Source organism: Nostoc favosum CHAB5714 (genome assembly GCF_020829495.1).
Taxonomy (GTDB): Bacteria; Cyanobacteriota; Cyanobacteriia; order Cyanobacteriales; family Nostocaceae; genus Nostoc; species Nostoc favosum.
Genome location: NZ_JAIVFQ010000056.1, coordinates 1 through 51,215, shown reverse-complemented (window position 1 = coordinate 51,215; position 51,215 = coordinate 1). Strand labels below are relative to the sequence as shown.

The 51,215-nt window shown below is 42.1% G+C and carries 48 protein-coding genes; 23 read left to right on the top strand and 25 right to left on the bottom strand.

What is annotated here, in order from left to right; translation table 11 throughout:
- Nucleotides 1–135 precede the first annotated feature (135 nt).
- Nucleotides 136–846 (bottom strand): TIGR04283 family arsenosugar biosynthesis glycosyltransferase, encoded by a 711-nt coding sequence (locus LC586_RS26690; RefSeq protein ID WP_229488252.1) that lies wholly within the window; start codon nt 844–846, stop codon nt 136–138.
- Nucleotides 847–895: 49 nt separating this feature from the next.
- Here LC586_RS26690 and LC586_RS26685 point away from each other — a divergent pair, with 49 nt between their 5' ends.
- Nucleotides 896–1,474: a Uma2 family endonuclease gene (locus tag LC586_RS26685; RefSeq protein WP_229488256.1), complete on the top strand. Its 579-nt coding sequence runs from the start codon at nt 896–898 to the stop codon at nt 1,472–1,474.
- Nucleotides 1,475–1,478: 4 nt separating this feature from the next.
- Here LC586_RS26685 and LC586_RS26680 read toward each other — a convergent pair whose 3' ends face one another.
- The 3 genes from LC586_RS26680 to LC586_RS26670 all read right to left on the bottom strand — a co-directional run bounded on the left by LC586_RS26680 (nt 1,479) and on the right by LC586_RS26670 (nt 3,286).
- On the bottom strand, nt 1,479–2,069 hold the full coding sequence (locus LC586_RS26680; RefSeq protein ID WP_229488251.1) for a Uma2 family endonuclease: 591 nt from the start codon (nt 2,067–2,069) through the stop codon (nt 1,479–1,481).
- A gap of 165 nt (nt 2,070–2,234) precedes the next feature.
- Nucleotides 2,235–2,825, bottom strand: coding sequence for a DUF2808 domain-containing protein (locus LC586_RS26675; RefSeq protein ID WP_229488250.1), 591 nt, complete (start codon nt 2,823–2,825; stop codon nt 2,235–2,237).
- 23 nt (nt 2,826–2,848) lie between these two features.
- Complete coding sequence (locus LC586_RS26670; protein WP_229488249.1) at nt 2,849–3,286, bottom strand: DoxX family protein; 438 nt, start codon at nt 3,284–3,286, stop codon at nt 2,849–2,851.
- A gap of 592 nt (nt 3,287–3,878) precedes the next feature.
- On the opposite strand from LC586_RS26670, the gene LC586_RS26665 reads away from it, so the two are divergent.
- Nucleotides 3,879–4,706, top strand: a complete 828-nt coding sequence (locus LC586_RS26665) for a lectin OAA family protein (RefSeq protein ID WP_229488248.1) — start codon at nt 3,879–3,881, stop codon at nt 4,704–4,706.
- A gap of 166 nt (nt 4,707–4,872) precedes the next feature.
- On the opposite strand, the gene LC586_RS26660 is transcribed toward LC586_RS26665, so the two are convergent.
- Both LC586_RS26660 and LC586_RS40840 read right to left on the bottom strand, forming a co-directional pair.
- Nucleotides 4,873–5,253, bottom strand: coding sequence for a Spx/MgsR family RNA polymerase-binding regulatory protein (locus LC586_RS26660; RefSeq protein WP_229488247.1), 381 nt, complete (start codon nt 5,251–5,253; stop codon nt 4,873–4,875).
- A gap of 77 nt (nt 5,254–5,330) precedes the next feature.
- Complete coding sequence (locus LC586_RS40840) at nt 5,331–5,456, bottom strand: hypothetical protein (RefSeq protein ID WP_267921732.1); 126 nt, start codon at nt 5,454–5,456, stop codon at nt 5,331–5,333.
- Nucleotides 5,457–5,463: 7 nt separating this feature from the next.
- Here LC586_RS40840 and LC586_RS26655 point away from each other — a divergent pair, with 7 nt between their 5' ends.
- A complete protein-coding gene (locus tag LC586_RS26655) occupies nt 5,464–7,653 on the top strand; it encodes a DEAD/DEAH box helicase (protein ID WP_229488246.1) in 2,190 nt (729 codons plus the stop codon).
- A 169-nt stretch (nt 7,654–7,822) separates the two neighbouring features.
- Here the strand turns inward: LC586_RS26655 and LC586_RS26650 are convergent, their stop codons facing one another.
- Entirely contained in the window at nt 7,823–8,710 is an 888-nt protein-coding gene (locus LC586_RS26650; protein ID WP_229488245.1) for an SMP-30/gluconolactonase/LRE family protein, read from the bottom strand.
- Nucleotides 8,711–8,939: 229 nt separating this feature from the next.
- On the opposite strand from LC586_RS26650, the gene LC586_RS26645 reads away from it, so the two are divergent.
- Nucleotides 8,940–9,665: a Uma2 family endonuclease gene (locus LC586_RS26645; RefSeq protein WP_229488244.1), complete on the top strand. Its 726-nt coding sequence runs from the start codon at nt 8,940–8,942 to the stop codon at nt 9,663–9,665.
- 270 nt (nt 9,666–9,935) lie between these two features.
- Here LC586_RS26645 and LC586_RS26640 read toward each other — a convergent pair whose 3' ends face one another.
- Nucleotides 9,936–10,874, bottom strand: coding sequence for an NAD-dependent epimerase/dehydratase family protein (locus tag LC586_RS26640; RefSeq protein ID WP_229488243.1), 939 nt, complete (start codon nt 10,872–10,874; stop codon nt 9,936–9,938).
- Between the two features lie 519 nt (nt 10,875–11,393).
- Between LC586_RS26640 and LC586_RS26635 the strand changes: the two genes are divergently transcribed.
- The 5 genes from LC586_RS26635 (at nt 11,394) to LC586_RS26615 (ending at nt 16,885) form a co-directional block, all read left to right on the top strand.
- Nucleotides 11,394–12,536: a glycosyltransferase gene (locus LC586_RS26635; RefSeq protein ID WP_229488242.1), complete on the top strand. Its 1,143-nt coding sequence runs from the start codon at nt 11,394–11,396 to the stop codon at nt 12,534–12,536.
- Nucleotides 12,537–12,647: 111 nt separating this feature from the next.
- Nucleotides 12,648–13,403, top strand: a complete 756-nt coding sequence (locus LC586_RS26630) for an undecaprenyl-phosphate galactose phosphotransferase family protein (RefSeq protein ID WP_229488255.1) — start codon at nt 12,648–12,650, stop codon at nt 13,401–13,403.
- A gap of 783 nt (nt 13,404–14,186) precedes the next feature.
- Nucleotides 14,187–15,266, top strand: a complete 1,080-nt coding sequence (gmd, locus tag LC586_RS26625) for a GDP-mannose 4,6-dehydratase (protein WP_229488241.1) — start codon at nt 14,187–14,189, stop codon at nt 15,264–15,266.
- Nucleotides 15,267–15,289: 23 nt separating this feature from the next.
- Nucleotides 15,290–16,234 (top strand): GDP-L-fucose synthase family protein, encoded by a 945-nt coding sequence (locus LC586_RS26620; RefSeq protein WP_229488240.1) that lies wholly within the window; start codon nt 15,290–15,292, stop codon nt 16,232–16,234.
- Nucleotides 16,235–16,306: 72 nt separating this feature from the next.
- Complete coding sequence (locus LC586_RS26615) at nt 16,307–16,885, top strand: 5-formyltetrahydrofolate cyclo-ligase (protein ID WP_229488239.1); 579 nt, start codon at nt 16,307–16,309, stop codon at nt 16,883–16,885.
- Nucleotides 16,886–17,122: 237 nt separating this feature from the next.
- On the opposite strand, the gene LC586_RS26610 is transcribed toward LC586_RS26615, so the two are convergent.
- The gene (locus LC586_RS26610; RefSeq protein WP_229488238.1) at nt 17,123–17,260 is read right to left on the bottom strand and encodes a hypothetical protein; all 138 of its coding nucleotides are present in this window, start codon (nt 17,258–17,260) and stop codon (nt 17,123–17,125) included.
- Between LC586_RS26610 and LC586_RS26605 the strand changes: the two genes are divergently transcribed.
- From LC586_RS26605 to LC586_RS26590, 4 genes are all read left to right on the top strand, one after another.
- On the top strand, nt 17,259–17,600 hold the full coding sequence (locus tag LC586_RS26605) for a hypothetical protein (RefSeq protein WP_229488237.1): 342 nt from the start codon (nt 17,259–17,261) through the stop codon (nt 17,598–17,600). The two genes, LC586_RS26610 and LC586_RS26605, sit on opposite strands and share 2 nt — an antisense overlap.
- A complete protein-coding gene (locus LC586_RS26600) occupies nt 17,597–18,022 on the top strand; it encodes an HNH endonuclease (RefSeq protein ID WP_229488236.1) in 426 nt (141 codons plus the stop codon). Before LC586_RS26605 ends, LC586_RS26600 begins: the two co-directional genes overlap by 4 nt.
- A gap of 86 nt (nt 18,023–18,108) precedes the next feature.
- Nucleotides 18,109–18,945, top strand: a complete 837-nt coding sequence (locus LC586_RS26595) for a carbohydrate ABC transporter permease (RefSeq protein ID WP_229488235.1) — start codon at nt 18,109–18,111, stop codon at nt 18,943–18,945.
- Nucleotides 18,908–19,105, top strand: a complete 198-nt coding sequence (locus LC586_RS26590; RefSeq protein WP_229488234.1) for a hypothetical protein — start codon at nt 18,908–18,910, stop codon at nt 19,103–19,105. The genes LC586_RS26595 and LC586_RS26590 overlap by 38 nt, the downstream gene beginning before the upstream one ends.
- 19 nt (nt 19,106–19,124) lie before the next feature.
- Here the strand turns inward: LC586_RS26590 and LC586_RS26585 are convergent, their stop codons facing one another.
- The gene (locus LC586_RS26585) at nt 19,125–19,778 is read right to left on the bottom strand and encodes a sugar transferase (RefSeq protein WP_229488254.1); all 654 of its coding nucleotides are present in this window, start codon (nt 19,776–19,778) and stop codon (nt 19,125–19,127) included.
- 315 nt (nt 19,779–20,093) lie between these two features.
- The gene (locus LC586_RS26580) at nt 20,094–24,197 is read right to left on the bottom strand and encodes a hypothetical protein (RefSeq protein ID WP_229488233.1); all 4,104 of its coding nucleotides are present in this window, start codon (nt 24,195–24,197) and stop codon (nt 20,094–20,096) included.
- A gap of 547 nt (nt 24,198–24,744) precedes the next feature.
- Here LC586_RS26580 and LC586_RS26575 point away from each other — a divergent pair.
- The 4 genes from LC586_RS26575 to LC586_RS26560 all read left to right on the top strand — a co-directional run bounded on the left by LC586_RS26575 (nt 24,745) and on the right by LC586_RS26560 (nt 28,823).
- Nucleotides 24,745–25,449: a Crp/Fnr family transcriptional regulator gene (locus LC586_RS26575; protein ID WP_229488232.1), complete on the top strand. Its 705-nt coding sequence runs from the start codon at nt 24,745–24,747 to the stop codon at nt 25,447–25,449.
- A 449-nt stretch (nt 25,450–25,898) separates the two neighbouring features.
- A complete protein-coding gene (locus LC586_RS26570; protein ID WP_229488231.1) occupies nt 25,899–26,639 on the top strand; it encodes a DUF2232 domain-containing protein in 741 nt (246 codons plus the stop codon).
- A gap of 76 nt (nt 26,640–26,715) precedes the next feature.
- Nucleotides 26,716–27,930, top strand: a complete 1,215-nt coding sequence (locus LC586_RS26565; RefSeq protein ID WP_229488230.1) for a nicotinate-nucleotide--dimethylbenzimidazole phosphoribosyltransferase — start codon at nt 26,716–26,718, stop codon at nt 27,928–27,930.
- Between the two features lie 305 nt (nt 27,931–28,235).
- Complete coding sequence (locus LC586_RS26560; protein ID WP_229488229.1) at nt 28,236–28,823, top strand: PEP-CTERM sorting domain-containing protein; 588 nt, start codon at nt 28,236–28,238, stop codon at nt 28,821–28,823.
- Nucleotides 28,824–28,963: 140 nt separating this feature from the next.
- Here LC586_RS26560 and LC586_RS26555 read toward each other — a convergent pair whose 3' ends face one another.
- Nucleotides 28,964–30,922, bottom strand: coding sequence for a hypothetical protein (locus tag LC586_RS26555; protein ID WP_229488228.1), 1,959 nt, complete (start codon nt 30,920–30,922; stop codon nt 28,964–28,966).
- Between the two features lie 338 nt (nt 30,923–31,260).
- A complete protein-coding gene (locus tag LC586_RS26550; RefSeq protein WP_229488227.1) occupies nt 31,261–31,632 on the bottom strand; it encodes a hypothetical protein in 372 nt (123 codons plus the stop codon).
- 357 nt (nt 31,633–31,989) lie between these two features.
- Here LC586_RS26550 and LC586_RS26545 point away from each other — a divergent pair, with 357 nt between their 5' ends.
- Nucleotides 31,990–33,171, top strand: a complete 1,182-nt coding sequence (locus LC586_RS26545) for an extracellular solute-binding protein (RefSeq protein ID WP_229488226.1) — start codon at nt 31,990–31,992, stop codon at nt 33,169–33,171.
- 196 nt (nt 33,172–33,367) lie between these two features.
- Here the strand turns inward: LC586_RS26545 and LC586_RS26540 are convergent, their stop codons facing one another.
- From LC586_RS26540 to LC586_RS26530, 3 genes are all read right to left on the bottom strand, one after another.
- The gene (locus tag LC586_RS26540; RefSeq protein ID WP_229488225.1) at nt 33,368–33,922 is read right to left on the bottom strand and encodes a hypothetical protein; all 555 of its coding nucleotides are present in this window, start codon (nt 33,920–33,922) and stop codon (nt 33,368–33,370) included.
- 47 nt (nt 33,923–33,969) lie between these two features.
- Complete coding sequence (locus LC586_RS26535) at nt 33,970–34,743, bottom strand: class I SAM-dependent methyltransferase (protein ID WP_229488224.1); 774 nt, start codon at nt 34,741–34,743, stop codon at nt 33,970–33,972.
- 280 nt (nt 34,744–35,023) lie between these two features.
- Entirely contained in the window at nt 35,024–35,983 is a 960-nt protein-coding gene (locus tag LC586_RS26530; RefSeq protein ID WP_229488223.1) for a trypsin-like serine peptidase, read from the bottom strand.
- Between the two features lie 263 nt (nt 35,984–36,246).
- Here LC586_RS26530 and LC586_RS26525 point away from each other — a divergent pair, with 263 nt between their 5' ends.
- A complete protein-coding gene (locus tag LC586_RS26525) occupies nt 36,247–36,609 on the top strand; it encodes a hypothetical protein (protein WP_229488222.1) in 363 nt (120 codons plus the stop codon).
- 452 nt (nt 36,610–37,061) lie between these two features.
- On the opposite strand, the gene LC586_RS26520 is transcribed toward LC586_RS26525, so the two are convergent.
- Together LC586_RS26520 and LC586_RS26515 are read right to left on the bottom strand one after the other, a co-directional pair.
- Nucleotides 37,062–37,898 carry a CHAT domain-containing protein gene (locus LC586_RS26520; protein WP_229488221.1) on the bottom strand — a complete coding sequence of 279 codons (837 nt, stop codon included), beginning with the start codon at nt 37,896–37,898 and terminating at the stop codon, nt 37,062–37,064.
- Entirely contained in the window at nt 37,895–40,168 is a 2,274-nt protein-coding gene (locus tag LC586_RS26515) for a tetratricopeptide repeat protein (protein WP_229488220.1), read from the bottom strand. Before LC586_RS26515 ends, LC586_RS26520 begins: the two co-directional genes overlap by 4 nt.
- A gap of 519 nt (nt 40,169–40,687) precedes the next feature.
- Here LC586_RS26515 and LC586_RS42770 point away from each other — a divergent pair.
- Nucleotides 40,688–40,933: a hypothetical protein gene (locus tag LC586_RS42770; protein WP_438822933.1), complete on the top strand. Its 246-nt coding sequence runs from the start codon at nt 40,688–40,690 to the stop codon at nt 40,931–40,933.
- Nucleotides 40,934–41,088: 155 nt separating this feature from the next.
- Here the strand turns inward: LC586_RS42770 and LC586_RS26500 are convergent, their stop codons facing one another.
- Both LC586_RS26500 and LC586_RS26495 read right to left on the bottom strand, forming a co-directional pair.
- A complete protein-coding gene (locus LC586_RS26500; RefSeq protein ID WP_229488219.1) occupies nt 41,089–41,385 on the bottom strand; it encodes a type II toxin-antitoxin system RelE/ParE family toxin in 297 nt (98 codons plus the stop codon).
- Nucleotides 41,382–41,579: a hypothetical protein gene (locus LC586_RS26495; protein ID WP_229488218.1), complete on the bottom strand. Its 198-nt coding sequence runs from the start codon at nt 41,577–41,579 to the stop codon at nt 41,382–41,384. Before LC586_RS26495 ends, LC586_RS26500 begins: the two co-directional genes overlap by 4 nt.
- 100 nt (nt 41,580–41,679) lie before the next feature.
- Between LC586_RS26495 and LC586_RS26490 the strand changes: the two genes are divergently transcribed.
- A complete protein-coding gene (locus tag LC586_RS26490) occupies nt 41,680–42,303 on the top strand; it encodes a Uma2 family endonuclease (protein ID WP_229488217.1) in 624 nt (207 codons plus the stop codon).
- A 359-nt stretch (nt 42,304–42,662) separates the two neighbouring features.
- Here LC586_RS26490 and LC586_RS26485 read toward each other — a convergent pair whose 3' ends face one another.
- Nucleotides 42,663–45,365, bottom strand: coding sequence for a U32 family peptidase (locus LC586_RS26485; RefSeq protein ID WP_229488216.1), 2,703 nt, complete (start codon nt 45,363–45,365; stop codon nt 42,663–42,665).
- Between the two features lie 229 nt (nt 45,366–45,594).
- Here LC586_RS26485 and LC586_RS26480 point away from each other — a divergent pair, with 229 nt between their 5' ends.
- Together LC586_RS26480 and LC586_RS26475 are read left to right on the top strand one after the other, a co-directional pair.
- Complete coding sequence (locus tag LC586_RS26480; RefSeq protein WP_229488215.1) at nt 45,595–45,879, top strand: type II toxin-antitoxin system TacA family antitoxin; 285 nt, start codon at nt 45,595–45,597, stop codon at nt 45,877–45,879.
- A complete protein-coding gene (locus LC586_RS26475; RefSeq protein WP_229488214.1) occupies nt 45,869–46,390 on the top strand; it encodes a GNAT family N-acetyltransferase in 522 nt (173 codons plus the stop codon). Before LC586_RS26480 ends, LC586_RS26475 begins: the two co-directional genes overlap by 11 nt.
- Before the next feature lie 189 nt (nt 46,391–46,579).
- On the opposite strand, the gene LC586_RS26470 is transcribed toward LC586_RS26475, so the two are convergent.
- From LC586_RS26470 to LC586_RS26455, 4 genes are all read right to left on the bottom strand, one after another.
- Nucleotides 46,580–47,251 (bottom strand): HEPN domain-containing protein, encoded by a 672-nt coding sequence (locus tag LC586_RS26470; protein WP_229488213.1) that lies wholly within the window; start codon nt 47,249–47,251, stop codon nt 46,580–46,582.
- Nucleotides 47,235–48,296, bottom strand: coding sequence for a ParA family protein (locus LC586_RS26465; RefSeq protein WP_229488212.1), 1,062 nt, complete (start codon nt 48,294–48,296; stop codon nt 47,235–47,237). Before LC586_RS26465 ends, LC586_RS26470 begins: the two co-directional genes overlap by 17 nt.
- 116 nt (nt 48,297–48,412) lie before the next feature.
- Nucleotides 48,413–49,030, bottom strand: coding sequence for a Uma2 family endonuclease (locus LC586_RS26460; protein ID WP_229488211.1), 618 nt, complete (start codon nt 49,028–49,030; stop codon nt 48,413–48,415).
- 185 nt (nt 49,031–49,215) lie between these two features.
- Nucleotides 49,216–51,024 carry an ABC transporter ATP-binding protein gene (locus LC586_RS26455; protein ID WP_229488253.1) on the bottom strand — a complete coding sequence of 603 codons (1,809 nt, stop codon included), beginning with the start codon at nt 51,022–51,024 and terminating at the stop codon, nt 49,216–49,218.
- Nucleotides 51,025–51,215 lie beyond the last annotated feature (191 nt).

Genomic DNA, 51,215 nt, shown 5'->3' with positions numbered 1-51,215 from the left:
CATAGCACACCAAAAAGATTAATTCAGAACACCCTAAAGGGTGTTGTTAGCCTTCATCCCCTGCCTAAAGTACGAGATACGGTGCTTAGCACCTGTCTCTCAGGGGTTTTCGGCATTTTTCTTATAAGAAACAGCTTAAATTTTCTTAAGTTTTTCTCGGCGATACCAGCGACGAATTCGTTCAGGTGAAACGCCCAGTAAATAAGCAATAATTACTATTTGATTAAGTAGCGTAGTTTTGAATACACCCTTTTGCAACCATCTACGGGCTGAGGTAACAACTGGTGTGGGAATAATTACAATCCGTCCGATGCGTTTTAAACGACGCATGAGTTCAAAGTCTTCCATAATAGGCAATTCAGGAAAACCGCCAATTTGCTGAAAAACTGCTTTTGTTAAAAAAATTGCTTGGTCGCCATAGGGCATTTGGTAAAAATGCGATCGCAAATTAACACCCAACTCCACCCATCGTAAACTCAAAAGTGACGCATCAATCCGCAAGTTAAACGCACCAGCCACAGTCCCAGGCTGTTGTAGGGCTGTGCGAACCATGTCATCAAACCCAGTCGGTAAACAGGTATCTGCATGGAGAAACAGTAGAATCTTCCCGGTAGCAGCTACAGCACCCGTATTCATTTGAGCAGCACGACCTGGAGACGATGAGATAACTTTGACACCTAAAGACTTAGCTATTTCTATGGTGTCATCTTTAGAGCCACCATCTACAATGATTACTTCTATATTTGTATTAGGTTGAGTAGTTGCAATTGCCTCTTTAATATTCTCTGCTTCATTAAGAGTCGGAATAATAATAGAAATTCTAACTGCGTCAATATTCTGACTCATGATTGCTTACAATTTAGCTAAAGTTGATGTCATCCTCAAGATAATCCCCATGACAGCTATCACCGTCAACTTGAACCCCATCATCCAACTTACCGACAACCAATTTTATCAACTCTGTCGGGAAAACCCAGAAGTCAAATTTGAACGCAATGCAGAGGGGAAACTACTAATAATGCCACCTACAGGCGGAGAGACTGGAAATCGCAATTCAGAAATTTCGGCAGATTTTGTGATTTGGAATCGCCAAACTCAACTAGGAATTTGCTTTGATTCTTCCACCTGCTTTAAACTTCCTAATGGTGCAAACCGTTCTCCTGATGTAGCTTGGATAAGAAAAGAGAGATGGAATACACTCACACCCGAAGAACAAGAAAAGTTTCCGCCGATTGCACCAGATTTTGTTTTAAAGTTAATGTCACCAAGCGATAGTTTGCGAGAAACGCAAGCAAAAATGCAGGAATATATCGATAACGGAGTTAAATTAGGTTGGTTAATTAATCCGAAAATGCGTCAGGTAGAAATCTCTCGTCTTGGTAAACCAATAGAAATACTAGCATCTCCACAAGAATTATCAGGAGAAGATGTTTTACTAGGATTTATTTTAAATTTGCAAATAATTTGGGGATAAATATTTATTGATTTCGGATCGCCTGCTCAAATTCAACAATAGCATCGTACTGGTCAGGCATTGCGATATAACGCAGCAGTAAAGCGGGGTCTAAATTTGGAAAAAACCCACTCCGGTTTACTTCTTCATACTCGCCCTGTTCGTTAAGATGGAATATTTGTATAGAGTTAGATTTCCAAAACCAGACTTCAGGCACTTTTTTCGGTTTGTATAACTCCTTCCTGTTAATGCTTCCACTGGTGACGATAATTTCAATAACAATATCAGGAATTTCCTTTTCTGTACCAATACTGTAAGACTCATCTGGTGTAGCAGAAGCATACCCAAGTTCTTCTAGAGTGAAACCACCACGTCTGTAAAACCGGATACCCAACTGTTTCATGTAAGCTTCTAGTAGCAAGCCAACAGTACTTTTCACTTTCTCATGTTTATCTCCAATGGGCGACATGATTTCTAAGATTCCTGACAAATAAAACAGTCTAACATTGCGGTTGTCTTGAAGTTGTGCCTCAATCCCTTTGAATTGCTCCCAAGAAACATCCTTGAGAGTTACCAGTTTTTCTTCTGTAGGCTGGTCTAAAAGTGGGATGCTCATAAAAACACTTTCCTTATACGCTCATTAATTCTACTCTTTAGATATAGAGTTATCTCAAAATTCTGCAAGCGATCGCTCACTTGTCCTATTAGTTATCAATGAGATTAAAGCGTTCATGATTCGTTACCATGCAAAGCGTTGTTCATAACATTGGCATAATGGTGTTTATGGAAACCACCAGTTGTTACTTCTATTGCTGTAAAACTGAAACCGTCCAAAGCCCAGAAATTGTCCGTGAGATTTATCACCCGCCGGAAACGCTGTCACACCTAGTAAGTAGACACCAGAAAAGCTGGGATTTTTCACAGGGTGGAGGGCGATTGTAACTGTCTGTCCCGGAGTGACAGGCGGATTAAAATTCACACTAACAGTTCGTGTCTCGCGTTCTGCTGTGACTGCGCCTAGTGTTAGCCGAGATTCTTTGCGTAGGCGTAGCCCGCCGCAGGCATCGCTAGTTCCCACAAATGCGCGAGTATCATTAAGATCATAGCGGATGTTTTCTGCTCCCTCCCTCTGTGCGATCGTTACCTTCTGAAGGGATTCTCCAGCATTTTCCGGCACGTTAATCGTAAAATAGTAAGTTGCGCCCCAAACATTCACATCTTTATAAGTAGTTGTTGCGTCAACAAGTTTCGGGGGTTGGACAAAGTAAACAGTACCATCTCTAAGCTGCACCGCTTGAGTCACCGGAACAGCAACTCCCCCAATACTTATTGCTAACGAGAGTGTTATCCCAAACAAAGTTGCAACGCGCATAATTCAGATATAAAAAAACGCACTCATTCCAATTCTAATTCTTTGGGAATGAGCGACTTGGGAATAATAGAAGCTTGTTTTTCCCTATCAGAAGATTTCGTATACCACCAAGCCCAAGCAATTAAAACTGCTTGAAGGGGAAGCCTGACTACGTGTACCCAAGGTGAATTTGGTATATGTTCAATCTTAATAAGATTAACCGCCATATTAATATTGGCAGGGTAAACAGCAATAAAAAGAGCAAGAAGTCCCCAAGCAGCAGCTTGACTTACAGGCGGGACTAACAAGCCGATACCACCCAAAATTTCATAAAAGCCACTGAGATAAACTAATCCTAAAGGGTAAGGTAGTTGCGGCGGCACAATTTTGACATATTCTTCTGGAACAACAAAGTGTGTCACTCCAACCACAATGATGGATATGGCAAGGACGACACGTAAGACTTCTTTATACTTATTCATGGGTTTTGCCTGATTATATACTTGTCCCTATTACTTCAGTTTGACTGATGGATGCTAATCTGCATTGAGTCAATAGGAGTAAAAATCGACAAAATTTTCCAAAGTACTTACAAAAGCGATTGCAAGTATAAGTATAACTGATGCACCGGACTGTACTCAAAGATTGATTTACTAAGTACGTCACGGCTCGCTTGGTAAAGCAAAACACATTTTTATTAAAAATTTATTAAATCTGCTTGTAATCTTAACTACAATCGTATTAGTATAATAACGACAGCCTAAAAAACTGATATTTGCTGCTTAAAATACTTTTGCCAAGTATTTGCTTAACTATGAGGCAAAACGTAGAACCTGCACTCAGACGTACACGACAGTTAAAACTACTTCTACAAAACCATACAGAACAGAATTTTCTTGACTGAATTTTTTGTTAGATGGCAAAAAGAAGCGTGTAAAATCTTAGGTTTTTTCTATGTCAAGCCTTGTAAATTGGCAAAGGTATTGTTAATTAATTGTGCGTGCTTTTTTCCGCAATCAAATCGGATTGCTATAGATTCACTTTGACTAAACGATCAAAACTTTGGAGGAAAAAATGACAACAACAACAACCAATACTAATAATCTATACAATGTACAAAATCAGTGGGGTGGTGCTTCTGCTCCGTGGAATCCTGGTGGAACATGGGTAATTGGAGCTAGAGCCTCTCAGCGCATTGTCGAACTCAAAGTTTCATCCAGTGACAACGGCAAGACACTTACTGGAACCACGACATATTCTGGTGAAGGCCCCATCGGTTTTAAGGCTAACTTAACTGGGAGCGACACCTACAACGTAGAAAACCAGTGGGGAGGCTCATCTGCTCCGTGGAATCCCGGCGGGACTTGGATACTCGGCTCGCGGGGAAATCAAAATGTTGTTGCGATCGATATTACATCCAGCGACGGCGGTAAAACCCTGACTGGAACTATCACATATTCTGGTGAAGGCCCCATCGGTTTTAAGAGTGCTGCTGTTGATGGCCGTGTCTATAATGTGGAAAACCAATGGGGAGGCTCATCTGCTCCGTGGAATCCTGGTGGGACTTGGGTACTTGGCTCTCGGGCAAATCAAAATGTTGTTGCGATCGATATTACATCGAGCGACGGCGGTAAAACCCTGACTGGAACTATCACATATTCTGGTGAAGGCCCCATCGGCTTTAAAGGTAACATTGTCAGCAGCAACAACTACACAGTAGAAAACCAGTGGGGTGGTAATACAGCGCCGTGGAATCCTGGTGGGACTTGGCTAATCGGTGGTCGTGTGGGACAGAATGTAGTAGCGCTCAACGTCACATCTAGTGATGGTGGGAAGACCCTAACTGGAACCACGACCTATGCTGGTGAAGGGCCTATCGGCTTCCGATCGAGCCAAATCTAAAAAGGCGATCGCGCTATACCGGTTCTCGGTTAAGTGAGGTACAAGAACCCAACCCCCTCCCCGCTGGTTCGTGGAGGGGGCTATGATGTGTAACTTGTATGATTAGGAAACGCTATAATAACGCCAATAAGAATATAGTTTCCTCTAGTTTTAACTATGGGGAAACTCAGCACTCAGAACTCAGCACTCCTGAAGCTAAATCTAATTTTTCTCGAACTATTCCCTCATCTCTAAAGCCAACCAGCACAGCTATTCCATCTTTAACGAAAAGTGGACGTTTGAGCAGCATTGCGTCGTGAGTAAATGCATCAACCCACTGTTCGTCAGCCCAAGTCTTCAAATCATCTCCTAAAGCGCGGTAGGATTGACCAGAGGTGTTTCGCATGGGAGCAAAACCCAAAGACTTTACCCAGTTTTGAATCATCTCACGAGTCGGCGGAGTATCTTTGGTGTTGATAAACTCATGGTCAATGTTGTTATGTTGGAGCCACGTCAAAGCTTTTTTGCAAGTGCTGCAATTGGGAATTCCGTAGACTTGAATAGACATAAAACAATTAAGCAACAATCTTCATATATGACATAGTAGGTGGAACTTCTGCCACCAATGCTCTTGTCGTAGAATATCTACGGCAGAAATTTAAGGGTAGCGATCGCTTTTAGTAATCGGTAATTCCAAGTATGGAACTCGTCGATCCATGATTCGAGGGTTCTGAAATACCAAGGAGTAGTTTTACTAACACTTTCATCCATAAAAAATATGAGCGATGCCTTTAGCCGACTTGCACCCTTCATCCAAGAATATATTTATCATCACCAATGGACTGAATTGCGGCCAGTTCAAATTGCCGCTTGTCAAGTTATATTTGACACTAATGCTCACTTGCTAGTTACTGCTGCAACTGCTGCGGGTAAAACGGAAGCAGCCTTTCTGCCAGTTTTGACTCTATTACATACCAACCCGGCTGCAACTATAGGGGCATTATACATTAGTCCAATCAAAGCTTTAATTAACGATCAGTTTGAGCGCCTCAACGACTTACTCAAAGAAGCAGATATTCCAGTTTGGCACTGGCACGGTGATGTTTCTCAAAGTCGAAAAAATAAGCTTTTAAAGAATCCTCAAGGCATTCTACAAATTACACCAGAATCTCTAGAAAGTTTGTTAATTAACAAAAATAACGACTTAGTTCGCTTATTTGGTGATTTAAGATTTGTCATCATTGATGAAATTCACGCTTTTATGGGTTCCGAACGCGGTTGTCAAATTATTTGCCAATTACAACGTTTAGCAAAATTGACGCAAAAACAACCACGCCGTATTGGTTTATCGGCAACTCTTGGTGATTACTCAATAGCGGAAAATTGGTTACGTTCTGGAACAGAAAAGCCAGTGATTACACCGGAACCTGACGGGATAAAACGCCAAATAAAACTAGCTGTAGAACATTTTTATATTACTGATGAAGTAGATGAATCAGAGGCGACAGCTTATGAACAATATATTTTCAACCTCAGTAAATCTCGCAAATGCCTGATATTTGCTAATAATCGCACGCAAACTGAATCTGTAATAGCATCTTTGCGACAAATAGCCACAGAGCAAAGGCTACCAGATATATATCATGTGCATCATGGGAGTATATCTGCTAGTTTACGGCAAGCAGCTGAAAATGCGATGCGTGAACCCAACAATCCAGCAGTTACCGCCGCCACTCTGACTTTAGAATTAGGCATAGATATCGGTCATTTAGAGCGAGTTATTCAGTTAGAATCACCCTTGTCTGTAGCTAGCTTTTTACAGCGCTTAGGACGTAGTGGCAGAAGAGGTGAAGCTGCCGATATGCGCTTAATTTGCGCTGAAGATAAACCATTACTAGAAGCTTCTCTACCAGAGCAAATACCCTGGCAACTTTTGCAGGCTATCGCTATCATTCAACTTTATTTAGAGGAGCAATGGATTGAACCAATCAGACCGATTAAATATCCTTTGAGTTTGCTTTATCATCAAACAATGAGTATTTTAACAGCAGCAGGGGAAATTTCACCTAATGCCTTATTTAAACAAATTTTTAGCTTGCCGCCCTTTGCTGCTATTTTAAAAGAAGATTTTCAATTATTACTACGTTATTTAATTGATATTGGTCATATTCAGCATACTGAGAAAGGGAAATTAATCCTGGGTTTGGCAGGAGAAAAGGTTGTGAGAAAATTCCAGTTTTATGCTGTCTTTGCTGAACAACAAGAATATATTGTTAAGCAAGGTGCAACGCAAATTGGCAGTATCGTCACGCCACCTGCTGTTGGAAATCAGTTTGCTTTAGCTGGGATAACTTGGGAAGTTGTAGAAGTTGACTTTAAAAAGAAGGCTATTTTTGTTAAACAAGCCGAGGGGAAAGCTAGTATTTATTGGCGTGGTAGTGGTGGCACTATTCACACCAAAGTTTTACAACGAATGCAACAGGTTCTCTTTGAGAATATTGAGTATAGCTACTTGCAAAAAAATGCTTTACAACGTTTACGTAAAGTTCGCCAATTGGTGCAGCAGGTTGGATTAGATAAACAAAATATCTGGCAATTAGAAAAAGGTAAATGCTGCATTTTTCCCTGGATGGGTACGGTTCCTTATCGCACCTTAGAAAGATTACTTAACTCTTACTGTCGAGAATCGTTGGAAATTACAAGTATTGGTGGAGTAAATCCTTATTATTTAACAATTAAATTAGGCAAGGATAAATTTAAATATCTTTATGATGAAATTGCTTCATTGTGTGAGCAAAGAATTACCTCAGAAGATTTACTCAGTACTTCAGAAGCACCGGAAATTCAAAAGTATGACCAATTTGTTCCTCATTCACTTTTACGAAAAGCTTTTGCTAGCGATTCTTTAGATATGAAAGAACTCAAACAGCAAGTGGCACTTTGGAGAGAAGAAAACATAGCACAATAATTTAATTACCTGGAAATTTCTATATAGCCATTTTCAATCCGGTGAGGTACAGGTAGGCAAATAGACCTAACCCCCTAACCCCCTTCCCGAAGCGGGAAGGGGGAAAATTTCAAAGCCTCTTTCCTTTTAGCAGAGAGGTCAAAATTCTACCTCACTCGGTCGAGAACCGCTATATTTCATAAAAATCATAAGTCGGTAATCCCGTAACATCAGTTTGGAGAGCAAACAAATCACCAGAGTAGAAACTTTTTTCGATCTCTGCTTGGCTGAGTCCAACTGAAGCAGTGGTAATGTAGAGTGTTTGCAAATCCTCACCGCCAAAAGTACAGCTAGTTGGCAATTGCACAGGTAGCTTTATCCGCAATATCTCTTCACCCTTGGGGTTGAAACGAATCACACACCATCCATTCCACATAGCTGACCAAATATGTCCTTCACTGTCTATTGTCAACCCATCTGGGTAGAAGGATTCATGAGTTAAATCAACAAAAATCCGGCGATTAGTAATGTTTCCTGTTACTGAATTAAAGTCGTAAGCATATATTTTTTGCTGAGGAGAATCTGTTAAGTAAAATGTTTTTTGATCGGGACTCCACCCCAAACCATTAGAAATAGTCAATCCTGTTTCCATTACATGCAATGAACCATCATTGTCATAGCGATAGAGGCTAGCCTGGGGTTTTTCCAAAGAACACATTGAGCCAAACCAAAAACGTCCTTGAGGGTCACATTTACCATCATTGAAACGATTATCTGGTAAATTTCCTTCAATTTCCAAAATGGGGGTAACTACACCTGTCTGGGTGTTGAGGAATGCCAGGTGATGGCGCAGTGCCATGATTAATCTATCTGCACCTGCTGTTGCGATCGCACCTACAACATCTCCCACATCAAAAAACAAGTCTTTCCCCGTAGCCGGATTGAACTGATGTACCCGATGGTTGTAGATATCAACCCAGTAAATTAACTTTCGGGTAGAATCCCAGATGGGGCCTTCACCCAAGCGGGCACGGGACTCTAGTACATTCTGAAGTGGATATTGCAAAACCTGGCTCATTTTATCAACCAACAACAGTATTTACAGAAACTAGTTTCAGTAGCCTCCAGGCAATTATAAAAAAGGTTTGCCTGACTAATAGAGAAAATTGTCATTCCTGTTCCAGTAAAAACTAAAGACGCGATAAATTGCGTCTTTCTCAGGTAGAAGAAAATATTTTTGATTTTGACTTTGACCAAACCTTTACCGCGATCCGTTAACTTAAAATTAGTCGGTCAGGATTCCCCTTATGTACCAAACAGACCCGCCTCGCCCTGCAAAAGAAACTCTACCCACCATGTACGATCTTCCCAGTGAATACCCGGAGGACTCTGGTTTGCCTGACGAATTTCACCTTTTTCAACCCCAACTTCTGCGCGAAACCTTCTGTCCACCTAACTATCCAGCAGAGGAAGTATTTGTCGCCACTGACTTAAACCTTTACTATGACCTCCGGCATACACTGTGGTACAAACGCCCGGACTGGTTTGCTGCTGTGGGAGTTTCGCGTCTCTACGAACAGCAAAACTTGCGTCTGAGTTATGTAATCTGGCAAGAAGGGGTTGCTCCTTTTGTAGTGGTAGAATTGCTTTCTCCTGGCACTGAAAAAGAAGACTTAGGACAAACTCTGCGGGAAATTAACCAACCGCCGACCAAATGGGAAGTTTATGAGCGGATTTTGCGAGTTCCTTACTACATTGTGTTTGACCGCTACACTGACAAACTCCAAGCATTCCAATTAGTTGCAGACCGCTACAGCGAATTGGACTTGACTACCCCACGGGTGTGGATGCCGGGTTTGGAACTGGGTTTAGGACTTTGGCAAGGTTCTTACCAAGGAATTGAGCGGTTGTGGCTACGTTGGTATGATGCATTCGAGAATTGGCTTCCCACGCCCCTCGAACGAGAAAGTCAACGTGCTAACAGATTAGCAGCACAACTGCGAGAGTTAGGCGTTAACCCTGATGAGTTATGAAGATGCGAAAAGCATCAGTAGGGGCACACAGTGATCATAGGTGTCAACTTAAGGTAGAAATAGCTTAACTGTTAGCTTCCTCACCCGCCCAGAAATAAATTTCAGGGCTAATAGCTAAAGTCTACTGAAGTAGACTACAGATTTTTGGGTATATTTTAGTCATCTTCAGATGACTTTCGCTATTAGCAAGGAACTGAAGTTCCTTGCGAGACATGACTTTTACGTTAAGTTGACACCAATGCACAGCGATGCGCCCCTAAACATCTTTACTCACAACGTTTGTAAAATCTCCTCATCTACAGAGAAATCAACATCAGCTTTATCTTTTGCATTAGCTAAATAGTCATTCTCCAGGGAATCTTGTAACCCAGAAATCAAATCATATTCAGGTTGCCAGTTCAATTCTGTTTGTGCTTTGTTCACCGAAGCAAAGAAATGCTGCACCCGCATCGGAAAAGCTTTGCGCTTGCCGAAATCAAACTTTTTCGGGTCGTAATGGACGATTTTGACAGCATCGGGTGATTTGCCAGCCGCTACAGCGCTAGCACGGGCTAAACCATCAAAAGTGACAAAGCGATCGCCAGATATATTATAAATTTGCTCTATGGCTTGTTCATTGCCCAAAACCTTAGTCAAAGCTTTTGCCAAGTCTTTTACATGACCAAACTGGGTGATATGCAACCCATTTCCGGGGATGGGAATGGGGCGATCGCGCACAATTCTGTCAAAAAACCAGCCTTCCAACTCATTATAATTACGAGGGCCGTAAATATAAGTAGGACGAATGGAAGTAAAAGGTAATCCCAATTGAGTCAGATAAGCTTCTGTTTCATGTTTACCCTTATGGCGACTTTTAGGATCTACTGGATCACCTTCTACATGGGGCAATTGGTCAGATTTGAGATACACCCCCGCAGAACTCATATAGACAAAATGTTGCACTCGGTCTTGAAAAATCTCTGCTAGTGGTTGGGTATCAGTAAGTTCCCGCCCGTTATTGTCAAAAATGACATCAAAGTTTTCTTGTGATAACTTTGCTTTTAATTGAGTAGCATCAGTGCGATCGCCTATAATTTGTCCTACTCCCTCTAAAGAAGGTGCTGGCCGATTTCCCCGATTGAACAGCACCACCTCATGTCCTTGTTCCACTAGTAGTTGAGTCAAATAGACACCAATGAACCGAGTACCACCCATAATTAGAATTCGCATAAATTCACCATTTATATATCAGTTGCGTTAAGGGAGTAGGGAGTGGGGAATAGGGAGTAGGGGAAAAGCAGGGGAGGCAGGGGGAGCAGGGGAAGCAGGGGAAGAAAACTATTGGTTATTCCCCATTCCCCATTCCCCATTCCCCATTTCCCACTCCCCATTCCCCACTCCCCATTCTGAGATTATCAGGTTGCAGCATCCATCTGGAACCTCTAAGGAAAAGATTCCGTCCCATTTGCTAATCTGGGGCGCTTCCCGTTAATTAATCACAAAGGGAAACTTTTCAGTCGGAGTCTAAGAGGTTGTTTGAAAAGTGGTTGGCTGTGATTTTAGGTACTTATTGATCCCCCCTAACCCCCCGATAAATTGGGGGGAACCGGAATCAAAGTCCCCCTTATTAAGGAGGATTTAGGGGGATCTAGAACGTTTCACTACCGAGAAGAGGACTTTTCAAACATCCTCTAAGAAAACTATCTTCAATTTTGAATGCGTGAATTTTGAATTTTGAATTGTTTAGCTGTGCCCTTGAAATATGCTCTGGTTCATGAGTGGCTGACACCCAAAGCCACCGGTGGTTCAGAACTCGTTGTACGAGAAATTTTGAATCATATTGATGCTGATTTGTATGCTCTCATAGATTTTGAATCCAGCAATCCTGAAAGTTATTTATACAAGCGTCAGATTGGCAAGACGTTTCTTCAGAACTTTCCATCTGCCCGCAACGGTATACAAAAATACTTGCCTTTGTGGCCTTTGGCAATTGAACAACTTGATTTACGGCATTATGATGTAATTTTGTCTTCATCCCACGCTGTTGCCAAAGGAATTCTTACCACTCCCGAACAGATTCATATTTGCTACTGTCACAGCCCTATGCGCTATGCCTGGGACTTGACTTTTGATTATCTGCGCTACAGCAAACTGGGTAGTGGTTTAGCTGGGTGGGTGACGCGATATTTATTACATCGTTTGCGCCAGTGGGATGTATTGAGTGCCAATCGCGTTGATTACTTCATTGCTAACTCGCAGCATACAGCTCGGCGGATTTGGCGTTGCTATCGACGAGAAGCAACAGTCATTTACCCACCAGTGAATATTGCGGAATTTCCATTTCTGTCTGAGAAAGAGGACTTTTACCTGACAGTTTCCCGGTTAGTGAGTTATAAGCAAATATCGTTGATTGTCAAGGCTTTTAATCAACTCAAACGACCATTAGTAGTCATTGGTACAGGAGATGAAATGAATAAGATTCGCGAGATGGCAAACTCTAATATCCAAATACTGGGATGGCAACCCGATAATGTGGTAAAAAAATATATGTCTAGCGCTAAGGCGTTTGTGTATGCAGCTTGTGAAGATTTTGGTATCGCCCTAGTGGAAGCACAAGCCTGTGGCACGCCAGTGATTGCCTACGGTGCAGGGGGTGCTCTAGAAACAGTACGGGATATCCGCTCTGGAGTGGATACAGGGACAGGTATATTCTTCAGGACGCAAACAGAGGCGGCTTTAGTGGAGGCAGTAGAAAAGTTTGAAGTGTATGAGGGTTCGTTCAGTTCCGAGTATATGCGATCGCACGCCGCGCAGTTCTCACCGCAAATTTTTGCAGATCGTTATTTAGATTTTGTAAACAAATGCAACGAAAAAAGACCATTTTTGCAATGATGGTCTTGAATAACGTCTTATTTTTTTAGGCTTTTGGCAATTTTCCCCAGAAGCACCTCATTTTGGCTTTAATATTGGGACTATGTGTGGTGTGGATTATTAAGGAGTATGATGACTGCCCAGAGCTCACTCCTCTCCGGCAAGCGAGGCGTAAGGCAAGACACCAGAACGTCTACGCGTTTCTTAAAACGCGGTCAAAAAACGAAGATACCAAAAGTTAAACCCAAAGGTTTATCTTTTCAGGGTTTAAACGGAGAGTTTGCCAAACGACTGTTCGATATAGTGTTTTCGCTGTCGGTGTTAATTTTGTTCTTACCCGTCTATTTAATTTTGGCCTTGTTGATTGCTTTCAGTTCAGAAGGCCCAATTTTTTATGTCCAGGAACGGGTAGGGAAAAATTACAAAACGTTTAATTGTATTAAATTCCGAACAATGGTAAGCAATGCTGACGAAATCCTCATGCAAATGATGGAAACTTCGCCCGAGTTGCGACAAGAATTTGAAAGCAGTTTTAAGCTGAAGCAAGACCCCCGGATTACCAAAATTGGTCGATTTTTGCGAATTACTAGCTTAGACGAATTTCCCCAGTTCTGGAACGTTTTAAAAGGGGACATGAGTGTAGTCGGCCCTCGACCCTTGGTATCAGAAGAACTACCAAAATACGGTTGTCACATTGATGAGATTTTAACAATCCGTCCAGGAATTACTGGTTTGTGGCAGGTGTCTGGGCGTAATGATATTCCCTACCCTCGGCGAGTCCAAATAGACCTGCATTATGCTAGGTTTAGGAATTTATGGCTTGATTTATGGATCATCTTGAAAACTGTTGATGTGGTCATTCTGCCCAAAAATAACGGGGCATACTGAGTAACTACTTAGGGTCGATTCTGTGGGGCAGTTAATGCCCCTAAATAGCAATTCTTTCCCTAAGACTAAACGATTGTTCATCTTTGCTCTTATTCTAATTTTTGCCAAAAGTTTAATTTAAAATATTTATTTTATCGAAACAGAATTCAGGAGTCAGAATTTAGAATGAATTCTGACCGAAAAAGCCGATAGCGAAACGTAAAGCCTTCTCTTCTCCTTCTCCTATGGTCGCTGCTGCGCGTAGCTTGCCTCCACGTTCGCGGAGCGTGCCGTAGGCAAGTGGTACAAAGACGCACTCGCCTCCCTTGGGCTTGTCTGCGACACACTACATTTAGCTTGCTTAAGAGTAGGGGTACGCCAACGGCATAGCAACTCTTAGAGACGCACTCGCGTTCGCTTAGAGCGAATCCGCATCCCTTGCGCTGTAGAGAGCGTCAAGATTGCTGACCGGAGCTAACGGAAACGTCTCCGGCTTTGCTCCTGAATTCTTCTTCAATCAGTCTTCACCAAACCAGAGATATATGAAGTTTTGACAAAAAAATAACGTACACAAAAAGAATCTTTATCTATTTAATAAAAGAAATATACATAATTAAACAATCTTGATATATCTAAGAAAACTGACGTGTTAAATTACTTTTTATTAAGTATATCTATTGACAGTGAAAGTCTCTTAACAACAAGAACTCGTAGGTTTCCCATTAGGCAATTGAGCAATTAGCTGCTAGGTTGTATCAGATTGGCTGTAACTTTTTAATCAAAGACAATAAGGGATAATTAAGCATGACGCAACAGAAGCGAGCGTTGATTACTGGTATCACTGGTCAAGATGGTTCATATTTAAGTGAGTTTTTGTTGGAACAAGGTTATGAGGTTCATGGCATTATTCGCCGGACTTCAACCTTTAACACAGACCGCATCGATCACATTTACGAAGACCCCCACAAAGAGGGAGTGCGGTTGTTTCTTCACTATGGTGACTTGACAGATGGTACGACGCTGCGACGCATTTTAGAAGAAGTCCAGCCAGTAGAAATTTACAACCTGGGCGCTCAATCCCATGTCAGAGTAAGCTTTGATTCACCAGAATACACGGTGGATGCTGTAGGAATGGGAACGTTGCGTCTGTTGGAAGCAATTCGGGACTACCAACACCGTACTGGAATTCAGGTGCGATTTTACCAGGCGGGTTCTTCAGAAATGTACGGTTTAGTACAAGCAATACCTCAAACTGAGACAACGCCTTTTTATCCCCGCAGTCCCTATGCCTGTGCCAAAGTTTACGCCCACTGGCAAACTGTAAATTATCGTGAGTCTTATGATTTGTTTGCTTGTAATGGCATACTTTTTAACCATGAGTCACCACGGCGGGGTGAAACCTTTGTAACCCGCAAAATTACTAGAGCAGTGGCTGGTATCGTTGCTGGTAAGCAGAAAAAAATTTACATGGGTAATCTAGATGCCAAGCGAGATTGGGGTTATGCGAAGGATTACGTCAAAGCAATGTGGTTAATGTTGCAGAAAGACCAGCCAGACGATTACGTAATTGCTACTGGTGAAACCCACTCGGTGCGCGAGTTTTTGGAACTAGCATTTAGTTATGTAAATCTCAATTGGCAAGATTATGTAGAGTTTGATGAGCGTTACCTTCGTCCATCTGAGGTAGAGTTGTTGATTGGCGATTCTACCAAAGCACGCCAGAAGTTGGGCTGGGCACCATCAGTAACCTTTGAAGAACTAGTTTCCTTAATGGTAGAAGCAGATTTACAAGCATTGGGTCATACTTCACCCAATGGAAATGGTTCGCAATTTCCATTAGATATAGCGACTATTCGTCAACAACTGGGCGCTTTGCACTTCTGATTCGCACCACAGAGGATAAAAATATGACCGGCTTAGAATTAAAAAATAAACGCATTCTTGTCACTGGTGGGTCGGGGTTTCTAGGTCGTCAGGTGATAGATCAACTGTGTAAAGCAGGGGCTGATCGTGAGAAGATTACAGTAACGCGATCGCGCGATTGTGATTTGCGTGTTTGGGAAAATAGCCAACGTGCAGTTGACCAGCAAGACGTAATTATCCACCTAGCAGCTCATGTTGGGGGTATCGGTCTCAACCGTGAAAAACCCGCTGAGTTGTTCTACGATAACTTGATCATGGGAACGCAGCTAATTCACGCTGCCTATCAAGCTGGAGTAGAAAAATTTGTTTGTGTTGGCACAATCTGTGCCTATCCTAAATTTACTCCGGTGCCATTCAAAGAAGATGATCTTTGGAATGGCTACCCAGAGGAAACCAACGCCCCCTATGGAATTGCTAAAAAAGCGCTTTTAGTTCAATTGCAATCCTACCGCCAGCAGTACGGTTTTAATGGGATTTATCTACTGCCAGTAAATTTATATGGCCCAGAAGATAACTTTGACACAGGAAGTTCTCACGTTATTCCAGCATTAGTTCGCAAAGTTCACGAAGCCCAAATTAAAGCAGAAAAGCAACTCCTAGTTTGGGGCGATGGCAGTCCTACCCGTGAGTTTCTATATTCAGAAGATGCAGCGCGGGGGATTGTTATGGGAACTCAATTCTATAACGAATCGGAACCAGTTAACTTGGGAACAGGTTATGAAATCTCCATCCTTGATTTAGTAACTCTAATCTGCGAATTGATGGAGTTTAAGGGTAAAATTGTTTGGCAAACTGACAAGCCTAATGGTCAACCCCGCCGTTGTTTAGATACTGAACGGGCAAACCAAGCCTTTAATTTCACGGCTCAGGTGGGTTTTGAGGAAGGTTTAAAGAATACGATTGAGTGGTATCGTCAACACGCTGTATAACAATGTACTGGTGAGTGTAGAGTACTTAAGCTGGGCGATGCCCAGCTTATTTATTTGACGCTATAAATTTTCATGGACAAAGTTAATCATCAACTCAATAAAGCAGAACTACGCCGCACTCTACTCAAAACACGTCAATCAATGTCCGTTGGAGAATGGAGAGAAAAAAGCGATCGCTTACGCTCTCATTTACAAAACTCTACTTTGTTTACCCAAGCAAAAACAATACTCGCTTATTTCAGCTTTCGCCAAGAACCCGATCTCAGTCCACTATTTGCAAACACCAAATACCGTTGGGGATTTCCTCGCTGCGTTGATAAAAAATCCCTATGTTGGCATATTTGGGCACCTAACGATTCTATCCAAAGCGGCGCTTATGGCATTACTGAACCACACCCCGACGCTCCAATCTTAGATCCAGATGAAGTGGATTTGATTCTTGTCCCTAGTGTCGCTTGCGACTATCAAGGATATCGCCTGGGCTATGGCGGTGGATATTACGATCGCTTGCTCAGTTTACCGCAATGGCAGACAAAGCCGACTATCGGAATTGTCTTTGATTTTGCCTATTTGTCCGAAATATCTATTGAACCTTGGGATAAACCACTACAAGCTGTTTCTACGGAAACCGGATTGACTCCAAAAGGCTGAAGGATTCAGGATGATGAAGACATCTCATCAAATGTTTTATGACTAACCCAACGTCATCTACCACTGACACTATAATTTGACTTCAAACTGTAGGATGATAGGCTATAAGCCTACTTGATTAGATAGATTTTTTGGTGTTGCTGATTTGATGTATAAAGATTATGAGTTGTGTAACCAAAACTCTTTCTTGTAGAGACGTAAAACTTTACGTCTCTAAATTTTATGGTGCATTACATTTCATGAACGCGGATTTATAACCTTAGCACCAGCCAGAATTACATCTGGAATCACACCAACAGAATTAGATGAATTGCTTTGACCAGATTTTTGATGATAAGTTACGATAAAATTAACCAAATTATCAAGTAAAGCCATGTCTGACTCAGTTCAGTATGTCACTAACGCAGAGGGGAAAAAAGTTGGAGTACTGTTAGATTTAGAAAGTTACCAACAGCTAACTAACTTATCTGTAGATTCGGAATTATTGATTGGTTTAAATCTAGATGAGTTGCAAGCTTTGGCAGAAAGTTATTTATCTCCCAAAGCTCAGATCCAGTTACAGGAATTATTAGTTAAAAATTCTGAGAATGATTTGTCACATGACGAAACTGAAACCTTAGACAGATTATTAGCACAGGTTGACCAATTAAATATTCTTAAAACTCGAGCTAGATATACCTTAAATATTTTTCAAAATAAACAGCAACTAGCGTGAGTGTTTACATTCCTGTTGAATTAAAAAAGGAAATTCATAATTATTTTGCTGATTGTTGTGCTTACTGTCGCACTGCTGAAGCTTTAACAGTCACTACTTTTGAATTTGAGCATATCATTCCCTTGTCTGCTGGTGGGGTAACTGTATTTGAAAATCTATGCTTGGCTTGTCCATCTTGTAATCGTTATAAAGCAACTCGCCAAACAGCAATTGACCCTAATACTCAGGATGAGGTTAAATTATTTAATCCACAACAGCAATTGTGGGCAGACCATTTTACTTGGAGTGAAGATGCTACAGAAATTGTAGGACTTACAACCATTGGTAGAGCAACAATTTATACTTTAAAAATGAATCGTCTGCAATTAACTCGTGTGCGGAAAATGTGGGTGAAAATGGGTGAGCATCCACCAAATATTTGAGCAAGTGCAAAATATTGAAAGCAAGTTGTAGCGTTATAAAGAAAGTTGTAATAAATATTTAGAGAACTGGGAAAGTTATTAATCAAATGCTGAACTGGAAAAAATCACGATCGCAAATTCTGCTAATGTATGCGCTATTGGGAGCGATCGCACTGGTGATGCTCTTTCCTTTACTGTGGCTAGTTAGTACAGCCTTGAAATCGCCTACAGAAAATATTTTGCAGTCGCCGCCACAGTTATTACCTGCCTCACCTACACTAGATAACTTCTTTAGTGTCTGGAACTCTTTACCTTTTGGACAATATCTGTATAATAGTACCTTGGTGTCGGTGCTGACTGTGGGCTTAAATCTACTGTTTTGCGCTTTAGCTGCCTATCCGTTGGCAAGATTGTCATTTGTCGGGCGAGACTGGATTTTTGTGGCGATCGTCTCTACGATTATGATTCCCTTCCAAATCGTGATGATTCCCCTTTATATTTTGACAGTCCAGTTGGGTTTGAGAAATAGTTATTTAGGGATGATTTTTCCGAGTTTAGCTTCTGCCTTTGGCATTTTTCTGTTGCGCCAAGCTTTCATGAGTGTCCCCAAAGAGATAGAAGAAGCCGCTCGGATGGATGGCAGTTCGGAGTTAGGTTTGTGGTGGCATGTGATGTTACCAGCCGTTCGCCCAGCATTGGTAACTTTAGCTATTTTTGTATTCATTGGTGCTTGGAGTGACTTTTTGTGGCCTTTAATTGTCATCCAAGACGAAAATTTATACACTCTTCCCTTGGGAGTCGCAAAGCTAGCAGGTACATTTTCCCTTGACTGGCGCTTGGTAGCTGCTGGTTCAGTAATTGCGATCGCCCCAGTATTATTACTATTTTTGTTTTTACAACGTTACATTGTACCCACTGAAACTGGTAGCGGGGTCAAGGGTTGAAGAAGAAAGTGGAGATGAGGGGGATGAGGGAGCAGGGGGAGATGAGGAGGCAGGGGAAGCAGGGGGAGAAATGACAAATACTTCGGCTTACCTCGGCTTACTTCGACTACGCTCAGTACAAGTCGCTCGGCACAAGTCGCTCACTACAAGTGACAAATGACAAATGACAAATGACAAATTCAATAAGCACCAGTCTTTTTCAAGACTACCCAGATAGTTTTAACAATCAGACTCAGGTCATAAGTTACAGACCACTTACGTTGATAATCTATATCCATCTTGACAATGGTTTCAAAGTCTGTAATACTAGAACGTCCATTAGCCTGCCATTCTCCAGTAATGCCTGGTTTGACTCGCAATCTATCCCAGTGGTGTGGATCGTAATGGCTGACTTCATCAGGAGTGGGTGGACGAGTACCAACTAAACTCATGTCCCCTACCAGAACATTCCAAAATTGGGGAAATTCGTCTAAACTAGTGCGCCGCAAAAATTTGCCCACAGGAGTAATGCGAGGATCGTCAACAGATTTAAAGATGTGACCTTTGGCTTGGTTTTCAACTAAATGCTTGAATTTATCAGCATCGACGATCATCGAACGGAATTTCCAGATGCGGAAAGTTTTTCCGTTCAAACCACAGCGAATTTGGGAATAAAATATTGGACTTGGAGCATCTATAAAGGTAACAATTGCTACGGGAATTGCTACGAGAAATGTAATTATCAGCCCCACAATGGCTCCAACAATGTCAATTAATCGTTTTCTCACGCTTAAGGTTGACGGGTGGAAAGGCTGTTGCGAACAATTAACTGAATAAAGATAAAGATGGTTCACAAGGACTAGCTTATCTACAACAGGACTTTTTGAATCAGTAGTGTAGACATGAACATAATTTTTAGGCAATTTTTATTGATTTTGTCAATCCTACTGAGTGCTAACATACACAAAAATTAAGCAATGTAAAAACCGAAAACCTAAAGTTTACAGAATCTTTTAATTAAGGTGGGAAATTGTAAAATTACAGTATTTTGTACCATCAGATAAAAAAGATAGTGTTATTGGTACACATCCAAAATATTACAATGTTGAGAGTTGAAAGCCCATCAGGATCTTCGCGACTCAGAAAGACACATCCGTGATGTACTAATCTCAATGATTAACCTCTAAAGCGAAATTCACTAAGTATGGTTCCTCCAGTGATTGCTGATTACTAGCCTTGATTGCATCTAGATAGCGACGCAAGGACAACAGTTGTTGGGAATTGGGACGATATGTGAGACTGCCTTGTTTTTCAAAAAGTGGTACTGTAGCGATCGCCTGATAGTCAGGATTTTCTTGCGAACTCTGAGTCAGCCAAGCCGAATCTGTAACTGAAGGTATCAAACCCGAAGGCAGTTCACCTTCCAAAAAAGCCAGCAGGCGTTGCTGACAAGTGCGAGTATTAATTCCACGACCCTCAAATAACTGGATAACTTCACCGAAAGATAAGGATCGGTCTGGTAGCAGCCGCAGCAATTCTGTAAATAGGAAATAATCAGTGTATTGTTGCCTGGGTATATCTAATATCTGGGGATGCAGAGGCAGCATCGCCAAACCATAAGCAACGCGACTGCAATTAGGAGCGCCGTTTTCGCCGAGATATAAATCTTGAATAATCTTAGCGCTGGGGAGTTTTTGCCGTAGCCAACGATTCACCGTCCCGACACAAGCCACCCCACCAGTCAGGATAGCTTGATTAATGGATTCTGTGGGGATGCCACGAGCTACCAATAACTTGTTGAGTTCTCGGTTCAGGCGACGCACAAAGGGGATAAATACCTGGCTTTCTAAATCTCGTCGCTGCAAAATCCACTGCTGATCGGCCAATTCTAAGGTAAAAGAGTCTTGGTGTTGCAAAATCAGCTTTAGAGCTAGTGCGGCATCTAATACTGCCTGTCCCAGTAGAGAACTTTCTAGACGCTGCTGGAGGCGAATCCGAGCGGTGATATCTGGCTCTCCGACTCTGGGTAATTCTAATTCTTCCAACCCTAAACTCTGCCAACGCATTTGGTCTAAACCGGGAATTGACGGTTGCCATTGCCAAGGATTATTAGTGGTAGTTTTGCGTAGGCGTAGCCCGCCGCAGGCATCGCTTTGTGTTTCTTTTCGTGATTGCCGAGATTTAGGTGGCAATAGCAGCTGGCAGATTATATCTTGTTCAATTCCCTTACCAGCATAAGCAAAACTGTGGAGCATGAAATCATTGTATGTCAATTGTTGCAATGTTTCTGGGAGATTGACCAGCAACATTTCTGTGGCAGTTGTTCCAATGTTAATCACAAGGGTATTGCCAACAATGGGATGTTCGCTGGTTTTTGCCGGATGAGAACCCTGATGTTCGCTTAATTTTACTTGCTCACCGTTAGCAGCATCGAGTTCTGGGAGCAAACTAGCGATCGCTTCTTCTACAAAAAAGACTTGCTGCGGATGTTGGATGAGTTTACTGGTGAGTAAAGCTTCCCGCACGTTAAAGCGGTATTGTTCCGACCAACTAGATGGACAGGTGCAAATTACACCAGCAATATTATTGATAATTTTGGGGAAATCTTGTTCGCTGATCCCCATAGCAGCAGCCATTAAACTAGGGGTGGTACAAGTTTTTTCGGATTTGAGGGTTAATAGTAGCTTAGAGAGCGATCGCACAACCCAAATCAAAGGCCCTGCCGAAAATTCATTTAATTGCAAAACAGGTTCCCATTTCTGCCGTTCACTCTTGTAGGGAATGGCTACTTGTAAATAAGGCTTCAACTGCGCCGAGTAGAGATTATTTATCGTCGCATCTGTTGTTGTCCGTGTTGCAGGAGTGTTGGCCGAGCGATCGGGTACTTTATCTTGGGCAACAGCCGCAGGTGCAGTCCGCTCATGTACTTGGATACTTTCGTTTTCTCCGTGGGGTACAGAAGCTCTAGGCAGATAAACCTCTGTTGGTAAACGAAATGATTCCTGGAAAGAAGTTCTTCCCGGCGGATTTTCTGCTGACCAATAGATAGGATGTACAACAAAAGTCGAGCTATTTAATAATGCGGCAGAAATTCCTGTTGTACCTAAATCAATTCCTAAATACCAGACTGATTCTAGAACATTGAGCGAAACTTCTGGATTGTTGATGGAGTTGGAAATTGGAGGTAAAGAACTTTCTTCATCAGGAGTTGTGACTTCATTTTCTTGTTCAGTTTCTACCTGGGGAACTGCCAAACTGGAGAAAGCAGCAGTTGAGTTATTTTCTTCTACTATTTGGAGATTTTCTGTTGGCGGCTCAGGGGAAGTTATGGGAATTATATCTTGATTTTCATCAAGTATTTCTGAGAAAATATCCAAGTTGGTAGCTGGCTGCAACTCAGAATTTAGCTGCCGATCAAAATTAGCCAAATCCCGATCTAATTGCTGCAACTGTTCTTCATCTAAAGAAATATCAAGTACGGCTGGAGCCTGGTTTGACTCAACAGAAAGCAAGTTTTCTTGTGGCGAAGCAGCAATGTAGTTATCTGAAGACAGTTCTGGCTGATCATCGTTAATTAATACTTCTGGTGTGGCGATACCTACGGTAGGCTTTGCCAACGCAATTTCCGCTACTTCTGGAGTAACTGGTGCTGTAGTTGTCCCATTATCCACAGAGGATGCAATTTCCACAATTTCCGCTACTTCTGGAGTAACTGGTGCTGTAGTTGTGCCATTATCCACAGAAAATGATACTTCCAGGAGTTCCTGATCATTACTTGTATCAGGCAATAGCTCAGTTAGAGTATTAATTGTATCAGCGCTAGCTGGCTGATTGCCGAGCGGCAAGCTGTCTGTTGCGGAAACTGCTTGTGGCGTAGAGAAACTAACAAGCTCTAGGTCTGTATCTTCTTCAAAAAATAATTCTTCTTGTGAATCTAATGATGCTGTAGTTTCTACTGGAGTCTGTTGGGTTGTTTGCGGGTGAACGTTGCTCAAATCGAACAGATCCGTCGTATCTGCTGTCACAGCCTCAGAATCCCCAGTTGGAGGCACAGATGCGCCCTCAGCGATGTTCAACGTTGATTCTGAGGCTGTGGAAACCTCAAGACTTGGATTATTAACATTACCAGTACCAAACAAGCTGGCGTAAAGTTGGTCTACTTCATCACCAATTAACGCAGAAATATCTTGCGGTAATTCGGTCTTCTGAGAAGATTGAGACGAGTTGATACCAAGCTGCAACAGCACTGCATCTAAATCTTCTGCGATCGTAGTATCCTGTTGCTGATCAATTGTGAGTGAAGATGTTTCTGGCTGTATAAGCTCCAAGGGTTGGGGTGCAACTCCAGCAGTAATCTCGGCTGGATCAGCCAATGATGCTGGTGTATCAGATTCGACCTCAAGGAAAGATGGCTGGGAACTAGGGGATTGCTGCTGCAAATGCTGAGTCAAATTGTTGAGAAAGTTGGCCATCAACTGTTCGCCTTCCATCCCCTTGTTATGCATTCTTGCCAATGCTTGCGACAGGGACTCGTGATAAGTATTAATGTTGCGCTGTAGTGCCTCAAATACTACATTTACAGTCCCATCTAGTGATAATAAACGTTGATCCAACTCCCTCGCCAGGTGGGTTAAACGCTCCGCAGGGTCTGGTGATTCTAGTAACGGTTGAGTTGCAGAGGTTACTGGTTCTGAGTTTCCACTATTTGCTCCTGAAGAACTGGCGGAATTTTCCTGCGTCTGTGCTAAAAGTGGCGTTAAAGTTGGCACAAGACGACTCATGAGTACCTGTAAAAACTCGGTAATCATCTGCTCCTGGTTTGTCAACTGCTGCGCTAAGGAGTAATTTTGCAATCGCCTCTGCTCTAGCTGCCTAATTTCATGTATGAGAGCGGCTCGCTCTTGCAAGAGCAATTCTAATTCCGATCGCAATGGCTGGATCAAGCTCGAAAATTCACTTTTTAATAGTCCTGCCCCAACAGTACTCTGTTCCTGATTGGATTCGGGCCGGGGTAGTGGATACTGGTTATTACCTTGATCAATAAATTTTGTTAATAAAGGCGTTCGCGGTTCTTCAGAAGACTGATTTGGGATGCCGTTCTCTAATGCTCCTTTTTCTTGTAGCCTCACCAAGAAGTTGCGAATTCGTTCTAAAACTTCTTTAGGCTCTTGCGCCTGACCAGACAGAAATTTAGACAAGCGCTTGCCACCACTGGCAAGTAAGTTGTCAATGTCTGCGATCAGCTTTTGAATTTCGTCTGCACTGGAAGTCACTTTTATCACCTTACCTAGAGATGTATGTCAACTAATCTGACAATTACTTTACAATCACCGTATCCCTATGGGGAAGCAAGCGTCGCCCATAGGAAAAGTTTTGAGTGGCAAAAGCCCCTGCTTGGACTTGTGACTGTCATTATGTTATGGATTACTGCGAGTCGTGGCAATCTTCAGTCAGCGTTTGTGTGAGAAGCTTAGTTTTACAGATCATTAATTGCCTATTTTTGAAAATCGCTAAAATACCTGAGCAATAATTTACTCCCTTTAGTATCATTGATGTTGTTTGCCTATATTCTGAACTAATCAAGTTTGCAGTGCAGCTAGCCCCTAAGCAATACAACCGCCGGCTATAAACTACTTTTTGCAAAACTTTTAACCCGTTTAAACTTATAGGTAAAGATTATTTAGAAAAACCTTCTTGTCGCTTTCTTATGTAGCATAGTTTAGTTTTCTTTTTGAAAGGGAGCTGTGCAATGATAGCTTAGGCTGAAAATGGCGCTCTTGTTTGTTGTGTGTATATAGCAGCTTGAATAAAGATGTCGTAATGGAAGATCGATATAGCTTGCAAGCACAGGCTAATTCCTGGATGATCACGTCGTCGGCTCCCTTTTTTCAAGGGTTGCCAGAAACTGCTGTCGAATCAGCCCTCATCCATCTTGTTACCCGCACTCACCCAGCCAATCAGGTAATTCTGCTGGAAAATGACTGGGGCGGTTCTGTGTATTTTATTCTGGACGGATGGGTAAAAATTCGCACCTACAATCTGGAAGGAAAAGAGATAACGCTGAATATTCTTGGCAAAGGGGAATTGTTTGGTGAAATGGCGGCGCTAGATGAAGTGCCTCGATCCACAGATGTGATTACCTTGGCCCCAACGGTAATTGGTAGTATGCCTGCTCAGGATTTTGTCAAGTTACTTCAGATAGAACCCTTAGCGGGAGTTCGATTGGCGCAACTAATGGCACGACGTTTGCGGCAAGTAAATCGCCGATTGCGGTTGCGGGAATCTGATAGCCAGTCACGGGTGGCAGATACGTTAGTATTTTTGGCAGAAGGACAGGGAAAAAAAGGGCAAACAGGAACCGAAATCCCGAATTTACCTCATCGGGAATTGAGTAGTTTGAGCGGACTGGCGCGGGAAACTGTAACAAGAGTGTTGACAAGGCTAGAAAAAAAAGGCTTGATTAAACGGGATCAAGACACTATTTGCATTCCCGATTTGTCAGCCTTAGAAAGAATGATCGTGTGAACTACCTCAACCTATAGACGGACGAGGCTTCCCAATTCATCGGGAATAGCCTCTAGGACTCCGTAGTTCTATTGGTCTGACATTCCCTCCAAGGGCAGAAGTCCTGGTTCCCAAGACCCAAATCTTTTACCCTGAGCGAAGTCGAAGGGTTTTCTTGCAACATATACCTATTAGCTTGGTTTTCGCTTATGGCATTGATGGTCAAGACAGTAACTATAATACTCGAAAAATTGGTGATTACGACGCTCAATGACTCGCTAGCGCAACTCTTGGAAACGCTGCGCGAACGCTACTATACATCGAATATTGATTTTTTGCTGACTAAAAAATCAATATTCGATGCAATTATTATCACCCCCTGACAATCCCCACCTTATGAGTAAATTGTTCGCGTTAGCGTCTCGCAGAGAAGGTGGGGACTTTTGCGATCTGTTAAAAACTTGTCAGATATGAGTATTTTAGATTCTTTGCCAGATGAGCCGGAGAAAGATCCATCCCCTGGATCTCCAACTCCCCACAATCATTGGTTAGACAAAGAACAGCAGTTAATGCCTCCTCAACTCAAGGCTGATGCGCCCTTGAGGATGGTGGAAACGGCGTTTTTAGCCAGTGCCGCTAGCTTGATTTGGTTTATTAATTTCTACTTTCCCTTGGGGCCAGTTTTGCGGATATTTTTTCCGGTACCGATCGCTCTAGTTTATCTGCGTTGGGGCAGGCGTGCGGCATGGATGGCAGCACTCACCTCTGGGTTACTGCTGACGGTACTGATGGGGCCAGCCCGCAGTTTGCTGTTTGTCATGCCCTACGGGTTTATGGGCGTGCTTTTGGGAGCGACGTGGTATCGTCGTCGTGTTCCCTGGATTGTATCTATCACCTTGGGTACGCTGTTGGGTACTTTGGGATTCTTTTTTCGGCTGTGGTTGCTGTCTGTGTTGTCAGGTGAAGACCTGTGGATTTATGTAATTACCCAGGTGACTGAGTTCATAGAGTGGGTATTTTTTAACTTGAGTTTGTTGGCGAGTCCCAGTGTGTTTTTGATTCAAGTGGGAGCGATCGCTTTAATTGTACTCAACAACTTTATCTACCTTTTTGTGGTACACCTGGCAGCATGGTTGCTTTTTGATCGCCTGGGCAACCCCATTCCCCGTCCACCACGCTGGGTACAAGTCCTCATGGATTATGAAGGATAGTGAGGAGTTGTGAGTTAATAGTTATGAATTAAACTCCTAACTCCTAACTCCTAACTCCTAACTTTTAACTTTCCAAATGATTAGTATTTATACGCAAAAAGAACAGGGTGAAGAATGGCTACGACGGTATCGTGGCTGTCTCCCCGTATTTGCCTGTGTTTTAGGATTTACTGAAACTGGTTTAATTCCAGGGATTTCAGCAGCCGGTCGCACTCCAGAAGATCGGAAATATACTGCTTGTGCCGATGCCGAGTTTTTGTATTATGGCCCAGAACATAAAGCCCAATATCCCTTACCACCATTAGCGGCTGGGGCTTCACCTGTGCTGATTTCTCGCGCTGTATTTGAGTCACTAAAGATACCAGTTCATTTGTTTAATGCTGGTTTACCCCAGCCTCCGGCTGTGCCAGTAGTTGATTTGGGCGGCACGGCTGCTAAGTGTTTAAGTAGTGGCGCTGCTATGGAAATTACAACGGTACACCACTTGTTTAAACAAGGGCTACTTTGGGGAGAACGCCTTGCTGCCAATAACCAACATAAGTATGTGATTCTCGGTGAGTGCGTCGTTGGAGGCACTACAACTGCCCTGGCAATCTTAACTGGTTTGGGTATAGATGCTGCCGGAAAAGTTAATAGTAGCCATCCTATTTGTAACCACGCGCAAAAGTGGGCACTAGTGCAAGCTGGGCTGGAGAAGATGAGGAGAGATGGGGGAGCAGGGGGAGATGAGGGAGATGGGGAAGCAGGGGAAGTAAATTCTCCCTCGTCTCCCTCATCCCCCTCATCCTCCTCATCTCCTCTAGTTGATCCTTTAAAACTCGTCGCCGCTGTGGGTGATCCGATGCAAGTGGTGGTAGCTGGGATGGCGATCGCTGCTAGTCGGAGTTGTGGTGTAATGCTTGCTGGTGGGACGCAAATGCTGGCGGTTTATGCGCTGATCAGTGCGATCGCTCAAGCTTACGCCTTATCATGGCAACCAGAAGCAGTAGTTGTAGGCACAACTCGCTGGGTGGCAGAAGATCCTACTGGAGCTACAGTTGACTTAGCCCTCAACTTAGGAAAAGCCAGCTTAACTCAGAGTGGAAGAATCCCTCCCCTATTCGCAACTCATCTGAGCTTTGCTGATTCTCGTTATCCCCAACTGAGAGCTTATGAGCAGGGCTTTGTGAAAGAAGGTATGGGCGCTGGAGCAGCTTGCATAGCCGCCCATCTTAGCCAAAATTGGCAGCAAAACCAACTTTTGGCAGCCATTGAAGCCCAACTTGAACGGCTAAGTACAGCATTTCATTAATTCGTAGCGAATTAAATTCGGCAAGACTCTGCGCCCCACCAAAGTTATAGGCGGAGGTTCCCTTTGCTCATACTTCTCTCTCTACGTTTAAACAACGCTACAATTTTACGCAAAGCTTTACTTAGCCAAATCAACAGTTAATAATCTAATCGTTATTCAAATTGCATCTGCGTGTTTCCCGAACTTATCATCTCAGGAAGCCAGAAACTCCTGACTTCTGTGTGTGTCTGTGCGTAAGAGCGTCTTTCTAGCAATTTGAACTATGCAACTTTGTTTACCTTCTTGTTTTTCAGGAGAATTATCTGATGAAATTAGTAAAAAAGCTTGGTATTGCTACCACTAGTGCTGTTATAGGTATTACTGGTGTCGGTGCATCTTCTGCGGCACAAGCTGTACAGCTATTTGATTTTCAGTACTCTTTTCCCAGTTATGAAGCAAATGTTACAGGGATTTCCGCTAGCGGCACTCTTACCACCACCGATCTAGATCCCATAAAAAACAATTACACAATCACAGGAATAACTGGCACAAGGAAAGCCCAAGGAATTACTGAGACAATCATCGGGTTGCTCTCACCAGGTACATACGGAATCAATGATAATCTCTTAAATGCGAGTACGCCTCTGTTAACCCAGAACGGTTTTTCTTACCTGGTTTCTGGAAGCGGAGAAGACGGAAATGGGAACGTTAACGTATTCTACAGTAGTTTCAATGAAGGTTATTCAGAGCTTTCAAGCGATGTAGATTATGGTAGCTTTAGTGTCGTACCACGTCCTGTTCCCGAACCCTACACAGTAAGTGGCTCATTGCTTGCTCTTGGTTTTGGCTGGTGGACAAAGCGAAAGCAAGCAGTAGCTTTTCAGAAGAAGCCGTATAAAAGTATCTATCTGTAAGGTTAGTAGTGCATCTCCGATCTAGATTGCGTTAAAATGTGCTTGGTATCTTACTTTTACTTAAAATAATACCAAGTCGCCTTCATGATGTATCACTCTTTCGACTTGGTATTAACATAGGATATCAGCTGTAGCTAAAATTAAAAGCTTCCAGGATTGTCATCAAGTGCCAGCAAGAAATTAATCAGGTCTGTTTGCTGGTTGGAATTAAACCCAGCCTGTCTATCTACGTAGAAATAATGACCTGTGCCATCAAGGTTACTACGCACTAAACTAGGGTTAGCTTTGTTGGCTTTCACAACTAAGGCACGAAGATCGCGATCAACCAAGGCACGCAAGCTGCTAGCTGGATCGGCAGGTATACCAAGGCTTAGAGTGCCAGAAAGCCCTAAGCCACTCTTGTCAACAACCGCGATCGCATTTGAGTCAACTTTCAGGCTTCCTGCCCGTACTGCTGCACCACCATCGTGCAAATATGGTGCGCTTAAATAAAGACCACGTAAGGAAGTAGTTTTGTAACCGCCTTTTGGCAATATACCTTTGGGTAGAGTTGTGGGACTATCGGAGATACCCTGCGTTGGTACATCCAGGACTTCAGCATTAGCAGGTATGGGAACGGGAGTGTTGAAAGTGTATAGCTTGGGTGGTACTAACAAATTATTCAGCCCCAAGCGAGACTGGGCACGAGCGGGGTTAGTACGAATTTCATCAATTGGATAAATTTTGTTGTCGGTGAAGAATGGTGGAATATGGCAAGTTGCACAATTGGCTTTCTCAAATACTTTTGCGCCACGCTTAACAGAATTGCTGTTCAACGCTTGCCAGTTTTCCGAAGTCTGGTTGGCAGGTGGTACTAAGCTATTTTGGAAAGCAGACATAGCGTTGTTAGCAAATAGGAAAGGGCCGCTGGCAATATCTCCAGGCTTTTGAGTATTTGGGCTGAAAACTAAACCGTTATAAGTAAACAAACTGGGACGTAGGTTTGGGTAAGTTCTTGTGCGAGGAGCAGGAATTTGGTCTTCTAATTCTGCTTGTGTAGAATTTGGTACGAGCTTCCGCAGCCATTCAGAGGGTTTTACTATGACTCCTTCCGGTAAACGGAGGCTGGGAACGGCAGCATTTTGAAGAAATGTACCAATATAAACCTCTGGGTCAATACCAAGGGTTTCTGCACTGAGTTGAGCAGCTGCCAACAGATTGATTTCTGAAGAATGAACAGCGTTGTTGATAGCGCTTAATCCAGCAAACGGCCCCACAGCAAACTGTCCATCAGCTGCATAAGGATGATCCTTAAAGGTGAAGATGTTGGGGATTTGAGTAGTGTTTCTAATACCATCCGGAGAACTCTCGAAATTACCGAAAGGTACATCTAAAACAGCATCATCGAAGGCTTTTTCAAACTTTTCAGGATCAGGTAATTCTACTTTATTACCTTTACTGTCAATAATCGTCTTGCCATTGCCTTTGTATTGTGGGTCTAGAGGGTTAAAGTTTAACCGTGCAAACCCTGCGGCTGTATTTGGTGATAAAGCAATTAAAAGGGAAATGGCAAGTTCACCGTTAGGTACTCCTGCAAGAATTTTACCATTATTAGAAAGGCTTGCATGACAGATTGCACAGGTAATGTCGCCGTTAGGTGCGTTTCCTAGTGGAACAACCTGTCCCCGTTGAACTTTGAGACCTGTACTAATTACAGTCCCTTGAGGAAAAGTTCGACTACCTACGGTTAAATCGTTCTGGAGAGTAATTTTTAGGTTTGTCGTTGGCTGACCTTGCAAACTAGCAATAGCTACACCTAATTCATTCGATATCTTAGTGAAACCTTGTCCTAAACCAAATACCCCTTGTAAACCAAATGTGTCGCCAATCTTACGGTTGAAGAATATATCTTCACCTTGCGCTACTAATTCCTTAGTAATTTTAACTGCCCCTACCCGCTGATAGGAAATGGGGTCATTAGGATTGAGTCCCTTATTTACAACTACTTGTAATGCTTCTTGAGGGCTAAGTAGTTTGCCGAAATAGTCGTAATAGCCTAGCGGTTGAGTAGGAGCAGGTTGCAAAAGGTCAATTTTCGCGAAAGCTGTCTGGCTTGTCATCAACCAATTTGATAACAAGATGCCAAAAACACTAATGATAAAAACGCAGATTAATAAGAAAAGCTTGGTTTTTGAACTATACAATACTCTAACAACACTAGTCTTAGGGTTGTTTTTTTTTGTTTCATAGTGAGGTATGGACTAAAAGCCTATAGGTAGATATATCACACTATTACGTAGATATATGCAATAGTGTGTTTAAGTTTCTTATCAATTTGATAGCTGGATAGTTGCTTATACTTAATATATGCTTACAAAGCCATCACTCGACATTGAACCTAAAGGCTTGCCTTCCCTACCTCCAGCCATTTTTTTAATTCGTTTAACTCCGGTTAAATTTAATGAATTCTTTCTCTGAGTAATTGTTCTTCCAAGGCCGCAATGCGATTGTATGCTGCTGTTAATTGCGCTGTCAGTCGTTGTATTTGAATTTCTGGTGTTATATTATCTCCAGCTTGACGATGCATGTCTAGATAAATGCCATCTGTCAATACATCCTTGTGTTCCATTTCTGGATTTAAATTGTTACGTCCTTTGAACTGGTAGCCTCCAGCCGCGCCATTTTCCTGCTCATTATGCTTTGCTTGTGTATTCGCTAGAGAACACTCTGAGAAAGCTTGAGCAACTTTACAATCAAGCTGCTCAATCACTTGGCAGAGGGCATCCAGTTTTTCGCTTAAAGTCAGGATTTGCTTCTGTAATGGCTCCATTTAATACCCTCAACCGTACATTTTCTATATGTTATTCAATTTACTCTCAACATTAACTATACTTAGGGATTATTTAAGTATTGATAATTTTTGGTGCAAATGTGACATTTTAATCATTACTTCTAAATACAAGTAAAATTTGACTATAAGTACTAATTAGGAAAATTATCGAGAAAAATTTATCTTTAGGTAGCTATTTGCTCAAAAAATCGTTATTTTGATTCAAATAGTCAAATTTATCGGTATTGCCAAGAAAAAATACCGCTAATTTTCTAACTACACTTTTTCAGTTAGTCAGCCTCTGGTGATATCTCTGCTTAATATTAGGTATAATCAAAAATCTCAAATCCAAAATCAATGGATCGACGGTCTTTTTTGCTAAGTACAAGCACATTGGCACTTTCACAACTGCTTTTTGGCTGTGGTGGAAACAACCAGACGCAACTAAAAGTACAGTTATTAAAAGGTTCTATACCTGGTCAGGTGGTTAATCAGTTCCACAAAGGTTTGCAGCAAGAGGTGGAGTTAAAGTTTGCTCCAGTTGAGCAGATACAAGGTTTATTTCAGCAATTACAAAATTGGCAGCAGAAAGCCAAAGCCACAGATGAGCAGGGATGGAGACGCTTTATACCCTTTAGGCAAGATCAAAAAACAGCTGATGCAGACCTAGTGACATTGGGAGATTACTGGTTAAAAGCAGCTATCGAGCAGAAACTGATTCAACCACTCCAAGAGGTACAGGGAAACCAATTAAAGCAGTGGTCTGCTTTAGATGAAAGGTGGAAACAACTGGTAACGCGCAACGACCAAGGTAACTTGGATACTCAAGGGAAGGTGTGGGGTGCGCCTTATCGGTGGGGTAGCACAGTGATTGTTTATAACCGTGACAAGTTGCAAAAATTGGGATGGACGCCCAAAGATTGGAGTGATTTGTGGCGAGAGGGAGTGCGCCAGCAGATTTCCCTACTCAATCAACCACGAGAAGTTATTGGTTTGGTCTTAAAGAAGCTAGGAAAATCTTATAATACAGAGAATCTTGACCAAGTACCAGACTTGGAAAAGGAATTACAGGCATTAAACCAACAGGTAAAGTTCTACAGTTCCAATAACTACTTAGAACCTCTAATTATGGGAGACACTTGGCTAGGGGTTGGTTGGTCAAGCGATGTAGTGCAAGTTCTGGGACGTTATCCGCAACTTGGCGCAGTTATCCCCCAGTCAGGAACAGCAATCTGGGCAGACTTGTGGGTACGTCCCGCAGGTATTACTACTAAGGGTACTTTTTCAGATCAATGGATTGACTTTTGTTGGCAACCAAGCACAGCTAAACAAATTTCGGTGCTGACCAAAAGTAATTCGCCAATTTCTACAAATATTGTCGCTTCCGATATCCAAGAAGCATTACGGAGTATTTTACAGAGCGATGTCTACGACGGGCTACGCCTACGCTCAGTTTTCGATAAAAGCGAATTTTTGCTTCCCTTACCCCCATCAACAATAAAACAATACGAGTCTTTATTCGCCAAAATTAAAATTTAATTGGGGATTGGGCATAGGTGATTCTCCTGTTCCCCTTGTGCCCTTCCCAACTCAGACGCGATTAATCGCGTCTCTACCACTCTCTTTTTTCTACAAAGAACGCTGTAAGGGACTTCCAAATAAAAAAATATCCCACTGTTCACAGTCAACAGTCAACAGTCAACAGTCAACAGTCAACAACTTCAAGCGGTTGTTTTTATTTCTTGGAGTTCCCTAACCCTATCTTGTTCTTAACACTCGTTTGGATACTGCATAAAGCTGGACTTGTACTAAAGTTGCAAGTGTAGGTTGCTAAGGGTTCTTTTTGATAATTAAATACCCGGACGTTGTAACCAAAGTTCCTTGCAGTGCTACCCAAGCGATTTACGAAGTCGTAGCGCTCTACATACTCTAGTAAGCTCCAAATTTGCTCATTCACGATCAAGTCTACTCGTGCAGGTTCTTTTTCAGAAGCTGGATATGCTATCCAATTATCCAATAGCTTTCTCTCAGAGTTTTGTTGTGCCCACCATAAACTAGGAACGGTTAATCGTTCTGGGTTTATGGTGTTAGCTGTGATTACATAGTCTTTTGGTTTGGTCAATAAGTCTAGTTCCAGAGGCGCATTAGAAGGCGATGGTATTGCGGGGGTTTGCGCTAGCGAGGGCGGGACTAGTAAATTAGTGAGGCTAATGGTTAGTAGTAATGAAAACCATGTCTGGCGATGGCTGCGCCAACACCAAGGGCGAACGCACAATTTAGGTATATGCATAGCTGATACTAATTCTTAATTAAGGCAATAGTAAAAATTCGCACAATTTAAAGTTTAATGGCAACGATGCGAATTCTTCGATAGTCTGCTAACCAAGTTCCTTGTTGATACAGTGTTGGCTTAAGATATTCTTCGACGACGCGAATTACTTGTATTTGTTGCTCACTAGAAAGTCCTGCTAAAAAACTGCTGGCGAACATCTGAATCCAGTTTGCCATACCTGCTTCTGCGTCTGCTAAAGGAGTTGGACGAGCAAAAAGCATGGCATGAATGACATCAAAGCCTTGCTGTTCTAGTAAGGTGGCGTATTCACCAATACTAGGGAAATACCAAGGATTTAGGGCTTGTGCGGAGATATTAATTGCTTCTAAGGCGCTTTCCAAAGCTGTGGCGATCGCTTGCACATTTCCTTTACCACCAAATTCTGCCACAAAACGACCTCCGGGTTTTAGGGATTGATGTATGGAAGCGATCGCACTATCTGCTTCTTTCACCCAATGTAATACAGCGTTGGAAAACACAGCATCCAATGGCTTATCTACCTGAAAGTTCGTAGCATCAGCAACATCAAAGCGGATATGGGGATAGTTTTCTCTTGCCTTTCCTATCATCGCGGGTGCATGATCAACTCCCATTACTTCAGCACCAGCTTGGGCAATTTTTTCTGTAAGTTGTCCAGTACCACAGCCGAGATCCAAAATCGATTCTCCTAGCTTAGGGTTAAGTAATTGCAATAAGTCTTCGCCATACTGCCATACGAAAGCGTGTTTATCTTCATAAAGGGAAGTGTCCCAATTATTGCTTGTCGAAATATTATTCATAAATAACTATGGTGGTTCCTAATTGAATGTAATAAAACCTTTTTGTTGTGGTGGAATCTCAATACTGCGTAGGTTTTGCCTAAAAAATAAAAATGTGTAGGTTGGGTTGAGGAACGAAACCCAACCTAAGAGCGGGGTTTGTTGGGTAACGCATTGCCTCAACCCAACCTACGAATATTCTGAAGTTAGTTGCTCTGTACCCGGAATTAATTAATTATTAATTAATGACTAACTTGACTAATTAATTACGAATTACGAATTACGAATTACGAATTAGTAATTATTTGGTCAACTTATCCAAGAAATCCATTTTCACCGCAAAGTTGATAACATCTTGACCTGTGCGAGGAATTGTAATCTCACCATTATTCAGGGCAACAATATATGGTAGACCATCAATTACATCAATAATTGGCCCACCGGAAGCACCGGCTGCGGTGGCGCAATCATGATAAAAAAGGTTTGACTCATCGCCAACAATGCTACAACCATCTTCATAACCAGCTGTCCAGCCTTTGCCAGCAGTCAAGAATTCATAGCCTTCTTTGCTGGGGTCTGGGTAATCACTAGAGTAACCAACAAAGAACAGTTTTCCTTGCTTCTGCTTAATCAAAGTGGAAGCAGGCACAGATTGCCATCCTAAATAACCATATTTACGACCCAATGGCTGATTAATTCTGATCAACGCCCAGTCATTGCTTTGATTTTGGACGTTATCAAAGCCGCCATTCTTGAAGTCTGTACCATAAAGTACGTTTTTCGCAATATTTTGTACTGTAGCAATATCTTTAGAACTTTGGGACTTGCCATTAATAGCATTGGGTATAAACCGAAGTTCTTTACTGAGTTGATGAGTCTCAGGGTCAATTACACAGTGGGCGTTTGTCAAAACTATATCACTAGCAACTAGTGTGCCTGTACAATAATAGCTTTTAGCATCGGCTGCTGTGCCTTGCACTCGTCCGATAGTTGACCAAGGATAATTTCTACTCAACATGGGAATACGGTTATCTATACCTGTGGGGATACCGCGATCGCCTTCATAAGGTTTGTCCGACTGTTCGAGATCATCAGGTTTGAAGGGTTTACCATCCCCTACTAAATTCAACTGTTCTGTATTTGGCGATATGGGTGATTCTGTTTGTGCTTGGACTGATATCCAACCACCTAAAGCGGTAAAACCGACAATTCCGGCGATAAAGAAAGCAAGCAGTTGTTTGTAAATAGACGGTTTACGCATTGATTTTACTCCTGAGTTAAAAGTGAAAATTTGAGATTAGGGATTTCCAAGAAATAATTGTAGGACTTACGCAGAAAACCTCTCAAACTCTTATTCCTCCGTGTCCTCTGCGTCGCGCCAGTTGCTTCAAGTCGGGGAACCGCAAGGGCGCACTGGCTTCTCTGTGGTTCGATTTTCCGTTCCTTGTGCGTAAGTCCTGTAATTGGATATTTTTTATTTGGAAGTCCCCTAGACCTCTCTCCTGGGAGGAGATAGGCTTTAAATTGCGTTTTCTTCCAGTTCTCTCTCCTAAAAGGCTACGGTGTACACACAAGTACTTTGGTTCACAAAACAAGTACTTTCGTTCAGAACACAAGGACTTTCGTTCAGAACACAAGGACTTTCGTTCAGAACACAAGTACTTTCGTTCAGAACACAAGGACTTTCGTTCAGAACACAAGGACTTTCGTTCAGAACACAAGGACTTTCGTTCAGAACACAAGGACTTTCGTTCAGAACACAAGTCTTTTCGTTCAGAACACAAGGACTTTCGTTCAGAACACAAGGACTTTCGTTCAGAACACAAGGACTTTCGTTCAGAACACAAGTCTTTTCGTTCAGAACGCAAGTCTTTTTTGAGCCTTTGAGGGAATGAAACAGCTTTGCTTTTCAAGAGGCGTTGGGGGGATTAAAATAATTCGTAATATCATGTCCGGTTGAACACAAGTCAATTGCGAACGAAGTGAAGCAATCGCAGAGTCCTTGTGATTGCTTCTCTACGAGACGCTCCGCGAACGCTCCACTTCGTTGCACTCGCAATGACATATCATAAGCAATTTGCCGGACATGATATAATTCGTAATTCGTAATTAAGTTTTGCATTAGCGTTCGCGTAGCGTCTCCAAGAGTTGCGTTAGCGAGTCCGCGTTCGCTTTTAGCGTCTCTTCGAGAGCGTCTGGGGATTTTAACCCCACCGCAAAACTTGTCGTTTGTTAGAAGCGAGGGACTTAGACCCCTCAAAAATGTTAAAAGTCTGTGGAGCCACTCTAAAAGACTTGTGTGTACACGGTAGCCTAAAAGGAGAAGGTCAATTAAGTATTCATCGCCACTCACCTTGGAGGGTGAAAGCCGCCCAATAACGGGGATGTTTCCAAGCTGGATTTTTCAAATCCTTTCCTTGAAAATCTTTCCCTTGCCACATTTGGCGTTGGGCGACATTAAGGGCGGCGGCGGGAGATTTCCTTTGTTCCAATATTTGTTTGTAAAATGCAATCATTAACTCCTTGGTAGATTGATCGTTCACGTTCCACAGAGACACGGTGACTCTAGCTGCACCTGCATACATAAAGCCTCTTGTCAAGCCCACCAGCCCTTCACCTTGGACATCATCCCCTAGGCCACTTTCACAGGCACTTAACACTATCAACTCTGCTGGTAAGTCGAGGTTAAAAATATCATTGAGCCGCAGGAAGCCTCTGGTTTGGGGTTTACCTTGTTTATCTACGAGAGACAGCACTATACCTGATAAGGCTGGGTTCACAGGGTCGAAAATGCCGTGAGTGGCGAACAGCAGCAGGCGATATTGGCTCAACTGTTTACTAGTTGCAAAGTTGTAGTTGGCATCAAAGTCAAAGGCAGAAAGCTTTTCACCAGGAGAATTCACCAAGCTAAGAATCGCCTCTCCTTCGTCTTTTGTACCTGGGAGTGGGTCTAATTTGTCTCGATTGATGTTTCTCAAAGACGTTTCTAAAGCTGAACGGTCGAGGTTGTTTTCTACAATTGAGGGTTTATCATTCTTCAACCGTAGATCATCAACAGTAAACACAGGATTAGCGAGAACAGCTAGGGTTTTGGGTGCAATCTTGCGTCCTTTGAGTTTCTTTCTGTGAGTTGCGAGGCTAGATATTGAGGGGAGGTTGACAATTTCGTGATTCACAAGGCGAAGTAGGAAGAACGTAAATCATCGCTGTTGACTTTGCTGCGCGTATTCTCAATGATGTTTATGACAGTTTCTATGTGCGTCTTGGCTTGGTTGAGATTTCCTCTGTCGCCCTCAATGATGGCTATTTTATAAAGTGAATGAGTTTGGTGATATATTTCACCAGTTTTCTGCCTTAGCTTCAGTTCTTGGTTGTAAGCCTCTATCGCCTGCTGCGGCTGCTTCATAGAGATGTAAATCTTACCTCGGATTTGGTAGGCGGTAGCTTGTGATGATACATCTCCTAGCTGCTGGGATACCAATAAATGTTGTTTGTTTGTATCAAGGGCATTTTGATAATCTCCTGCACCTTCATAGGCGGTGCTTAAAGCACGAAGGGCATAACTTTCAGCTTCTTTGATATTCTTTTTCCGAGACAGTTCTAAAGCTTGTTTGGCCTTAGCAATAGCTTTGGGATATTCCTTTAATAACTCATAAGCCTTGGCAGTAGAAAAAAGAATATAATTTTTCGTGAAGTATCCTTCACCGGCATACTTTAACGTATCCTCAAAATACTTCAATGCTTGATGGCAATCTTCTGCTTTTTTTTGATACAAGCAGAGTTCTAGATAAACAGTGCCTATTCCATAAAAACCAGTTGCTATGAAACTCGGAATGCTTTGCTGATATATCTTCAAAACTTCCTTATACTTATCAATGCTTAAGTCATAGGCTCCTAAATTTTTGTACACCTTAGCTATCTCATAGAGAGTCTTTGATTCTAGAATAGGATTTTGATGTCTTTTAGAAATTTTTAGTGCTTGGTTAAAGAGTATATCTAGGGCTTGTTGAAATTCTGTTGATTTTGTATGAACAGAGGCAATGCTTACAAGTGTTTCAGCTTCTCCTTGATAATCATGAATGTCGCGTTGAAGCTTTAGGGCTTGATTGAGATTCTCAAGAGCTTTTTGTGTCTCACCTAATAGAGAATACTTATTACCAATCCTGAAAATAAAATTTGCTTCCATCTGGAAATTACCTAGCTGATGAGCGATAGTTCTTGCTTTATTTAAGTAGACAATCTGCTGCTGTATATCACCCAGAGTAGAGTAGCCAGTGGCAATTGAAGAGAGAATACTCATTTGGTTATTAAAAAAATTTATACGACCAAATGGATTTGTTGTGTCCTGCTCTATTTGTCTTGCGTTTGTCTTTTGTAACTCTAATGCCTGCTGAAAATATTTCTCGGCTGAAGAGCGATCGCCTCTGAAACTGTAGGCTAAACCTATATTTGCAAATGTCTCTGCCTGTCCAAATAAATTTTTAGTTTGGCTGTATATTTTCAGCACTTGCTGATAGTAATCAAGGGCTTTATTTGTTTCACCCAATAGGTCGTAGTTTACAGCAATACTCCCAAGCGTCTTTGCTTGCCCTGGTAAGTCATCATTTGCCTTTTGAATTGCCAAAGCTCTTTCTAAAAAGTCACGCTCTTTTTTCGGTTCGCCAAATACTTTATAAACTACAGCAATGCTCCACAGTACATCAGCCTCTTTTTTGGGTTGTTTGTCAGCATGATATAGTGACTGTGCTTGGTTATAAGCATCAATCGCTTTTTGCTTTTCCCCTAATTGTTGATAAACAATACCAAGTGATTTTAATATTAAAGCTTTCCATTCACGAGCCTCTGATTGCTGTGATTCCTGCACAATAGCTAATGCTTGCTCCAAATATCCCACAGCTTTTGTGTTTTCTGTTAGGGTGGTGTAGGTACTACCAATCAAAGAAAGTGTAACAGCCTCCCCAAAAGGTGCTTCTTGAGGTTTTGCTGCACGCACTTCTGGTAATCTCCAGATTTTCAACGCTTCTTCAAATTTAGTAATTGCCTGTCGTAGTGCTGCTGCTGATGGTTGATTCCGTAGTTGATCTCCTTCTTTTAACAGTTGGTGTGCTTTATCCCAAAGTGGCTTAATTTTAGCCTCGGCTTCACTTGGCGCAGGGTTTGTATTTTGTGGTTTTGCATCTGGCGACTGCGCTATTTTGACGTTAGCAGAGACTTTTTTCGCTATTTTTTTTGAAAACGAATCCGTATACCCTTGTTCTACCGCAGCATCAATTGACTTTTGCGAGTCAGCTTGCATCTGTTGTCTTATCTGCAACCATCTACTTATCGATGTTGCACCTACCGCATCAGATAGAAAAACCACACTCAGTAATACAGTTAAACTATAACGAGAAACCTGAGAAAATGAGCAGCAAAAATTACACTCAAACTTAGCGTTCTTCTTCATGCTGAAGCCTCAATAACCTTTCAGTTAGTTGGGTTTAGATATTTATGGTTGAATTACTTAAGGAATCTTTCTGTGATTCCAATGTTGAGTTTATAACGTTCATCAATCTGAACTAACATTGTTACCAAAATAGATACAAAATTTTGTCAAATCTTCTGGATTCCTGGTTTTGGCGTTATCTAGCGAGGTTTTATCTAGAATCGTAGGTTGGGTTGAACGAAGTGAAACCCAACAAACCGAGAAAAAAGTTGGGTTTCGTTCCTCAACCCAACCTACGCAGGTTAAGGTTTTTGGCTGAGGGTCAAGTGAGTAAGTAGTAGGACAAAAATATTTACAGTCATTGCGAGCGAAGCGTTCGCGGAGCGTCTCGAAGAGAAGCAATCCCAAAGGCATCGCAAGGGCTGGGATTGCTTCATTCCGCTTCGCTCCATTCGCAATGACATTGTGTAATTAATTCTGTTTGACTACTTAATACCAAGTAATTTGCTAAACTCTGAATCATCATCAGGAGTAAGTGTGATGTTTCAAGCCTTACCAAAAACGATCGCTTTTGAAGAATTCCTCAATTGGAAGCCAGATGGCGGATGTTATGAACTACACGACGGAGCAATTGTTGAAATGCAGCCAGTAGCAGATCATGAAGGGAGCATCCCATTTTTGTATCCGTCATTGCGAACGCGAGTGCGTCTCGCAGAGAGGAGGAACGACGAAGCAATCCCAGCCTTTGCGATTGCTTCGTCGTTCCTCCTCGCAATGACATATTAAATTTTATTATTTCATCGAATAATAAAAACTGGGATGCACCCGATCATGAAGAGATTAATGGTTTTTTAGCTGGCGAAATAACTTTAGAGTTCAAACGATTAAAACTCCCATACCTCATACCCAAGCAAGCACTAGTCAAAGTTCCTGGCAAAGAATCAAGTTTCATCAATGATAGATTCGATTTGTTGAGAACCATGAAGAACAGCAAGAACATCAATTTGGTCAGACTTAATATAATAAATAATGCGATAAGAGCCTTCAATAACTTCTCTAATCTGCTTAGTTTCAAATTCTGGGACAATGCGACCCGATAATGGAAATTGGGCAATTTGCTCAGAGCGTTGAGTTAATCGCTCAACCAGTCTTTGAGCATAGTGAGGAGAATTTTGAGATATATAGGTATAAATAGAGGATAAATGATTAACGGCTGTTTCTGTCCAAAAAACTTTCACGGTTGCAATCCAAATTTTGCGCGTACTTCTTCAACAGAAACGACTCTTCCCGCTTCACTATCAGTTAATCCCGCTTCTATTGCTTGTCTTACATAGATTTCATACATTAAATCATCCCATGTCAAATTTTCTGGCAATTTGTCAATTAGCCGTCGTGCTTCTTCCTTGATATTTTTGATTTCCATGACATTCATTGACTACAATCACGTCTATCTGGTTATTATAACGATTCTCCTCAGTGATGTGATACCAAGTAATTTGCTAAACTCTAAACCAGAATCAGGAGTAAGTGTGATGTTTCAAGCCTTACCAAAAACAATCACTTTTGAAGAATTCCTCAATTGGAAGCCAGATGGCGGATGTTATGAACTACACGACGGAGCAATTGTTGAAATGCAGCCAGTAGGAGATCATGAAGAGATTAATGGTTTTTTAGCGGGTGAAATAACTTTAGAGTTCAAACGATTAAAACTCCCATACCTCATACCCAAGCAAGCACTAGTCAAGGTTCCTGACAAAGAATCAGGTTATTCGCCTGATGTAATAGTGATAAATCAAAAGAATCTTTCATCAGAACCAATGTGGAAAAAGTCTTCAACGGTTACTCAAGCTGCGTCGGTTCCCCTGGTTATTGAAGTCGTCAGCACTAATTGGAAAGATGATTATGCACACAAACTGGTTGACTACGAAACTTTTGGCGTTCCTGAATACTGGATTACTGATTATTTAGGTTTAGGTGGTAGAAGGTATATAGGTAATCCCAAACAACCGACTATTTCCGTTTACTATTTGGTGGATGGTGAGTATCAACTTAACCTGTTTCGAGGTAGCGATCGCATCATATCCCCTACATTCCCAGAATTAAACTTGACTGCTGAACAAATTTTTCAAGCTGGGCGTTCAGAAAATCAATTATGACCGCAATGCAGAGCAAATAATTACTAATTCGTAATTCGTAATTCGTAATTAAAGGCACAAGCCCCGGGAGCATCCCAAATGTGTAAAAACATAATTTGTCATTGCGAGCGTAACGTAGTGAAGCGAAGCAATCGCAAAGTACGGATGTTACGATTGCTTCATTCCGCTTCGCTTCATTCACAATGACGACTCATTATCTTAGTAGATTTGCAAAATTGGGATGCTCCCCAAGCCCCTGACTTTAGTTATGGAGACAAATAAATTTATTCCTTATTTCTAGCCCCCGACTTTAGCCGTAGGGTAATAATTACGAACTTGTACTGAGCGTAGCCGAAGTATTACGAATTATAAATTACGAATTATTTTGACACTCCCATAGGGCCACGAGTCACGCCTAGCTGATTTTGCAGTTTCAACTCGCGCCAGAGTTGAGAACCTGTAATCTCGTCTTGCAGTAGTTGACTGTAGCAATGTATTGTTTTACTCACTTCTTCTGGTGTTTCATTCACAAATTCGATGCGAAACTGGCGTAATCCCAGTTCTATGAGACGCTGTACGTACTCGGCTCCCGTTTGAGCAGTGCCGTTAAATACAGTATTGCGGCAACCTACATCGGCTTTGAGGACGTGTTCGCTACCTACACGGTCTTTTAATTTCACTTCCTGCTTTTCACAAGGTCGTCCACAGTTAGTGTAGTCTGTACCCGTTGATAGAAAGGCACAAAATACACAATGCTCCATGTGAAACATCGGTATATGTTGATGGATTGTCACCTCAAACCACTGGGGTGGACAACTGGTGAGCAGGTCTTGTAGTTGGGTAATATTCAGGTCATAGGATGCCGTCAGCCGTTCTAAACCAAAGTGTTGCTGAAAGTAGTCTGCTGTTAAGGGATTAGCAACGTTGAGCGAAAAATCTCCAATACAACGGTCTTGAGCAAAGAATTGCAATTGGTCATAATTCCGTATCAGATAGCCATCAGCTTCTGAAGCACGTACTTGTTGCAAAATCCAGTTTTCCCCTGGTTTGGTAATTCGGGGAGGTGCAACCCAAATTGTGGGGAGTGGGGAGTGGGGAGAGACGCGATTAATCGCGTCTGTACAGGAGTATTGAGTAGAGACGCGATTAATCGCGTCTGTACAGGAGTTGGGAGTGGGGAGTGAAGAATTGTCTGCTTTGTTTTTCTGCTGTTGTTGGCGTACCATTTGCACCGCGTCTCGGTAGGCGCGGGGATCTTCAAATTCACAGTAGAGGGTTTCAATACCAGCTTTGAGGGCAGCTTGGAGTTGTTTGAGGTTTCGTACTAAGACGATGAGTGAGGGAGATGAGGGAGATGAGGGAGATGAGGGAGATGAGGAGGGGAGTAAGTCTTTCAAAGAGATATCAGAATGTAATTGCCAGCGTTTGGGTTGACTTCGCAATTCTTCTAACTGCGCGACAATTTCCCGCCGCATCCGGTTCAATTCACTGACGGGTAGCATAAAAGTACCACTGAGGTGGTTGGTTAGCGTTCCCAAACAGAAAGGTGTATTACCGAGACGACCGAATTGTTCTTGTAAACGGTCTGTATCTAGGGATTTGGTATGCGCTTCAACCAGTGAAATTGCAGACTCCACTTGTACAATATTACCGAGTTGATCGCGAGCGATCGCAATCAACGCCTGACCAACTTCTCCATAAATTTCTATATAAATGGGACGTTGAAATTGGGGATTCTCGCCAGCAAAACTCTGCCGCAGTTGCTTATCGAGTTCTGGATCACTGGTTTTCCAAATGCGATCGCCTATATGCACTCGGCGCAGGTTCAAGTCATTTCGCCCAAATGTCAGCATGGTTTCTTTACCTTTGGACACCACAGCATAAACCCGGCCGCCTTCTTCCTTCGCCTCTGGATGTCCGCAGTCAAATACAATTCCATCTCCCGGTTTTACAGGCGCTTCCAGTTTGACTGTTACCTGTTCGTTGTGAATACGGCTGACTTCACCCAAATAAACTCCACGTTTTTTACCAAAGCGGGCGTGAACTAGTTCCTGATTATTAATCCCGCCAAACCAACCCGTGTAGAGTCCGCGAGAAAATGCCATTTCTAGGTTGTAGTGTTCTTGATCTGATTGACCTCTCCCCCAGCCCCTCTCCGAAGCCCAGAGGGGAGCTTTTATTCCCCCTTCCCTTGTAGGGAAGGGGGTTAGGGGGTTAGGTCTTTCCAATTGCGTCATCACGCCATCCAAAGCTTGCCGATAAACACGGGTGACATTAGCAACATACTCTGGGGCTTTCAAACGACCTTCAATCTTGAGACAAGTTACTCCAGATTTGACCAAATCTGGCAAAACATCTAACCCTGCTAAGTCTTGAGGACTGAGTAAATATTTGCGTTCTTTTAAATTCACAACTTCCCCATCAGCGATTAACTCGTAGGGCATCCGGCAAGCTTGAGCACATTCACCTCGGTTGGCAGAACGTCCGCCTAAAGCCTCGCTAGTCAAACATTGACCAGAATACGCTACGCACAAAGCACCGTGAACAAAGACTTCCAAGGGCAGTGAAGTTTCCTGTTGGGCAATCTGCTGCTGAATTTTATTGATTTCCTGAAGAGAACATTCACGCGCCAGCACCACCAATTGACAGCCGAGGGACTTGGCAAATTCCACCCCAGCCGCACTAGTGATCGTCATTTGGGTTGAAGCATGGATGGGAAAATCGGGCGAGAGGTGACGGATGAGACGGCATATACCCACATCCTGGACAATCACCGCATCCACACCTGCTGCAATAATTGTGCGGAGATATTGCTGTGCTTCTGCTAGTTCTTTGGGAAATATTAGTGTGTTGACAGTGACATAACCCTTTACGCCGCGACGATGCAAGAATGTCATCAATTGCGGTAAGTCTGCCTCAGTAAAGTTTTGTGCCCGCATTCTGGCATTGAAGCGATCCAAACCGAAGTAAATCGCATCTGCCCCATTTTCCACAGCAGCTTTAGCACAGTCCCAATTACCTGCTGGCGCGAGTAGTTCAGGACGTTGAAGAGAGGGTTGGGAAAAAGGGCGATCGCTTTTCATCAAATTTAGGGAGGGTTAACTAGCACCATAGTGATTTTATCTAAGTTATTGGGAATGGTGGGGCGATGTCTAACGACAAGCCGCTTTGCGTCTACGCTATCTCCACGCTAGTGTTTTAATTCACCTGGAGTGATGAAAAAATGATCCTATTTCCAAATATTGTGTGTACATTGTCCACTAATATTAGCTATGCTGTAAATAGAGACTCAGCGAAAAGTGGGAATTAGCCATGTCAGAAACATCATCTGCAAAAGATTGCCGCATCGATTTACGAGTTACCCAAGAGCAAAAAGAACTATTAGAACGGGCTGCGAGTCTCAAAGGAATTTCTTTGAGTGCTTATACACTTTTTCATGTTTTGCCAGTCGCCAAGCAAGATATAGATGCAAACGAAAAACTGGTGCTGTCTAATCTTGATAGAGATTTGTTTATGTCAGTAATGGAAAATCCGCCAGAACTGAAGGGAAAACTCAAATCTGCTATTCACAAATATAGACAGAAGTATGACAAGTGATAGCGAGGCAAGATGGAATTTTGTACCAATTGATAAAAAGCATCAAAGAGATTCTTTTGATTGCGGTTATGCAATTTTGAATGATTATCTTAAGAAATATGCACGGCAAAATCATAATAAAGGAATTGCTAAAACATTTGTAGCAATTCCAGCATCAGAAAGCTTGAAGATTGATGGCTATTATACTGTCAGTGCCAGCGTTATTGAGTATGAATCCTTACCAGAATCTTATCAGAGTGGAATGCCAGCCTATCCGATTCCAGCAATGCTGATTGGGAGATTAGCTGTAAATAACTCGGTTAAAGGACAAGGTTTAGGAGGTGAATTGTTAGCTGATGCTCTCTATCGTGCTGTTCGTACTTCTCAAGAAATTGGTATGTATGCCGTGAGAGTTGATGCTATCGATTTGCAAGCAAAGGAATTTTATCTCAAGTATGAGTTTATTCCTTTTCAAGACAATGAACTCTCACTATTTCTGCCGATAGCAACGATAGTTAGAGAGTTTGGTTAACTTAATTAGGAAAATATCAAAGGAGGTAATCGCAGTCTTTATCTTTCCACAACGATTGTCTGCCTATCTTGCTCAATTAGTCAACAATATCTACCCTTGATCCACCCAAAGCTACAAAATTTGATGAATACTCTCTACAAGCTGCTCAATAAAATCTACTGTATCACCAACCATTGATTCGTCAATATACTAGCGATTACCTACGTTGAGGGTAGGATCTATATCTGCTTGATGAGCAATTTTATTTCTGCGCCCCACAATTTCTTTAAGTTGTTGCTGAATATCTTTAGGAGGTTTACTCATTTTACTAGCAACCTCATTCCACAATTGTTTATCCGAAATTTGCCTAATTGCTTCAGCTATTTTATCGGGCTGCTGAAAGCTTTTATAACTTAGACTTTCTCTAATTTCGTTTTCTAACCATGAAGTATTATTTAATCTATTCAAAATACTATTTGATATAGCTGGAATTAAACCAGAAATAGTATGAAACTGCTGTAAAAAGCTAGCTCCATAAACCTGCTGTATATCACTCTCTATCCAAGAGGCGATATCTATGGCTATCCTTCTATCCTCACGAGCGCTTCCTAAGGAAACTTGAAAACGAGAAAAGGCTGATTGAGTGGTATTAGCTGAAGACACTGGTTCAGCACGTTGTCCTCGATGAATTTCCAGCATACCCAACGTGACAATCTCATGGATATAATAATCCAACGCACTAACAGTTAGAACTAGTGCAGCTCGTAAAATGTCTGAAAGATCCAGAGCAGCAGTAGCTTGAGCCTTAACGGAAGTATGAAGAGCAATCAGATCCCGAACACGCTGAATACTAATGCGAAATTGGTCAAGCGCTGATTGCATAACTGGATGATAGTGCAATAATTTTATCTGCTAAGTCAGAAAAAGTTGTTTTAAATTCCTCTTGCTTTCTTTGATTATTTTCGCGTACTATACCTGTCTGTCCTAATTGTTCTGTTGTAAGTGCATAAACTGGTGTACTATGTTTTTGCGATAAAGCAATTAAACTGTTAAAATTAGAAATCTTTGTCAGAGTACAACTACCATTCATACCCTGCTGAGTATAGACTGGCTTAGGTAATAATAGATTATTTTTATCTAGAATTGGTACTAGTTTATGAATTACTGTGTCCTCAATTTTTTCTATCCATGTTTGAAATGCTGCTGTTTCTTTACCCCTAATAATTCTATAGTTTTGAACTATAGTTCCTAAAAATTTCAAGTTAAATTCTGGAAATGGATAAGTAGCTTCTTTTAATATAGGGTTTACGCTTGCCATCCTTGCCCAAGCACACCACTTTGATAAAATTCTAGACAGAGAATCAATTGCCATTACAGAGAAAAAATCAGCAGTTGTAGGCACTAAGAAAAAGTCACTTGTCATTAGTAAATTCTGATTTATTGCTCCTAAACTTGGACTCATATCAATCAGAATATAGTCAGCATTAAATTTATTAGCAGTTTTTTCCAAGAGATCAGAAATAGCACCTGGCAAGTTTTTGAGTGTCTGAATTGAGCCACTAAGTTCCTGCGCGATGCCTAATGTTACTTCGTATTCAGCAAAGCCAACATGACCAGGTAATAAAAATAAACCTTCTTGTCCTTCTATCGGAATACAATCTACAGCTTCAATAGCCCGTGGCTGTGACTCAAAAGCACGAGCCAAGCCAGTTTTGATATTTGAATGTGTGTTGTAGATGCTTTCTATCCTTGCTTCGTCATCTTCAGTTTCTTCTTTTAGAGCTATTCCTGTTAGATTACATTGAGGATCAGTATCTACAAGGATAACTCTCTTACCCTTTGAAGCAAGCATCCAACCTAAGTTAAAAGTCGTTGTGGTTTTACTGACACCACCTTTGTGATTGAACAAGGCAATCTTATGAACCATCTTATTTTGCTTTTGATACTTCTAAAATCTTTTGAATATAGGTATCATTTTAGAACCTATATGACTTAAATATAGCTTCTAAAAAGCTTACAGAACAGCAGGTTTTTTAACGCACCTTACCCTAATCCCTCAACATCAGCACTTTCCGCTTCCGACTCAACAGGCTCAAACTTAACTTTGTTGTATAAATCTTGTAAAGAAATCTCAAATGGTACGGTTACAAGTGCGATCGCTTCATCTTCTTCATCATATTCACGAAGCGTCCATTGCTTTTTCCCGGTTTTGGAAAATTGCTCTACATGAATCTGAGTTTGATCAATTAATAGATATTCTTGGAAAGTAGAAATTGTTCGGTAAGCCTGAAATTTATCTTCGCGGTCATACCCTTTGGTCGATTTTGATAAAACCTCAACAATGATCTGTGGGTTCAGAATTATATCCTTTCTGTTGTTAAAAAACTCTGGTTCACCCGCCAGAATCATCACATCTGGATAAATGTAGGTACGCTTTTGGGTTATCCATAGACGAACATCACCCATGAAAACTTCGTAATCTTGCTGTCGAAACGCAAAATTTAAGGCAGCACTTAGATTCAGGGAGATTCTATTGTGATTTGCTGTTCCACCCGCCATAGGAATTATCTGTCCGTTAATGTATTCACTTCTATAGTCAGCAGCTTCTTCTAGCTCTAAATATTCCTCTGGGGTATAGTATCGCTGTTGTGTTATTTGCATAGTTCTATCGAGTAACAATGTTTAACGATACGGAGCGTCTAGGCACTAAAGAGATTTTACCCATGTTAACCTGTTCGGTAAACATGGTTTGATAGAGGTGCTATGTGCTTTGTACAAAGTGAGCGTAGGCGCAGCCCGCCGTAGGCATCGCTATCTCAATTCACAAAATCTGTTAGCTTCCTTTCCTATTGATAACCGGCTGCTTGTAAGAGAAACAACTTGGCATAACGTCCTCCTAGCTGTAACAATTCTTCGTGAGTTCCCTGTTCTATAACTTCCCCATTTTCTATAACTACGATTTTGTCAGCCATCCGTACCGTTGAGAAGCGATGGGAAATCAAAAGTACCATCTGATTTTTAGTAACAGTGCGAAAATGATTGAAAATCTCAAACTCAGCTTGGGCATCTATTGCTGATGTTGGTTCATCTAACACCAAGATATCTGCTTGCGATCGCATAAAAGCACGAGAGAGAGCAATTTTCTGCCACTGTCCCCCAGAAAGTTCCTGTCCTCCCTTAAACCAACGACCAAGCTGAGTTTGGAAGCTTTGGGGTAATTGGTCAATAAATGATTGGGCCATGCCTTTTTGGGCAGCAGTTTGCCAACGGGTTTTGTTTTCAAGATGTTCTACATCACCCACGCCAATATTCTCACCCACAGTGAACTGGTAGCGGACAAAGTTCTGAAAAATCACACCAATCCGACGCCGCAACACATCCACATCCCATTCTTGCAAGTCCAAGCCATCTAAGAAAATTCGCCCAGAGTCAGGGGTGTAGAGTCGGGTAAGTAGTTTGATTAAGGTAGTCTTACCAGAACCGTTTTCACCGACAATTGCCAGTTTCTCTCTCGGTTTCAAGTGTAGCGAAATGTTTGTCAACGCTGGCTTGGAACTTCCTGGATAAGTAAATGATACGTTCTCAAACCGGATACCATCTTGGGGATTTAAACCAATCGTTGCCTTACCCCAAGACTTTGGTACTTCTTCTTCCAGAAAATCATAGAGATTTGATAGATATAGGTTGTCCTCATACATCCCTCCAATAGAAGTGAGGGCATTAGAGAAAGTAGACTGTCCTTGGCGAAACACAGTGAGATACATCGTCATATCTCCCAAGGAAATCTTACCTAGCACTGTTTCCAGCACAATCCAAGCATAAGCTAGGTAAAAAGCACCAGTACTGACTAAACCCAGGAGATACCCCCAAAATCCTCGCCGCAGAGTCAAATCGCGGTCTTCGCCATAGAGTTGATCAAACAGGTTGCGGTAACGCCCTAGCAACATCTCTCCCAACTGGTAGAGTTTGACTTCTGTGACAAAATCTTCTCTTGCTAGCAGATTTTCTAAGTAGTGCTGTTGACGAGTTTCTGCAGCACGCCAACTAAACAAGCGAAAGCCTTCTCCAGCAAACTTTGTTTCGGCAATAAATACAGGCATAGCTGCCAAAATCAGCACCACCACCGCCCAACCTGAGAAATTTACTAGCAAAATACCGTAGGTGAACAAGGAAAGAGCATTTTGCACTAACCCAAAGGTGCGGTTTACTAAGGAAAGGGGACGAACTGATGCTTCTCGTCGGGCATTGGTCAATTTGTCATAAAATTCTGAGTCTTCAAACTGCCTAAGATCCAGTGTCAGCGCCTTTTCCAAGATGAGTACATTCACTCGCTGACCCATTAGCGCCCGCAATAACGACTGACAAATGATGATTCCTCGCTGACTGCCTGCTAGTAAAATTACAGCGATCGCTTCTAATCCTACATAAGATAGGGAAGGATAAATATTGACAAAACCATTGCTCTGTGAGTTAACTTGAGAGGCAAATACCACTGCATCAACAATCAACTTACTGATGTATGATATCGCCGCCGGTAAAAGACCAGCAACTATTGTTAAACTCGCCAGAAGAATAGTAAGCGATCGGCTAGTAGTCCATACTAGGCTTACAGCCCGTCCACTGTAGCGGAAAACCGTCAGTGATTGGCGTAGGATATTTCTTTTTTTTTAATCTTCATCTTTCCTTTTGCGCGAGATACCCCAGCTTGGGCGGATCTTCGTGACATACTCCTACACTGACTGAGTACAGTACAGTGTAGGCTTCTCACCAAATCCAGCTATTGCTTCGGATACTCGATGAGCTTTAAGAACCGGATGCCCCACGGCTCTATTTTTTATTACGATAG

Bases quoted from the DNA above. Each gene is read 5' to 3' on its own strand.
- LC586_RS26605 (WP_229488237.1), top strand. From the start codon at position 17,259: ATGTCTGACTCAGTTCAGTATGTCACTAACGCAGAGGGGAAAAAAGTT.
- LC586_RS26485 (WP_229488216.1), bottom strand. From the start codon at position 45,365: ATGAAAAGCGATCGCCCTTTTTCCCAACCCTCTCTTCAACGTCCTGAA.
- LC586_RS26680 (WP_229488251.1), bottom strand. From the start codon at position 2,069: ATGAGCATCCCACTTTTAGACCAGCCTACAGAAGAAAAACTGGTAACT.
- LC586_RS26610 (WP_229488238.1), bottom strand. From the start codon at position 17,260: ATGGCTTTACTTGATAATTTGGTTAATTTTATCGTAACTTATCATCAA.
- LC586_RS26570 (WP_229488231.1), top strand. From the start codon at position 25,899: ATGAGTATTTTAGATTCTTTGCCAGATGAGCCGGAGAAAGATCCATCC.
- LC586_RS26690 (WP_229488252.1), bottom strand. From the start codon at position 846: ATGAGTCAGAATATTGACGCAGTTAGAATTTCTATTATTATTCCGACT.
- LC586_RS26595 (WP_229488235.1), top strand. From the start codon at position 18,109: ATGCTGAACTGGAAAAAATCACGATCGCAAATTCTGCTAATGTATGCG.
- LC586_RS26620 (WP_229488240.1), top strand. From the start codon at position 15,290: ATGACCGGCTTAGAATTAAAAAATAAACGCATTCTTGTCACTGGTGGG.
- LC586_RS26575 (WP_229488232.1), top strand. From the start codon at position 24,745: ATGGAAGATCGATATAGCTTGCAAGCACAGGCTAATTCCTGGATGATC.
- LC586_RS26630 (WP_229488255.1), top strand. From the start codon at position 12,648: ATGACTGCCCAGAGCTCACTCCTCTCCGGCAAGCGAGGCGTAAGGCAA.
- LC586_RS26465 (WP_229488212.1), bottom strand. From the start codon at position 48,296: ATGGTTCATAAGATTGCCTTGTTCAATCACAAAGGTGGTGTCAGTAAA.
- LC586_RS26640 (WP_229488243.1), bottom strand. From the start codon at position 10,874: ATGCGAATTCTAATTATGGGTGGTACTCGGTTCATTGGTGTCTATTTG.
- LC586_RS26490 (WP_229488217.1), top strand. From the start codon at position 41,680: ATGTTTCAAGCCTTACCAAAAACAATCACTTTTGAAGAATTCCTCAAT.
- LC586_RS26545 (WP_229488226.1), top strand. From the start codon at position 31,990: ATGGATCGACGGTCTTTTTTGCTAAGTACAAGCACATTGGCACTTTCA.
- LC586_RS26665 (WP_229488248.1), top strand. From the start codon at position 3,879: ATGACAACAACAACAACCAATACTAATAATCTATACAATGTACAAAAT.
- LC586_RS26530 (WP_229488223.1), bottom strand. From the start codon at position 35,983: ATGCGTAAACCGTCTATTTACAAACAACTGCTTGCTTTCTTTATCGCC.
- LC586_RS26460 (WP_229488211.1), bottom strand. From the start codon at position 49,030: ATGCAAATAACACAACAGCGATACTATACCCCAGAGGAATATTTAGAG.
- LC586_RS26475 (WP_229488214.1), top strand. From the start codon at position 45,869: ATGACAAGTGATAGCGAGGCAAGATGGAATTTTGTACCAATTGATAAA.
- LC586_RS26615 (WP_229488239.1), top strand. From the start codon at position 16,307: ATGGACAAAGTTAATCATCAACTCAATAAAGCAGAACTACGCCGCACT.
- LC586_RS26470 (WP_229488213.1), bottom strand. From the start codon at position 47,251: ATGCAATCAGCGCTTGACCAATTTCGCATTAGTATTCAGCGTGTTCGG.
- LC586_RS26550 (WP_229488227.1), bottom strand. From the start codon at position 31,632: ATGGAGCCATTACAGAAGCAAATCCTGACTTTAAGCGAAAAACTGGAT.
- LC586_RS26675 (WP_229488250.1), bottom strand. From the start codon at position 2,825: ATGCGCGTTGCAACTTTGTTTGGGATAACACTCTCGTTAGCAATAAGT.
- LC586_RS26670 (WP_229488249.1), bottom strand. From the start codon at position 3,286: ATGAATAAGTATAAAGAAGTCTTACGTGTCGTCCTTGCCATATCCATC.
- LC586_RS26495 (WP_229488218.1), bottom strand. From the start codon at position 41,579: ATGAATGTCATGGAAATCAAAAATATCAAGGAAGAAGCACGACGGCTA.
- LC586_RS26655 (WP_229488246.1), top strand. From the start codon at position 5,464: ATGAGCGATGCCTTTAGCCGACTTGCACCCTTCATCCAAGAATATATT.
- LC586_RS26480 (WP_229488215.1), top strand. From the start codon at position 45,595: ATGTCAGAAACATCATCTGCAAAAGATTGCCGCATCGATTTACGAGTT.
- LC586_RS26685 (WP_229488256.1), top strand. From the start codon at position 896: ATGACAGCTATCACCGTCAACTTGAACCCCATCATCCAACTTACCGAC.
- LC586_RS26565 (WP_229488230.1), top strand. From the start codon at position 26,716: ATGATTAGTATTTATACGCAAAAAGAACAGGGTGAAGAATGGCTACGA.
- LC586_RS42770 (WP_438822933.1), top strand. From the start codon at position 40,688: ATGTTTCAAGCCTTACCAAAAACGATCGCTTTTGAAGAATTCCTCAAT.
- LC586_RS26560 (WP_229488229.1), top strand. From the start codon at position 28,236: ATGAAATTAGTAAAAAAGCTTGGTATTGCTACCACTAGTGCTGTTATA.
- LC586_RS26515 (WP_229488220.1), bottom strand. From the start codon at position 40,168: ATGAAGAAGAACGCTAAGTTTGAGTGTAATTTTTGCTGCTCATTTTCT.
- LC586_RS26660 (WP_229488247.1), bottom strand. From the start codon at position 5,253: ATGTCTATTCAAGTCTACGGAATTCCCAATTGCAGCACTTGCAAAAAA.
- LC586_RS26645 (WP_229488244.1), top strand. From the start codon at position 8,940: ATGTACCAAACAGACCCGCCTCGCCCTGCAAAAGAAACTCTACCCACC.
- LC586_RS26650 (WP_229488245.1), bottom strand. From the start codon at position 8,710: ATGAGCCAGGTTTTGCAATATCCACTTCAGAATGTACTAGAGTCCCGT.
- gmd (WP_229488241.1), top strand. From the start codon at position 14,187: ATGACGCAACAGAAGCGAGCGTTGATTACTGGTATCACTGGTCAAGAT.
- LC586_RS40840 (WP_267921732.1), bottom strand. From the start codon at position 5,456: ATGGATGAAAGTGTTAGTAAAACTACTCCTTGGTATTTCAGAACCCTC.
- LC586_RS26540 (WP_229488225.1), bottom strand. From the start codon at position 33,922: ATGCATATACCTAAATTGTGCGTTCGCCCTTGGTGTTGGCGCAGCCAT.
- LC586_RS26555 (WP_229488228.1), bottom strand. From the start codon at position 30,922: ATGACAAGCCAGACAGCTTTCGCGAAAATTGACCTTTTGCAACCTGCT.
- LC586_RS26535 (WP_229488224.1), bottom strand. From the start codon at position 34,743: ATGAATAATATTTCGACAAGCAATAATTGGGACACTTCCCTTTATGAA.